Origin of the sequence: Sorangium sp. So ce131, assembly GCF_051519095.1 — a bacterium.
Lineage (GTDB): Bacteria > Myxococcota_A > Polyangia > Polyangiales > Polyangiaceae > Sorangium.
Window position 1 is genome coordinate 10,533,593 of the sequence record NZ_CP150455.1, and the last position, 54,909, is coordinate 10,588,501.

A 54,909-nucleotide genomic window follows, 5' to 3' on the forward strand; every position below is an offset into this window, starting at 1 on the left:
TCCCGGGCCGCTCGGGCGTGCTCCTCGCTCGTACACCTCTCGAGCGCGACCTTGCTCACGCGCGCCATCTCATCGGGGAGAGCCCTTCCGAGGACGTCAACAGTGTCTGCGAGCCCCGCCCAGACGAGGGGGTTCGTCTCGGAGCGGACGAACCGCTCGACCAGTCGGCGAACGAGCCCGGAGGCCGCCGCGTTGAGCGAGGAGAGGTGCTTCGCGAGCTCGAAGCGGACTTCGGGATGCGGATCCCCCGCGAGCACCTCCACGGCGAGCTGTATCGTCGCCGACAAGGGCGCCGCCGCGCCCGTCGCGAGCAAAACCTCGGCTGCTGCGCTGCGTAAATGAGGAGCGCCTGTGTCGCTCGCCGGGGCCAGCGCGCTCTCGAGCGCAACGAGGGCATGCGCCTGGACGACCGCGGCCACGTCCCCGCGCGAGCGGAGGCGCTCTGACGCGACGATTTGCTTGCAGGCAGCGAGGAGCGTGGACCATCCCCGCTGTCGGACGGCCGGATGGACCGTCTGGAAGCGAGCATCCCTCAGAGCTACGCGCAGCGCCCGGAGCGGGACGAGCGCGGCGAGTAGCGCGTCGTCGTCCAGGCCGGCCTGGCCAGCGCCGCTGACGAGCGCTCGGATGGGCTCGAGCACAGCGCGGAACTCCGCGTGATCGTCGCGCTCGATGGGGGCGCCCGCCTCTTGCCAGTAGTCCTCATCTCGATAGGGGCTGCTGGTGGCTCGCCCCACCGAGAACGGAGGAACATTCGGCGGGACGGCGCTCGCCTGCTCCAACTCGGTGAGCAGGCCGCGCGCCTCCTCCGTCACGATCGCGTGGCGTGGCAGGCATCCGAGCAGGCGTGCGCGCGTCGTGTGCGCCAGCCCCTCGGGATCGTCGGCATCAGCGATGGACAGGATCGCACGCTCGATGCAGATGCGCGCGTCCTCCGGCAGACTGGCGAACTGGCTCCGCAGATAGTCGCCGGCGTTCGTGGAGGTGTCGATACACGTCAGGATCGGGACGCTCGCGAGCAGCGCCGTGAAGCGAGGGCCCACCGTGGCCGGGTTGCGCGCCCCCGCACGCAGGACGCGGCGCCAGATCGCGGCGAGTGGGTTCTCCTGCACCAGGGCATCGACGAGCGCCTCGATCTCGCCGTCGCGCCCTGGCGCGCGGCAGACGTCGACCAGGCGCGCTTCCAGCGCGTCGAGCATCACGATCTCCTCGCCGCTTCGGCTCCTCAACGCGTCCCACAGCGAGCTCATGTCCGGCTTCACGCGGGCACGAGCGGCGCCGAACGTGAACGGCTCGGCCTCTCGTGCCACGTCGCCATGCTCGCGCCGTCGGAACGCCTCGAGCACCTGGACGAGCGCGCGCACGGCGCGGCGGGGGTCCCGCGCCAAGAACAGCGGATAATGCTTGGCGAGGCGGTGGAGCGCGGTGCCGTACATATCCGAGCGGCGGTGCCGCATGCCGAACACGGTCCCACCTAGGTCGAGCCAGTCGTTCGACGTGTCGGTGTAGCTGAACGCGCCGACATAGAGATCCTCGATCAGGGCAGGGTCCTGGGGGAGCAGGGTCGGGACCCCGTCCGACAGGGCGAACATCGTCTCGAAGCCCACGCTGGCCGTTCGTTCGGCATCGAGCAGGCGGCGGAGCAGCGTTGCGGACGCGGCGGGATCGGAGTCGAACGTCTTGATCACAAGCCTCGCTGCCCGGGAGAGCAGCCCGGCGTTGTCGCCGCGTGCTACGTCGACCCAGGAGAAGAATGCCCGCGCGGCGCGGCCGGCGGTGCCGCGCTCTGCCACGGGGAGGGCCGCGCTGGCGCAGAGCTCTTCGAGCAGCCGAATCGCGGCGAGCTTGGCCTGAGGTTGTCCACGCTGAACTGTCGCCTCCACGAGCGCGCACCAGGGGCCTGCTTGCTCGCCGGTCAGCGGTCGTGGAGCGCTCGCCGTGCGGACCAGCGCTCCTACGAGATGCCCCAGCGCCCGCTCGGCGGATGCTCGTTCCGCTGGGTCCTGGGCGCCGAGAGATCGAACGAGCGGTTCGAGCTCCGGCGCGTGCACCGCCTCCTCCGCGGCGATCTTGGGCCCGATGAGCGCCGCCACTTCCTGGACGCGTGGCTCCGCCAGCACGCCGAGTACCGTCCGCCAGAAATCGGTGCGCGACAGGTCGCGCTGCCACAGGCGGCGCAGGTGCATCTCGAGGCTCGGGCGCGCGACGAGGACGAGGTCGGGACGTTCGCGCAACTCGGCGGCGAGACGGTCTGGCTCGTCGGGCAGCCAGAGGCGCGCACACGCATAGTCGAACAGGATGTGGTGAGAGAAACCCACCCGATGATCGTCCTGCTGGCTCGCGCTCAGCTCCGGATGCACGAGGACCTGCCCGCTGAGCAGGCCGTGGAGCGCCTGCTGCTGGGGTAGACCGGCGACCTGCACCCAGAATGCTCGGCTGCTCACGATCCGTTCACAGGCAGCGCGGAGCAGCTCGTGGCGCGGGAGCTTGTCCTCGACGGGCTCCTGCTCCTCGACGCGATGGATCCAGTACATGTCCAGGAGCTCGAGGTGCGTGCGCACGCGCTCGATCTCGGCGGGCGCGATCCCGCGCTCGAGCAGCCGGACTACGAGCGAGAGGTTGAAGGGCACCCTCAGGAGCTCCTGGAGCGCCTTGCTCGCGCGTCGGAACAGCGCATCGAGCTCGGGGAACGCAGAGGCGAGCTGGGCGATCTCGCTGTCGTCGAGCGGCCCGACACGGACGTGTGCGACCTGCGGGAAGCGCGGGTCGGACATGCTGTGATGAGGCCGGCCCGCGAAGAGCCTCGTTGCCGAGGAGCGCCGAGCGAGCAGATCGAACGTGCGGATCGAGGCGATCACCCGGAATGGTGAGCCTGATCGCAGGACGCCTTCGATGAGCTTCCATACCCTGGTGGCGAGCGCCTCACCGCGCGCGGCGTCGAGCGCATCGACGACGAGCACGGGGTTGCGCGCCTCCGACCAGTCTTCCAGGACGTCGAGGAGGGGTCGGCCGACCTCCGGGATCTCGTCGGCGGAGATGAGTACGACGTCGCGCTCGGCGCGGAGCCGGGCGACGAGCTGATAGAGTGCCCCCGATTTGCCGCACCCCGGATCGCCAACCAGAACGTACGAGCCCGGCATGTCGAGCATGGCATCCACGACGGGGCGCTCCAGGGTCACCGCCGTGTCGCCCAGCTTGAGGCCCGAGAAACGAGCGAGACCCCGCCATGTACGCTCCGAGTGGCGGCGGAGGGCGCAGAGGGGGCCCTGATCGAGACGCTGGAGCCGAGCTCCTTGCTCGGTCAAGAGGCGATCGTGGTCATCGATTCGAGCTTCGATCGCCGTGAACCACCGCGAGAGACGCTCGGCATGGAGGCGCTGTGCCCAGCGACCGAGCTCCGCCTCCGTCTCGGTGAGGAGCGCCGTGAGACTTTCCGCGGAGAGGACGCGGTTCATCGGGTCGGGGTGCGCGCTCGCCTGGAGCACGGCGACGAGGACGCGATAGCTCAGGAGAACAGGCACCCTGCCCGCGCGCTGGTCTGCTGCGAGGCGCTCCCGCAACGCGTTCTCGAGAGCGTCGTAGGGGAGCTGATCGAGGCGCCACTCGACGGCACCCAGAAAATCCTCCCACCCGGAAGGCTCCTCATCCAGGTACTGGATGGCTGCGCGGAGCCGCGCTGGTGACAAGCTCCCCTTGGCTGGTTCCTGGGGACCGTATCCCTCGGCAAGACTCCGGATATTGGCCGCGAGGTCGCCCACGTCGCGCGTGCGCTCGACGGAGGACGCAAGCTGGGACCAGAGCCTCAGCACATCCACACTCAGGTGCACGGTCTCGGACCTCGACGCGCCGGCGGCATCGGGCTGGATCCGCTGGGCCGCCATGGTCGCGTTCGTCGTGAAGAGGAAACGACAGCGGCGGCCAGCCTTCCTGTGCTCTGTATACGAGTACAGGAAGTTGAAGATGCTCTCGTGCACCGCGGAACTGCGGGCGCTGATCCTGCCGCTCAGATCCTTGATCTGCTCCTGGCGGATCTCTCGGAGGCTCCCGTCGAGTTCGAAGAAGTACCGGTCGATGTCCTCGTCCCCTTCGCAGAGAAGATACTCGCGCTCCCCCAACGCGATCCATCTCAGGGCCGTGTGATACGCCTGAGCAAGGAAGCCCCGGATCGGGGCATCGGCCACACGGTCCGGGTAAATTAGGGGAGGAAGATCGATGTCCATCGGCGTGTCCTGACGCTACCGCCCGGATCAGCCCGTCCTGAGCAGGCGCCTGCCCGGGCGTGCTGGCCCCGAGGGGCCGGTGGCCCTGCCCTGAGCACAAAAGCTACACCGAAAGGGTCGCCGATGGGCAACCGCCGCAGCAATGCTCTGGCCGGGCGCGGAGCGGCCGCGCAGTTGAGGACCACATCGGGCGCTGGTGACTGGCCGTTCGTCGGCCGTGTGGTTGGCGAACAGCCCCGCCCAGAAATCCGCAGCGCCGCGCACGATGGCCCTTGACTTTTCGCCGAGCGCGTCCCGCGGACGGCGGCGGCCCCGCGCGCGCCGACGTCCACCTCGACTCTGTGGCAGATTCGCGGCAGTTCCGGAGCGAGCGAGGAACGCGGCCTCGCTATCTGCTCCGGCGCCGTGTACGCCCCGCAACGGCTGCGGCCCCACGCGCGCCGGCGCATGGGCGAGTTCGGGCCGTCGACGTCTACAAGCGCGGCGCGGCCGGAGTCGAGGCTCTTCAGCGCGAGCTACGGCACCGGAAAGAATGGTGGAGCGAAGAGTTGGAGCAGCGGCGCCACGGCATCGCGCAGTACGGGCGAGTCTGCGAGCGCCGAGAGGAGCCTGCCGAGCAGGGGGCGCACCCCGTCCATGCTAACGCGCCCCCTCCAAGAGGTTGACGCGGAGCGGTCAGCCCCGCGAACGTTCGACCGAGGTGGGAGCACGTTCCGGCGAGCCGAGGTAGTCACGCGCAGACATCGACGGTGCTGGAAGCGCAGCGACCGTCGGAAGCGGCGAGGTGACGGGCGAGGGGGCAGCCAGCGCCGCGACGATCGGCGCAGGGCGGAGCGCTGGCAGCTCCTGCGAACCATGCGCTGCTGATATCTGCGATGGATCGCGCCATGTGATCCTGATCTGCTTGTCCTTGGTCGCCTCGACTTTCGAGGAGAACGCGCGGATCAGCGCTCGATGAACGTCGACCGGCAGAACGCTCCACTCGTCCACGATCTGCTGGACATACGCATGCGCGTGCCTCCGAGTCTCGACGGTATCGTTGCCCACCGTTTCGTTGAACTCGGCTTCCTTCGCCTCGATTGCTGCAAGCGCGTCATCGAGGCGATTCAGTTCAATCTTCACGTCCTCGACCGTGAAGAGGCCCTTCGCGACAAACTCCACAACCCGCTGTCGCGCGATCTTGATCTCCCGGCGCTGGGCGGCGAAATCTGGCCTCTCGATCCGGCGCGGCGGTCTCGTGAGCGAGGTGAGTAGCGAGCGAGCGAACGCCAAGAACTGCTCTCTCGCAGCGGCATCCGCATCCGGCTGGCGAAGCCACGCCGAGGACTTGCACCGCACGCCTTTTTCCTTCTGCTCCACGTGACCACGACAGACGTAATAGCCCACTGTGTGTCGGCTGCTGCGGGACACCGGAACGGCAGCAACACCACCGCCGCACTCCGCGCAGCGGCAGATGCCGCGCAGCAAGTGGTTCGCCGTCGCAGATTCGGCCTGTGGCTTCCGCCCGCGGCGGCGATCCCTCAGTGCAAGCTGGACGTTGTTGAACGTTTCATCGTCGATGATCGCCTCGTGTGCGGGGATCCACTCGGCCGGCAACTGCACAACGCCGCGCGTGGTAGAAGGTCGCACACTGGTCTTTGCGACACGCCCCGTATATGTCCGGTTGCGCAGCGCAGTAACGACCCAGGCACGCCCGAACGCCTTGATGTTGCCGTACTCCTGGCGCAGCCGCTTGGCGATCTCGAAGACGCTGTAGCCCTCCAGCGAGAGCGCGAACATGCGACGCACCACCGCGGCGTGCTCGGGGACCACGCGGAGGGGAAGCGGCGTCTTCGTCCCCTTGGGCTTCGGCTGGCGTTCGTAGCCGAACGGTGGATGCCCCTCGACGAAGTACCCCTGGACGCGCAGGTGCTTCCGGCCGCCTTCGGTCCGCTCCTTGATCCGACGGCGCTCCTGTTCCGCGCCTACCGCCCAGTTGGCCAGCGTGTCCTCTGCCATCGGCGACCGTGAATCGAAGCCCTTGTCGATGGCGACGAACACGGCGCCTTTGCGCATGATCTGGCGAACGTTCTTCACGATGAAGACGACGTCGCGACCGAAGCGATCGATGTCCGTCACGATCACCATGTCGCCCCGCCGTACGTCGGCCAGGAGAGCGGCGACCTTCTTCCTGTTCGCTTCGTTCTCCTCTCCGCCGCTCTCGACTTCAGGGAACAAGATCGGCTCCGGCAGCGAGTGGAGCCGGCAGTAGTTGGCGATCCTCTCCGCCTGGGCGTCCAGGGACACGCCTGCGATCTCCTGCTCCCTGGTCGAGACGCGCGGGTAGCCGAGCGTCCGCCGGATCGCGGTGTTGGGGGTTGCGTCTTTCATTTGTTGCACCTATCCGAAAGGATGATCCTATTACGGCCGGGCCGGCTGAGCAAATCGCCGGTTTTGGCCGGAATTTTGGCCTCTCCTGCGTGTACCAAAAGCTCCGCAGCTCTGGAAGGGCGGCGTCACGGCGCTGCTCACCCGCATAGGCAGCCCTGATCCAGACGGCGCTTCGCGCTGCTGGCTATCGTCGCCTTGGCGGGTATGCAGACGGCGACGAATACTCGATAGGCATCGCCGCTGCCGTGTGGCAATATCCGCAGCGCGCGGCGCTCACGTCGCGAGCAGCATGGGCTCTGAAGGTGCCGGCCGGTGGAAGAACACCGGACTACGCCTGCCTGTAGCTCGATGAAGCTGCGCCGAGTCGGCCCAGATAAGGTGTACCCGCTGCATCGAAGCGGCATACCCAGGACCGTTCAGCGTCGTACGCGGTAGCACCTCCGATGGCCACCGGCGGCGCGCTCTGCAGATCCGGGAGCGCGTCGAGGATCGCCTCGCCGCCCGCTCGCCATCGAAAGGACCACCTGCTCAGCTCAGAAGCCTTCTCCGGGTGCTCCTGGCACTCGACGACGCGCCCGTGGGTATGGCGGGACCACTCCAGTAGCCGCCTCGGCAGGTACAGGTCGCCGAGATGCGAGAGCCAGGCATGCAGGCCCGACCTGGCCCGCATCCCGCTCGTGAACAGCTTGACCGGCATGATCCACTCGCGCGAGAGCTGCCCCAGGAGGAGCTCGTCGAAGCGCGACAGCATCAGCTTGTGGCCCGCCTGTCTGGGGAAGTGGCCAGCGTGGTAGCGCCCGAGGTTCGCCAGCTGCGGGTGGAGCGCGCCGCCGGACGCACAGAGTCTCGACAGGGCGACGGGAGAGCGGCGGCACCACAACTTCCACAGTGTGGCGCTGAGCCCCCTCTCGAGCTCTGAACACCGCGCCATGACCGGCTTCCGCCGCAGGGCGTCCGCGACGTCGAGGTAGATCTCCTCCGCCGGATCAGGCCCCTCTGGCGCTGTCCCGATCACGTCCGCCCCGAGGTGCATGGCAAACACTCGCCGCCCTCGCCCGACCACGACAGCGCAGATCCGGCCGTAGCTCAACAAGCCATGGAGGTTCGGTGGAAGCACCACGCAGAGGGGAGCCCCCTCAGGGCGAGCGAGCTCCCGGTTGAGCTTCGCAGACGGCTCGACTCCCCAGTACCGAGCTCGCACGGCACGGTGGCGCCTCGGGTCCCCGCTCGATGGACCAAGGAGGAGATCGTCGTCCTCCACCACGACCGGAGACACGATCTTCACGAGCTCCGATCGAGCGACTCGACCCACGGCGACGTAGACCACCTCTCGCGTCGACCCGGCCATCATCGGAACCCTCTCCTTCGCCGTCTCTGAGGAATCCCCCGCCCCTACCGCCCTTGTCGAGTCTCCAGCCCCCACGCCTCCCGGCTCCACGGCGTCGCAGGTGTATCGCAAATCGCACGCGGACGCGAGCAGGGCCGCCAGCGCAGCGCCGAGCATGAGAGCGCTCGCCCTCATTATGAAACGGTGTTCCATGAGTCCCCCCAAGTCGCTCCGAAGCACCGTTCCGATGCTCCAGCGACCAAGCGGCGCCAAGGGGTGAGGAGGCACACGCCGACGAGATCGAAGCGGCCGTCAGACGTCAGGCCGAGATCGAGCGCGAGCGCGAACGCGAGATCGAGCCTGCGAGGGAGCGACGCACCCAGCAGCAGAGATCGAACGCCGCGGTGTGGAGCTCAGGCGCCGTCACGGCAATGCTTGTCTTTCGCCCTGGACGTGCAGCGCTTGCCTCATGTGGCGATGCAGCGAGGCGTCCGTGCCGCGGGCACGCGTCGGTGAGCTCGACGCCCGCTTGCATTCGTGGCGTCGAGGCAAAACGGCGTAGAGACGGCCCTCTCTCAACACAAGCGCCGCGCCAGCCGCTGCGTGCTCGAGCACGCAGCAGTGCATGCGCCGGCCATCACCCGCAATTGCGTAAAATTACAGATGGACTGCGTATTGGTCCATCGTGGCTCGGCGACCTGCCCACGTACTGCGCGACGATACCGCGATTCGTTTGTTGATCGACCCGAACACGCCTCCCGACACCCTCCCCGGCACGCCATGGCACGAACGGTGCCCAGACATCCAACCCCACATCCATCCCTCCTGGAGACCACGATGGTGAAGTGTTGGAACGCAGGATTCGACTGGCTGGCGGGCCTGGCCCTCCTTCCGTTGCTGACGGGCTGCGCGGACCTGGACTCGACCGCCACGGCCGACGCCGCGGTCGACGCGGTGTCCACCGACGCTGCCCGCGTCACCGGCCGCGGCAGCAGCGCGCTCGCCGCCTCCGTCGCGCCCGTCACCCGCTACGATCTCGCCAACGGGTGTTACGCGCTCAGGTCCGTGGCCAGGAACACCTATGTCGCCAGGAACCTCGGCGGCTACGCCGCCAGCGCCGCGACCCTCGGGCGCGCCGAGCCGTTCTTCCTGAAGCCGACCGCGCTCGGCAAGTACCTCTTTCATGGCGACGACGGCGCCTTCCTCGCCGCCGGCAGCCTGCTCACCCTCGGCGGCCTCCTCGGCGCCGCGGCCGTCCCGGCGCCCACCGACGCGGCGGACTGGATCGTCGACACCGACGCCGCCGGGCGCTTCCTGGTGGTCTCCGCCTCGACGGCGCGGGCGCTCGCGGTGCATCCCTTCAACGGCCACCTCGTGCTGGTCGACGCGGCGAGCGCCGGCGAGGCGGCGAGATTCATCCTGGAGCCGACGAGCGGCTGCGCGGCGTTCCCGGAGATCACGACGAACAGCGTCGGCGCGCCGTTCCGGGGAGACGGCACCGCAGGGCCGGTGCTCGGCTTCGCCGACGTGCACGCGCACGTCAGCGCCACGAGCTTCCTCGGCGGCGCGCACCACGGCCTTCCCTTCCACCGCTTCGGCGTCCTCGGGGCGCTCGGCGACTGCACCCTGTCGCACGGGCCCGGCGGCATCAAGGACATCGTCGGCAACTTCCGCGGCGAAAACCCCGTGCCGCTGCACGACAACCGCGGCTGGCCCGAGTTCGTGGACTGGCCGGCGGCGCGATCGCTCACGCACGAGGGGATGTACTACAAGTGGATGGAGCGGGCGTGGCGCGCCGGCCTGCGGCTCATGGTCAACAACCTCGTCGAGAACGAGACGTTGTGCGCGGTCCAGCGCGTCGCCTCGGGCAGGCTGCTCCAGAGCTGCAACGAGATGGATAACGCGCTGGCGCAGGCGCAGTTCATGCGCGACCTCGAGGCGTACATCGACGCGCAGGAGGGAGGTCCAGGCCGGGGCTGGCTCCGGCTGGTGGAGAGCCCGGCCGAGGCGCGGCAGGTGATCCACGAGGGCAAGATGGCCGTGGTGCTGGGGATCGAGATCTCGCACCTCTTCAACTGCGATGTCCAGAACGGCGTCGCCGGGTGCGACGAGGCCGAGATCGACGAGCAGCTCGACCGGCTCCACGCCGCCGGCGTCCGCCAGATGTTCCCGGTCCACGAGTTCGACAACGCGCTCGGGGGCAACGGCATCTTCGACAGCTTCGCGCTCAACCTCGGCAACAAGGTCGACACCGGCGAGTTCTGGCAAACCTACGACTGCCCGGAGCAGGACTACTTCTATGACGCCGGCGCGGTCCTCCTGAGCGTGGCCCCGCCGGGCGCGGGCGACGACCCTTTGACCGCGACGCTGATGACCCTCGCGGGCGGCAACCTCCCGCTCTATCCGCAGGGCAGGAAGCAATGCAATGCGCGCGGGCTGACGAGGCTCGGGCGTTATGCGATCCAGAGGATGATGGAGAAGCGGATGATCATCGAGGTCGACCACCTGGAGCTCTCCAACAAGGCCGAGGTGATCGCGATCGCCGAGCAGCAGACGCCGGGGTATCCGGTGGTCTCCACGCACGGCGGCCACGGGGGGCTCACCGTGGATCAGGCGCGCCGCATCATGGCGCTCGGCGGGTTGATTTATCCCTACAAAGGCAACGGCAGGGAGTTCAAGGAGACCCTCGACAGGCTCACCGCCATCAAGAGCGACGCCTACTTCTTCGGCATGGGCTACGGCGCCGACACGAACGGGCTGGGGGCGCAGGCCGGGCCGCGCGGCGCGGGCGCGACGCCGGTGAGCTACCCCTTCACGCTGTTCCAGGGGCCGGGCTGGGGGCCGCAGTTCGCGGGGATCGCCCCCGTGACGTTCGACCGGCAGGTGAGCGGCGAGCACGTCTACGACACGGACGTCGACGGCATGGCGCACTACGGGCTCGTCGCCGACTGGGTGGAGGAGGTCCGCCTCGAGGGCGGCGAGGCGGCGCTGACCGCGCTCTACAACTCCGCCGAAGCCTACCTGCAAATGTGGGAGCGCACGCTCGACCGGTGACCCTCACGGCTCGCCGGCAAGGTCGCCAGAGCCCGGCCGCGCGCCGGGGGCCGCTCCAGAGCGGTCTTCACCCGCCTCCGGTACATGCGTCCCCGAGCGGCGGTCACCCGCACAGGAGACGGGCCCAGATCGGCGTTTTCGGCGCGCAAGCGCACTCCTGTGCGCTGAGCACCGAAAACGTCGAGATGGGCCCGTATCCGAAGCGGGTGACCGTCGCTCGCTCAGAGCGTCGCGGCGACTTCCTGCATCTCGTAGCACTCGATCACGTCGCCCGGCTTCAGGGCGGAGTACCCGTCGAGCAGGATGCCGCACTCCGTGAGGCGCTCGACCGAGGAGACGTCCTCCTTCACCCGGCGCAGGCCGGCGATCTTGCCCTCCCAGACCTTCACGCCGTCGCGGACCAGCCGCACCTTGCCGGAGCGCTTCACCGAGCCGCTCGTCACCATGCAGCCGGCGATCGTGCCGAGCTTGCCGATCTTGAAGAGCTCGCGCACCTCGGCCGCGCCGAGCGGCTTCTCGACGACCACCGGCGCGAGCAGGCCGGCCATGGCCTTCATCACGTCGTCGATCGCGGCGTAGATCACGTCGTACGACCGGATCTCCACCCCCTCCGCCTCGGCGAGCGACGCCGCCTTGCCGGTGGGGCGCACGTTGAAGCCGACCACGATCGCCTTCGCGGCCGACGCCAGGTTCACGTCGCCCTCGGTCACCGCGCCGACGCCGGCGTGCGTGATGTTCACGCGCACCTTGTCGGTCGAGAGCCGCGAGAGCGCGCTGGAGAGCGCCTCCACCGAGCCCTGCACGTCCGCCTTGAGGATCAGCCGGAGCTCCAGCTGACCCGCCGCCGCGAGGCGCCCGGCCAGGCCCGCGAGCGACAGCGGCGTCGACGCCTGGACCTTCCCGGCCTTCGTCCGGCGCGCCTCGGCGAGCGCCTGGGCCTTCTTCTGGTCCCGCGCGGCGTAGAGCGTGTCGCCCGCCTTGGGCACGTCGGAGAGGCCGAGGATCTCGACCGGCGTCGACGGGCCCGCCTCCGCGACGCGGCGCCCGAGCTCGTCGGTCATCGCCCGGACGCGACCCCACGCCGCGCCGGCGATCACCACGTCGCCCGTGCGGAGCGTGCCGTCGGTCACGAGCACGCGCGCGAGCGGGCCCTTGCCGCGATCGAGCAGCGCCTCGACCACCGTGCCCGTCGCCGGGCGCTTCGGGTTCGCCTGGAGGTGCAGCATCTCCGCCTGGAGCGAGATCATCTCGAGGAGGTGCTCGATGCCCTCGCCCGTCTTGGCGCTCACGTCGCAGTAGAGCGTGTCGCCGCCCCACGCCTCGGGCGCGAGGCCGAGCGGGCCGAGCTCACGCCGGATGCGCTCCGGATCCGCGCCCGGCTTGTCGACCTTGTTCACCGCCACGACCACCGGCACCTTCGCGCTCTGCGCGTGCCGGATGGCCTCCCGCGTCTGCGGCCGCTCGCCCTCGTCCGCGGCGACGACGAGCACGATGATGTCCGTCAGCGACGCGCCGCGGGCGCGCATCTCCGTGAACGCCTCGTGGCCCGGCGTGTCGAGGAAGGTGATCGTCCCCTTGCTCGTCTTCACGCGGTACGCGCCGACGTGCTGGGTGATGCCGCCGGCCTCGCCCGCGGCCACCTTCGACTGCCGGATGCGATCCAGGAGCGAGGTCTTGCCGTGGTCGACGTGGCCCATGACCGTGACGATCGGCGAGCGCGGCGAGAGCGGCCCGGCCTCGTCCTCCTCGTTCCCGCGCGCGTGCTCGAGGATCTGCTCCTCGGTCACCGCGACGTCCTCGACGTCCCAGCCGAAGTCGCTCGCGACGAGCTTCGCGGCGTCCGCGTCGATGACGGAGTTCACGTGGATCCCGGTCACGCCGAGCGCGAGCAGCTTGAGGAGCACGTCGGTCGCCTTGACGCCCATGCGCGCGGCGAGCGTGTGCAGCGAGACCTGCTCCTCGATCTTCACGACCTTCTTGCGCGCCGACATCTCCTGCGTGGAGGGGGCGGCGGGCTGCCGCGGCCCCTCCGGGGCGCGGCGCGGCGAGCCGGGCCGGCCCGGCGCGTTGAAGCGCGGGTCGCGGCGGCTCGCAGGCCCCTCGGCCGGACCCGGGCGGCCCGTGGCCGGGCGCGCCCCGGGCGCGGGCGCATGCTGGGCGCCGCGCGCGGGCGGCTGCTGGGCCCCACGCGCGGGCGCGGGCTGAGACGGCGACCGCTGCCAGCTGCGGGGCGCTTCCGGCCGCGGGACCCCCGGGCGACCGGACCAGACCTCGATGCCGGTGCGGCGAGGCGCCCCGGCCGACGGCGGCGGCGACGCGGACGGCGGCGGCGCGGACTGCGGCGGCGCGGACTGCGGCGGCGCGGACTGCGGCGCGCCGTTGCCCGCAGGCGGCCGTGCGGAGCCGGAGCCGCCGCGCGGCTGGGCTTCCGGGGTGGGCGCGCGCGTCGGGCCCGCCTTGGGCGCGGAGGCCCCGGCGGCGGAGGGCGCCCTCGGGTGGGACGACGGCGCCGCCCCGGCCGACGCTGGCGCGGCGGCGGGCTTCCCCGCCGGCAGCCCGCTCTTGCCGGCGGAAGGCCTGGCGTCGGCCGTCCGGGCATGATCTTCGGCAGCAGGCGAGCTGGTGCGTTTCTGCTCTTTCGTGTTCGAGGTCCTGTCCTTTGTCTGGTCGCGGTGTGCTGTCTGCATGGTTCCTTCATCGCCGCGCGCTGGCCGCTGGGCGCTGCGCTCTCTGCGCCTCGCCAGCGGGCGGCGGTGTCAACGGTCGCGCGCCATCCCGACCCGCTCCGGAGCCGGGGGCGGCTTGCCTGCGCGCCGTTTCTCGCCCCGGCCCTTCAGGGGACCGGAGGCCTTGCAGAAAGCCGCGCACCAGGGGGACCTTATATAAGTCAGCTCGGGTCCCCTGCAAGTCTAGGTTCGCCCGTCTCCTTCCGGGGATCCCGGGGATCCCACGGCGGAGGGGCAGGGCGCGCGGGAGGTGTTTCCCGCGGTTCGCGCCCGGTCTGGAAGGCACGGCGGACGCCGCGCTGCCGTCGGCGCGCCGCGTCTCGCTCCATGCGCTGAGAAGCAGGCGCCACCGCGCCGTGCCCGCGAGCCCCACGAGGACGTGACCTTGCCGCGCGCGACCTTGCCGCGTTCGCCGGCAAGCGCGCGCCGTCAGCGTGGCCCGGGGGTGCGAGAGAACGCACACCGCCGCTGATACACGTACCCGCTGGCTGGCGGGTGCGCTCGGCGCCGCGAGGGAGGTCAAAAGGGCGGTGGTCAGGTGATTACGTCGAGGGGTCGGGCGAGGGAGAAGAGAAGCAGCTTCGGGATCCGGAGATAGCGAGCTCGTCGGCAGCGGGATCACTTCCCTGCTCCAACGGGCGGCCATCACGCCGGTTTCGCGGCGTGGGCCTTCACCTCGAATGAGGAAGGCGAGCTTGCCATCGACGATCCACTCGAAGACCGCGGGCGGATGGAAGCTGAGCGACCTCTGGAAGTCAACCTTTTTTCGGTGTTCCGGGGGCACGGACCTGGGGGCGATCCAGGTCGGAGGCCAGGTCGGAGGCCGGGTCGGAGGCCAGGTCGGAGGGGCGACCCGACCCCGGTCGCGCCGGAGGAGCATGCAGGGAGGAGGACGCCGCGCGCGGGCTGCTCAACCCGGGCCGGATTGCCGCAGCAGGTCCTCCGGCAGGCAGCCCGGGAACCTGGAATCGAAATCCTCCACATCCTTCAGCAGCTGGTGAAGAGATCGCTGCCGCCAATCACCTTCCATCGCCAGCGTATCGTCGCACCGGAGCAGCAGCCATTCGATATCGAGCACGGGAACGCCGGGCCCATCCAGCACCTCCAGAAGGCAAGCCCGGAGCCGCTGCGGCCAGACCTCCCTCGACTCGTTATCGACGTGCATCACTTCCCGCCCCGCGCGCATCGTCGCGCGTTATGACGTCGTACCACCTGGGACACACGCGCTCGGCCGCCTAAAAAAAACGAGCGCCCCCTGTAACGCCGGACCTCGACGCAGAGACTACTCCGCGCCGGGGCAGCGATGAGGTCGCTCCGCCCCGGTCCCGCGCTCGCTGGACCGCCGTGGGCATCTGTCGGGTCCCGCGCGCACGGGGCGCGTTGTTCCACGGAGCTCGGCTCCTCTCGCGCGCAGCGGGCAGCAGGCCCGGCGCCGGGCGGGCTCCCGGGAGCTGGTCGGCCGCGTCTGCGGGCCGGGCCGTATCGAGCCGTGTTGCGAGGAAGGCGCGCGCTGCGCGCCGTTCCGGAGGGGAGATGTCCATGCATGCAGCTGCCGATTCCAGGGGTCAACGTCTCGAGATCTCGCCCGCGCCGTGCGCCGAGGCGGCGATGGGGCTCGTGCTCGACGGCGACGATCGGGCGTTCGCCGCGGTGTACCGGGCGCTCGCGCCGCGCGTCCAGCGCCTGCTCGAGCGGCTCTCGCGCAACCCGGCGCTGGCCGACGACCTCACGCAGGAGACGTTCCTCCGGATGTTCCGGGCGCGCGCGGGCTACCGGCGCGGGGAGCAGGTCCTCCCGTGGGCGGCGACGATCGCGCGCCGCCTGTTCATCGAGCACCTGCGCCGCGCCCGGCACGAGCAGCTCGACGCGCCCGACGTGGTCGACCGCGCCGCGCCCCCGGGCACGGCAGCCGCGCCCGACGAGGAGATCGCCGCGCGCCGGATGGCGGAGGCGGTCGCGCGGGTGCTCGATGGGCTCCCGGTGCGCCAGGGCGAGGCCTTCCGGCTCGTGCGCGAGGAGGGGTGCAGCCTCCAGGAGGTCGCCGCGCGGCTCGGCTGTTCCGAGATGGCGGCCCGCCTCTGCGCGCACCGGGCGCGGACGAGCATCCGCCGCCACCTCGACGAGGCCTGGGGGCTCGCCGGCTGACAGGGAGGCGGCGGGGAGAGCTCCTCGGGGACGCGCGCCGCCGAGCGCGAACACCGGGCCGCCCAGCGCGATCGCCTCACGCGACGATCCCGCATCCCGCGATGCGCGCCGGCTTCGAGGGGAGCGACCGCGTCACGCGGGAGCGCGCCGGCGCGTGGTACAACGTCGGCATGGAGGCGATGAGGCTCGACGGCAGCGAGCGCGATCTCGAAGAGTTCTCGCTCCGGGTCCTCCAGAGCGCCGCGCCCATCGAGACCCCCTCCCCGTTCGAGCGCCGGATGCGCTGGGACGTGCGAGGGAACACGGGCCTCATCAGCGCCTCCACCCTGCGCTCCGGCATCTCCCTCGCCGCCGTCCGGTGCCGGTGGGAGCGGGCGGCGGGGATGGTCGTCGACCACGCGCCGATGAGGCTGGAGTTCGTCCTGTCGCGGGGGCCCCGGATGCGGATGACGAGCAGCGCTGGAGACAGCTACCTCCTCGGGGGCGGGACGTTCCAGATCGGCCAGGTCAAGGAGCCCCTGCGGCTCGTGTGCGCGTGGGACGCGTCGACCCTCGGTCAGGATCAGGACAACATCTGCCTCACCATCGACGGCCGGCGGCTCCGCGAGCTCCTGGGCTCGCAGGTCCTGCCCGCGCCCCTCGAGCGGATCGTGGCCCACCCGGGGGCCTACCCGCGCGCGGCGCAGGCCATGTCGCCGGCCCTGCACCGGCTGCTCGACGAGATCCTCGGCTGCAGCGCCAGGGGTACCTCCCGGCAGCTCTACCTCGAGGCCAAGGGGCTCGAGCTGATGGCGGCCATGGTCGATCAGCTGGAGGAGAGCGAGGGCGCGGCGTCGCCGCTCCTCACGCAGCACGACGTCGCTCGCCTGGAGCGGGCGCGGCACATCCTGCTGGCGTGTATGGTGGACCCGCCGACGCTCCCGGAGCTCGCGCGGCGCGCGGGGCTGAACGAGGTGAAGCTCAAGGCGGGGTTCCGCGCGCTCTTCGGCACGTCGGTCTTCGCGTACCTCCGGAACCACCGGCTGGACGAGGCCCACCGCCTGCTGCGCCAGCGGGCGTGCAACGTGACCGAGGTGGCGCAGCGGGTCGGGTACGAGAATCCGAGCAAGTTCGCGGCGGCGTTCCGCAAGCGGTTCGGCGTGAGCCCGTCGACGGTGGGCTGAGCGCCCGGCCTCCCGCCCGGAGCGGAGAGGCTCCCGCTTGGAGCGGCGGCGTCCAGCGTGCGGGACCACCCTCGCAGCGGACGGCGAGGGCGCTCGCCCCGGGAGAAGGTGATGAAGGCGATTGTTCAGGACGACTACGGCTCGGCCGACACCCTGCGGCTCGAGGAGATCCCCATGCCGGCGCTCGGCGACGACGGCGTGCTCGTGCGGATCGAGGCGGCGTCGGTGAACGCGGCCGACTGGCACCTGATGCGGGCGGATCCGTTCTTCCTTCGGCTTGCCGGCTTCGGGCTCTTCGCGCCGAAGCGCCGGGTGCCCGGCGCCGACATCGCCGGTCGGGTGGAGGCGGTGGGAAAGAACGTGACCCGGTTCCGGCCGGGGGACGAGGTGTTCGGGGACCTCTCCGCGCACGGGTGGGGCGCCTTTGCGGAATACGTCTGCACCTCGGAGGAGGCGCTGGCCCCGAAGCCGTCGAACGTGAGCTTCGAGGAGGCGGCGGCGGTCCCCATGGCGGCGGTGACGGCGCTCCAGGCGCTCCGCGACCGCGGACGGGTCCGGGCCGGGCAGAGGGTGCTCGTCAACGGCGCCTCCGGAGGCGTGGGGACGTTCGCCGTTCAGATCGCGAAGGCCCTCGGCGCGGAGGTGACGGGGGTGTGCAGCGCCGGGAACCTGGATCTGGTGCGCTCGCTGGGCGCCGATCACGTCGTCGATTACACGCGCGTCGACGTCACCCGGAGCGGACACGAGTACGACCTGATCCTGGACGCGGCAGCGTACCGTCCGGTCTCCGATTACCGACGCGCGCTCCGCGAGGGCGGCACGTACCTGTTCGTCGGAGGGACCACGGGGGCCTTGCTGCGGGTCGCGCTCCTGGGACCATGGTCCGGGTCGAAAGCGATGAAGATGCACGCCGCGCGCCCGAATGCCGCGGATCTCGTCGCCCTGACGGCGCTGATCGAAGGGGGCAGGGTCAGGCCGGTGATCGATCGGTGTTATCCGTTGAGCAGGGCACCGGAGGCGGTCCGTTACGTCGAGAGCCGGCGCGCGCGGGGGAAGGTGGTGATCACGCGCTCCGCCGCAGCCGGCCCGGGTCAATGAGCGGCGCCCGGCGTTCCTTCGCGTCGCGCGCGTGATCACGCTCGTCGTCGGTGGCGCTCGAGGTGCCCTTCAGCTCGGCGAAGTAGCGCTTGCGGAAGAACAGCGTGGGGGCGTCGGTGCGGACCGAGCGCTCCTCGCCAGCCGGGGGGATCTCGGCCGGGAAGGAGGACTCGACGATGGCGCGATCCTCGAAGGCGATGCGCGCGTTCATGCGGTGGAAGAAGAAGTCGAAGAGAGGGCTCGTCAGGAAATCGCGGGCCATGGTCATGAGCATGCGGGTGCGCCGACCATCGATGGGGACGCAGGCGACGAGCATCATCATGCGCTTGTTCGGGATCGGGATGTGCAGGTTCATCTGGTTGGGCCAGCGGAAATCGAGCGAGCCGGCCTCGGGCTTGCCGTCGATGCGAACGTGGGTGTGCGCGCCCCAGGGGCGCTCTTCCCAGGCGATGTCCATTCGCGCGTCGCTGCGGCCTGCCATGCTCTTGCCGATGGTCTTGCGGTGGACGAAGGGCAGGTGGGGCCAGTCGAGCATGTTCTCCATGGCGCGCGTCCAGTGGGTGGCCCACTCGATCTGGAAGCCGGAGATGCGGACGCCCGGGCGGAAGAGCGCCTCGTGCGCTTCGGGCTCGGTGGCGGGACGGTCGATCGGCGCCGTGTAGACCCAGATCTGGCCGGCGAGCTCGCGCGCCGGGAAGGCGACGCCGCGGAGGGTCGAGAGCTTCGCGTCGGGGTTCCACGGGACGTGGCAGACCTGGCCGGACGCCTCGATCTGCCAGCCGTGGAAGGGGCACTCGAGGCACCCGTCCTTCACGTGGCCGAGCGAGAGGGCGACGCCGCGGTGAGGGCAGCGGTCGAGGAGCGCAGACGGTTTGCCCTCCCTGTCGCGCAGGAGGACGAGCGGGGTGCCGGCCACCTGCACGGCGAGGGGCCGGTCCGCACGGAGGTCGGCCGCCAGCGCGACCGGGGTCCAGACGTTCGCGAAGCCTTCGAACATGGGGCACCTCGTTTGTTATCACGAGTGTGATATTATATTTTTCGAAGTCAAGCGGGCAGAATGGAGGGCGATGGGCAGGCGGGCCGGGGCTCGGAACCAGGACTACGAAGCGACGCGGGAGGTGATCGCGCGCAAGGTGCTCGGGGCGGTGGTGCGGCGCGGGGCGCAGGTGAGCCTGCACGAGCTCGCGCGCGAGGCGGAGGTCTCGATCCCGACGCTCAAGCACTACTTCGGCGATCGATCGGGCGCGGTGGCCGAGGCGCTGCGGACGGTGCGCACGAGCGCGGCGCAGTACATCGCGACGGTGGCGGAGCCCGGCGATCTCGGCCTGCGGGAGTCGCTGCTCGGGCTCGGGTCGGGCCTCGCGGCGGTGTGGGTGCCGACGGGGGTCGGGCAGCTCTTCTCGGCCGGGATGGCGGCGGGGCTCTTCGACGCGGTCGCCGGCCCCGGCTACCTGGACGGGGTGCTCGAGCCGACGGTGCGCGCGATGGAGGAGCGCCTGCGCGTGCACGCGCGCCGCGGCGAGGCGCGCCTCGATCCCGAGGACGAGCTGTCGGTGCGCACGGCCGCGCTCGCGTTCCTGTCGCCGCTGCTCGTGGCGCTCATCCACCAGCACGGGCTCTCGGGCACCACCTGCCGGCCGCTGCCGATGCAGCCGTTCCTCGAGAACCTGGTGGACGGCTTCGTGGCGGCCTACGGGCACAGCGAGGGACGGAAGGCGCGGGCGTGAGCGGGCGCGACCGTGCGCCCGGCCACCGTGCCCACCACGCCCTTTCCTGTGATGATCGACGGAGACGCGAGGGCGAAGCTGGCGGCCTGCGCGACCTTCACCGCCTGCGCGAGCAGGGCTTCCACGAGGGCATGATCGCTCAGAGGGCCTCGCCCGGCCAGGGCGACGCCCGTTCGCGCGATGCGGCCGACGGGAGCCGCGCCGGGGTATAGTCGCCGCCTATATGCTCGATCGCCAACAGGTGTTGCGCCAGACGCGGGCCCGGCTGCACCCGGACCGCATCGCCCGGCGGGAGGACGCGCTCGCGCGAGCGAGGATGCTGATCGAGGGCTCCCTCGGGCAGCTCGACGAGACCGGCCTCCGGCGGCTGCTCCAGCTCTTCAACGCCGACCACGTCGACGGCCGCGACGTGAACAATCGCTTCGCCACCGGCCTGATCGGCCACAACGCGAAGCTGCTGGTCGCCGCGCTCGACGGCGTGAACGCGGCGGTGCCTTCTTTGTGGCGAGCCGACGACGCCTGGCTCGCCGAGCACCTGGTCGCGCTCCGCCGCGGGCGCGGCCTGCCGGGCGGCGGCTGGCTGTTCCCATCGATGATCCTGCACGCCCGGGATCCCATGCGCTTCCCGCCGGCGACCGAGACGATGGCGCGGGGGCTCGCCGCGATCGACGGCGGCCCGCCCGTCGCGCTCGGCAGGCCGAGCGGGTACCTCGACTACAGCGCACGCGTCCGCAAGCTGCTCGAGGAGCACGCGATCTCGCCCCACGGCGCCGACGTGCTGCTCTGGCAGGGGGCCGAGCTCGCCGGAGAAGCCGCGGACTCGGACGCGGTCGAGCTCGAAGGATCCCCGGCCGCGCCCCCCGCGCCGGAGCCCGCGCGGCCGACCGCCGGACGCGACGCGACGACCGCTGGCATGGCCGTCCGGGATCTCGACGCCTCGGCCGAGCTGTCGCGCTCGAGCAGCCCTCCCGAGAAGGACCCGAGCGCCCCGCGGCCAGCGCCGTCCGCGCCCGCGAGGCCCGCCTCGCTCGGCTGGCTGCACCTCACCGACCTCCACCAGGGCATGAGCGGCGCGAGCTGGCTGTGGCCGAACGTCATGGCCGCGCTGTTCGACGACCTCGCGCGCCTGCACGACCTGTGCGGCCCGTGGGACCTCGTGCTGTTCACCGGGGACCTGACCCAGCAAGGCAGCCGCGACGAGTTCGGGAAGCTCGACGCGACCCTCGACCGGCTGTGGCGGCGCTTCGACCAGCTCGGCTCGCAGCCGCGGCTGATCACCGTGCCTGGCAACCACGACCTGAAGCGCCCCAGCGATCTCGATCCGTACGTGCTCGCCCTCTCGCAGTGGCACGCCAACGCGCGCCTGCGCGACCGGGTGTTCGACGCGAACGACAGCCTCGGCTACCGCGAGCGCCTCGCGCAGATCTTCAGGCCCTACACCGCGTGGGTCGATTCCTGCCGGTGGCACGTCCGCGACCGCCGGAAGATCGGTCTCCTGCCGGGCGACAGCTCGTACTCGCTGTCGCTCCACGGCCTTGAGCTCGGCGTCATCGGTCTCAACTCGGCCTTCCTGCAGCTCACCGGCGGCGACTACCAGGAGCGCCTCGCCGTGGACCCGCGCCAGCTCCACGTCGTCTGCGACGAGTACGCCCCCGAGTGGTTGCAGCGCCACCACATCAACCTGCTGCTCACCCACCACCCGCCCGAGTGGCTCCACCCGCAGGCACGCCAGGACTTCCGCCAGGAGGTCGACCCGGCCGGTCGCTTCGCCGCCCACTTCTTCGGCCACATGCACGAGGGCACGGCCACCTCGACCGCCCACGGCGGCGGCCACGCGCGTCACGCCCTGCAGGGCGCCTCCCTCTTCGGTCTCGAGGAGCACGACGGCCCCGGCGGCCGCGGCGTGACCCGCCTCCATGGCTTCAGCGCCGGCCGCTTCGAGCTGCTCCCCGGCGCCGCGCAGGCCCGCGTGCGCGTCTTTCCCCGGCGCATGTTCACGAGCGCCGGCGGGCGGAAGATCGACCGTGACGTCTCCGCCTACCACCTCGACGAGCGCGGCTCGTTCGCCTACGAGGTCCCGACCGCCCGCCGCACATGACGCCTCGCCCGCGCCATGCTCACCCTCCGGCCACTCGATCTGGCGCGGGCGCCGACGTCGAAGCTCGTGGTGCGCTGGGGAATGACGCGACAGCATCCTCGAGCTGCTCTTCAAGTGAAAACGGCTCCGCTGCGAGTTCTACGAGGCCCGACGGTTCGATGCGTACGGCGGTCATGCGCTCCTCCGCGGTGCCAACCTACCGGTCTGCCGCTGCGCGAAGCGCAGTCAGCAGCAGTGGCGTCTTGGGTAGCTCAATCCAGTTCCAGGAACATCGCGGAGTGGTCCGAAACTCTGCGGATTCGCACCTCGTGCGAGTAGGAGACGCAACGAACTGTCTTGGTTAACTGAGGAGATCCAAAAGCATGGTCGATTCGGAAGCCATTGCCGACGCCGCTGAACCAAGAGAACTCACGGGCTTCTGGATTCCTCTCCCTCCACAAGTCCACCCACCCCTGCTCCAGTAACCCGGCGAACCGGTCAGCGCAAAAGAAGGTCTCCCCGTGTTCGTCGAGATGATGGAGACCCGTGTTGAAGTCTCCGAAGAGCAGCGCCCGCCTGTTGAGGAGTTCGGTCCTGCCGAGGAGCCAGTCGAAGAGCGGCGCCTTGCTCCTCTTGTTCGGGAAGTATAGGCCGCAAACAACCAGATCATCGAACTCGGCGGTGACCAAGCGGTGCTCATAGCCTGGTGGGACTCCTTCTGCCGACCGCACTTGGAAGGGAAATCGCGCGGCGACGAGGACGGAGTTTTGTCGACGGTTTGAGACCGATGATGCTTGATGGACGAGTCCAAGCTCACGAAGACCTGCCTGAAGCTCATCCCCCGCCGAGCCCGTTCGGAACTCGGTGAGCAAGGCGTGCGTGCAGGCCAGCGATTGTGTCGTGGTATCTCTGACTCATGCATGTGCTATGCGCGGGACATGAGCACCGAGCTCGCGCAGGCGAGCAGGTGATTTGAGCGTGGGCGCGCGCTCATCGATGTGCCATAAGCGGGGCATGAGCACCGAGCTCGCGCAGGTGATTTCATTCCGTCGGCTGCTCCAGGACCGGGCCTCCACCCGCCTGGAGCGGTTCCCGGGCGGAACCGCGCTGTTCAACGATGAATTCCGCCTCTCGTTCAGCCACAACCGGCTTCGGCTGGAGGCGGCGGGGGACGAGGTGCGGGCGATGGATCTCGCCGCGATCTGCGACGATCTTCTCGGCGCCGCAGGGCATGCGCACCGCAGCATCACCGTCGAGGACGAACGCACCGGTCTCCGGCTGGCTCCCGACTTCGTGGCCATGGGGTGGGTCGCGCGGCGGGACCTGGTCATGGTGCATCGGGCGCTGCCCGCCGCGCGCGCCGGCGCGAAGCTCGTCCGCGAGCTCGACTGGAGCACCGTCCGTCCGATGGTCGAGGAGACGGTGCGGCGCCTCAAGCATGAGAAGGGCGCCGAGGTGGTGCGGCAGCTCGTCGACCGCAACCTCCTCGTACGCCGGGCGGCGCGCCTGCGCCACTTCGGCGTCATCATGGATGGGCGCGTCGTGAGCTCCTGCGACCTCTACGAGGGCGGCGCGGTGGCCCAGATCGAGGAGGTGGCGACGCTGGAGGAGTACCGCGGACGGGGCTACGCGCAGGCCGTGGTGCGGACGGCGGTCGAGGCCGCTCAGCAGAGCGCTCACCGGATCATCTTTATCAACGCCATCGCGGACGACTGGCCGAAAGAGATGTACGGGCGGCTGGGGTTCGAGGCGATCTCTTCCATTCATGAGCTGACGCGGCTGCCCCCAGGCTGAACGGCGCAGGCGGCGGTGCTCGCCCGTCGCCTCGGCCGCGCCCTCGGCGCCGACGACCGCCGCGGCAGAGGGCCCCGCGCCGCGCCGCCCGCGCGCCGCGCGAACTTCTCGGCACTCAGCCCGCTCCGCTCCCATCGCTCCCCCGCAGACCGGCCGCAGGGTCGTCGAGGCCGGCGACGGGGGCCGGGGCACGCCGGGCCAGGGCGGCGGCGGCGGCCCGAGGGGCGGGCCGCCGACGAGCCTGGCTGTGATTTCGACCTTGATCGAGGGCGCGTCTCCCCGGTGGGCATCGCTTCAGTTCGGGACCGGCACGAACTCCGTGCATGCATCCCGGATCGCCGTGAGGGCGTTCGTGAGGCCGTCCTCGAGGCGTCCTTCGCACAGATCCCAGAAGAAGCCGCGCTCGTCGGCGGTGAACGTGTCCGCGATCGCCTGCAGGGTGTTGGCCTGCTCCGCGCTCCCGTAGGCCCCCTCGCAGGCGCTCCGCCCGCCGATGCCGAGGAACACGACGTTCTTGGCGTCACCCTTCGCGGCGACGATCCGGTCGTGCAGCGCTTGCGGCGGCTGGGACGGCACGGGCTGCTCGTCCTCGTCGGTGATCGCCACCACCACGAGCAATGCGTCCTGCCGGAGGAAGCCCGCGTTGTCGCCGGTCGAGAACGGCGCCTCCAGCGAGGCGGCGATCGCGGACACCGGCTGCTCGTCGTCGTCCTCGCCGCTGCACTGGGCGTCGCCCGAGTAGATATCTGCGGCGCACCCGAACTCGCCCGTGATGTTTGTGCTCGAGCTATCCATCCACGGCTTTCCGCTCTGGAACGAGCAGTCTCCCGTGGAGGCGCCGCGTGTATGGAAATTCGCGGGAAGGGGGCAGGCGTCCAGCACGGCCGCGCGGAAGTCCGTGAGGCCCTCGATGTCGAGCAGCGCCTGCGCGAAGGCCGGGAACACGATTTCCCTTAGCGATTCCTTCTCTTCGTGCATGCTCCTGGAGTTGTCGACCGCGAACACGACATCGATGTGCTCGCAACCCGTGCTGCCCTCGCCGTGGCTTCCTATCCCGCCGTTCGCTCCGCCGACGCCGGCGCCGAGGAGGCCGCCTCCCTGCCCGCCGAAGGTGTCGCCGCCCTGCCCCGAGGCTCCCCCGCCGGTGAATCCGCCGCCCGAGGCGCCAGGCGAGCCCATGTCCTGGCCGCTCCCGGAGTACCCGCCGCACCCGGCGAGACCCATCATCCCTGCGCAGAGCGCCGCGCACCATGCCCTGAGATCCATGCTGTACTCCTTCTCCTTCGGGCACCGTGCCATTCCCATTCGTAGCACGGCTCGATAAACATCGATGCTCGAAACCTCGTGACAAAACGCGCGGCGCGCTGGCTCCGGCGGCTCGCGAGGCCTGCCAGGTCGGCGGGCGCGCGCTGAACTGCGCAGCGCTGGGGTGGGGGGAGAGCTGCGTGCCCCGGCGCTCACCTGAGTTGTTGCTGTAGTTCCGGGAGGCGATCCTGCCACCAGGCGCTCAGGGTGGAAACCGCGTCGGCGGCGCCGTCGGCGAGGGCGGGGTCGGCGTCGATGGCCGCGGCGGCGACGCTGAGGACGCGGTTGAGCTCGGCCTCCACGAAGGACGCTGTGATCTTTTCGTCGAGGATTTGCTGGACGATGGCGAGGTAGTCCGCCTCCCAGTGGCTGAAGAACGCGTCGGTAAAGGCGGTGGTGCCGCCGGGCACGCTGTCGTTGATGATGTCCACCGAGGCCGACATGGTGGTGTCGAGATCCCAGGGGATGTAGGTGCGCTTCCCGTCGATGGAATCGTAATGGTAGTAGTTGTTGTCCTTGTAGAGGAGGCCGTCCGTGTTGCCGATGATGGCGTTGACGGCGCCCAGGCGATGCATCTGCGGGATGTCCGCGCGCGTGGGTAGCTGCTCGGCCAGCGTGGCGTCGTCAGGGCTGGCACAGCCGCCCTTCTGCAGGAAGCAGTACCAGGCCTCGTGCGGGTTCTCGACGCCGTCGTTCTCGTGCGTCTTCAAGCCATCGCCGTCGCCGCCGGACTTCTTGTAGAGCCAGCCGCCGTTTTCGCCCAGCCGATCCTGAAGGAAACGTTTGTCGACCTGTTCGATATGCACGTACACCATCGCCGGGCCGCCGTTGATGCTGATCTTGGCCAGCGCGCTGCGGCTGGCCATGACGCCCGCTGCGCGCATGAAGCGCCAGCCGAGATACTCCGCGATCACGTCGCGCGGCGTGGCATCGTCCTGATTGGAGCCGGAGCTCGTGCCGTTGTCGAACCCCAGCTTCTTCAAGCCGTAGAAGGATTGCCCGGCGACCGTCGAATCCAGCTCGACCTTGAGGCCCACCTTCGTGGCGCCTCCCGAGCGCTTGCGCTCGATGGCGACTTGCATGGGCGCACCGCCGTTGCAGCTGAATTCCCCGGGGAGGGAGAGCGAGAACGTGGTGTCGGCGAGGATGGCGGCGTAATCGTCGGGCGCCATCGTGATGGCGTACTCCAGCACCTGATCGGGGTTGAACACGCCGGAGCAGCCGGTGTCCGTGTCCAGCGAGGATGTGCCGCCGCCACCGACGCCCGTGCCGGCACCGACGCCCGTGCCGCCACCGACGCCCGTGCCGGCGCCGTTGCCCGTGCCGGCGCCGTTGCCCGTACCGGCGCCGTTGCCGCCGCTGCCGGCACCGTTGTCGCCGCCGCCACCGATGCCCGTGCCGGCACCGCTGTCGCCGCTGTCGGCATCACTGCCGCTGCTGCCGCAACCGACCATGGCGATGCTCGACGCCGCCATCATGATGAAGCCAAGGAATCGATCCATTCCATATCTCCTTCGAATGCACTTCCCGATGTTGCTGTAGCGGGTGTCGGTCATTGTCACACCGCTGATGCCGCTGGTACATGGCGGGGGAGGGGACGGCGCGTCCCGGTCGACCCCAAGGGACCGCCTCCGCCCCGGGACGGCTCACAGGAGCGAACCGAGACGATCCGTGAGCCGTCTCGGACCCCTGCCGGTCCTTTGTTTGACGGAGAGCTGTGCCCACCCGCATCGAAGCCGCCCCGCAGCGCCGCGCCGCGGGCCGGCAAGTGCCGTATTGAGATCTCCAGGGCCGTGCTCTAGATCCAAACGGCAGCGTGTGGAGCGCACCCGCCAGGGACCGGCGGCAAAGAAACGAGGGCTGTCATGAGTAGCCGTGCACAGGTGCTGTTTCAGGTGGGCGCGTGGGCGTGGGTCGTCACCGGGCTCGGGCACCTCGCGCTCAACGCGCTGCTGCTACGTCGCCCCGCGACGCCCGCGAAGACCGCGCTCCTCGGCGCGATGCGGGCGCACCGGATGTCCATGATGGGGCTGTCGCGCGACCTGCTCGGCCTCTTCAGGGGGTTCAGCGTGGCCATGGGCCTGGTGCTGGCGCTGCACGGCGCCGTCTGCGTGCTCGCCGCGCCCGCCCTCGCCGCGCTGCCTGCTGTCGTGGCGCTGAACGCGGCGGTGTCGCTGGCGCTGCTGGTCCTCGCCGTCCGCGCGTTTCCGCCGCCGCCGATCGTGACCATGCTGGTCGCGACGACGTGCTTCGGCGCGGCGCTCGTGGTGCGCTGAGCGTGCGGGCGAAGATTGCCGATAGCCCGTCGCAGTCGCCACGAGCGGGCCGTCGGAATTACCTCTTTCTCCAGTAGCCCGGCCTCTGCTTCGCGTGTGCGATGGCCACGACAAGAATGCGCGTTGGCTCGTCTCGGTACACGACGAGATAGGGAAATCGTGTCAACCGCACCCGACGCGTCCCGTATCGGTAAGAGGGTCAGCGGTCCGGCGCCTCCGCAATTCGGGTCAATGCCGCCTCGATCTCGTCGGCGAACCGTTCCGCCACGCGTGGATCCCGTTCCGCGTACCACGCCGCAGCCTCCTCGGCTTCCGCAAGTGCGGCTGGCAGGACCTCAACGAGCTTCACGACGGCCGTTTGCAGCCGCCAGGATGCGGCGTCGGGCTTCCGGCCAGGGGACTGGCGTGACGACCCCGGCGTCGACGTCGGCGAGACGTTGCTGGATCTCCTCGGCCCACGCAGCCTCGACCTCCTCGGTCGTCTGCTCGGGCGCGTCGAGGCTCTGGATCAGCGTGGCCGCCACGGCCGCTCGGTCCTCCGCCGACAGACGCAGCGCTGCGACCAGGACATCCTCGACGTCGCTCATGGTGCAGGGAGCTTACCGCCAGCTCAGCCGGGTCACGAGCGGGACCCGCCTCACCGAGGCCGCGTCGTGACCGAGCTGCACAAGCGCCTCGACCAGGGAAGTCGGCAGATACGTCCTGCCAATCTGCCGACGGTCCGGGCAGCGCGCTTCGCGCCGCTGGCCGGACCGTCGGCAGCATTGGCTCGTTGGGCAGCTCTGCTGCACGAGGAGCTGCCGCAGAAAAGGCCCATCGAGCGGCGCGGCCACAACCAACGCATCGGCACCTGGCGCCTCACGCCAAGCGCCGAGGACATGCTGGCCTCGATCGAGTTCGTCGACCACCTGGGCGGGAACGAGCACGCGCCCGAACAGAAGCTCGAGCAATGGAAGCTGTCCGATCCGGAGGAGGTGCGACACGGGCGTGTTGTTCGTCACCACCAGCGGCGTCGTCATGGGAGCCCGCCACTGCCCGCGGCTCGCCGGAACGCAGCGAGGTCGGCGAGATCCTCATCGAAGTCCTCGACCGTGAGCCGTGACGGGATCCCGCGCTGCCCGAGGAGGTCGTCGAAGGCAACCCGATCCATCCCCGACAGCCGGCGAGCGGCGGCCTTGGGCAAGAGCTCGCGAGCGTACAGCTGCACGGCCAGCTCCCGCTTGAGCACGGCCTCCCGCTCGGCTGGCGGAATGCGTGCCTCGTCGAGGATATCGTTCGATATTTCGAGGTTGAACGATCCCATGCTGCCTCACGCGCCGCCGGTGCACCCCTAGGATCCCACCCGACGCCGCGGCCTGCAAGGCCGAGATGCTCCCCGCCCCACGCTGCCCGGGTCGACGGCCGGGCGAACGCTCACGTGACCCGGGGTCCACGCCACGCGCATGTCGCGTCGACGCAGCTCACTCATCGTCTGTGGGATCGTCGTCGGGAGCGACGTCCGCCGGGACGGCGCGGGGCGGACACGGGCGGCCCTGGGATGGTCCACCACGAGAGCTCGCCGTACAACATGCCGGAGCTCAACTGGTATCATGGCTACCCGCTCGTCTGGTGCCTGATGCTGGCGAGCAGCATCGGCCTGCTCGCCTACTACCGCCGCAAGGGCTGGCTCGGGAAGGGCGGCGACGACGGCTGAGCCGACGCGGCGCGCGACCGGCCGCGCGACCTGCCGCCTCCGCGGCGGCGAACCGCATGTGCGGGCGCGGATCACACGGTCGGGTGGAGCGCGGGCGTGGACGCAGGCCTACGGGACGGTGGGGTGACGAATCTGCCAATTGACTTGGGATCGCCGCAGCAAGTATCTCAGCGTGCGTGCCTCGCTTGATCTCCTGGCTGCTGCCATGTGCTCTCGCGATGTCCGTCGCTGGTGTCGGGAATACGGCGAGCGCGGACGAGCCCTACGACGATCCGGACGTGCGCGCGGCGTCGATGACGGCGGGGCTGCTGCGCCGCGCCAGGCAGGCGCAGGCGGCCGGGCGGCAGGTGGCGGCCGCGGCGACCTACGAGCGGGCGCTGGAGGCCGCGCAGGGGGCGTGGACGACCGACGCGGAGCGGGCGACGATCGCCGGGGAGCTCGGGCTGGTCGAGCTCACGCTGGGGCGGCATCGGGACGCGGCAACCCACCTGGCGCAGTGCCTCCAGCACCGGGGCGTGATCAGCGGATGGCTCCGCGGCCAGGTCGATGATGGCCTGCAGCGCGCCGCGAAGCGCGTGGCGACGGTCTACGTGACGACCAATCCGCCGGGCGCCGAGGTCCTGATCGACGGGCAGGCGCTCTCCCCGCCGGAGCCGGTCCACGAGGTGTTCGTGGAGCCGGGGGAGCACACCGCGCGGGCGCGGCTCGAGGGGCACGAGGAGGCGGAGCGCTCGTTCACCGCCGAGGCTGGCCAGACGCACCCGATCGCCCTCAAGCTGCCGCGCCTCCCGGAGCGCGCCGCGCGCGCGCCGGAGGCGGCCGCTGCTGCGCCGCTCTCGGCGGCTCCGGCTGCGCCTCCGGCGGGGTCGACCTTCCCGCTGACGGAGCTGCGCATCGGCGGGGTGGCGCTCACGACGGCGGCGGTGGCGGCCGGCACGGTCTTCCTCCTGCGGTCCGGCGTCCTCCGCGACGACCTCGCCGCGCAGCAGGCCGCGCTCCGCCGCGGGGGGTGGGACCCGTTCGCGTGCGGGGGGGCGGACGCGCCGCTGGCCTGCACCGAGCTCCGCGACACCGCCGAGGCGCGGGACCTGTTCCGCGAGCTCGGGGTGGGGACGCTGGTGGCGGGCGGCGTCTTCGCGGCCGTGACGGTGGCCGCGTTCCTCGCGGAGCCGTCGTCCATGGCGAGCGAGCCGGCCCGCCAGGGCGTCCGCGTCGTGCCGGTGATGACGGCAGAGCGGGCGGGGGTCTTCCTTCAGGGCACGTGGTGACAAGGCACGTCCTGCTTCACTGCACGACGAGGTCTCCGGCCAGGCGCGGCGCGACCTCGTAGGTCTGCTCGTACTGCGCGGCGAGGCCGGTCACCTCGATGACCTGATCGACGGTGAGCGACGCCATGTCGATGACCTGTCTACACATCCATGGTCTCTGACGCCGCTACGCGCAGGGGACGAGCGGTCACGCGTCGCGCTCCGCCGGCGAGGCGCCGGGCCCACGAGGAACGAGCGCCCCCGGCGCGTCGGCGTCACTCGCTGACAAAATCCACTTCCTCATGGCCGCACAGCTTGCAAGTCCGCACCCGAGGGACGTGGGCGCCCGTCCTGATGCCCGCATCGTTGCTCGGGAATTTCTCGACCCGCCGCGAGCCCTGCGGCACCCGGGACAGGGGCGGTCGGTGAGGAGCAACCATGCCGACAGCACGGCGCCGGGCCAGACGGCGTAGCCACCCAGACGAAACCAGGCCGAGGTCTCCTCTCCGGCAGCATGGAAGGCGACGGGGATGGCCATGGTGACGAGACCCGCGATCGCCGTCGCGATCACGGAACAGCGCGTGCTCCTCAGCTGGTACATCCGCAGCAACAGGGGCCATACAGCAGCGAAGCAGACAAGAGGCATCGCGATCGACGGTTGCTCCCGGTGACCATAGACGAGGGCAGCAGACACGACGACCGCCGGAACGAGCAGGATCAGCGAGGCCGGCTGGGAAGCGGACTGGGCCGGGGACGGGGGCCGGGGCACGCCGGGCCAGGGCGGCGGCGGAGGCGGCGGCCCGAGGGGCGGGCTCGGCGTGTGCGGCGCGGCGTCCAAGGGGGGCGCCGGGCATCGCCTCGTCACGAGGCTTTGCGAACGACCGTCACCTCGCGCGGCGGCAGCCGTACGACCTTCCGCCCGCTATTGGCCTCACGCGCCTTGAGCGCCTCGGCGAGCTTATCAACATCATAGTCGTGCTCCTTGGCGATGGCGTCGCGGGTAGCACGGACCTCGTCGATGATGGAATCGGAATAGCGCATGATGTTACTCCTCCACGAGCTCCAGAGGCGTGCAGATAATCGGAGGCTCGAAGCCACCAGCTCGGCAGATCTCCTCGATCTTGGGGCGCATCGTGGCGTTGGCGATGTGCGCGCAGTTCCAGGTGAGCAGGTAGCGCATGCCGTGCGCCGCGGAGAGCGCGATATGAACTGCATCGCCGGCTGCCTTGGACGGGAGGGCGGCGGCGCGAAGGAGCTGCCGGGCGAGACCGACAGCCTCCGGCGTGAGCTCCAGCAGCGGCAGGTCGCCGAGCGCCTGGAGCCGCAGCGCTGCCGCACCGGGGTCGCCCGCCGAAGCTTCGTCGACCACGAGCTGCGAGATGTACAAGTCGTAGGCGTCGCGCCCTGCCCACCACTCGCCGGTCACCTCTTGATGCGCCGCTCGCACCAGATCGCGGCTCGGCCTGGCAGTCAGGTAGCTGACGATGCTGGTTTCCACGTAGACGCTCGGTTTCATGCACAGGCCTCGGGGATGAAGCTCGCGGATCGTACAGGCCCGCGGCAGACCAGGCAACGCTCATTCGGCCACCCCAACCGACGAGCGAGCAGGCGGTCTGCATGGCCGCGAGGACAGCGGCATCATGAGATTGCGTTCAGGCGCCGCCCTCGCCCGCGGTGAGGATGTCGTCGATCGAGTCGCCGTCCGACAGGCTGGCGAGCAGCGTGCGGAGCGTGACCCGCGTCCCCTGGATGACCGGCGCGCCCCCTCAGACGAGAGGATCTCGGGAGCCCATCCGGTGCCGTATTGAAATCTAGAGGGCCGTGCTCCAGATCCAAACGGCAGCATGTGGAGCGCACCCGCCAGGGACCGGCGGCAAAGAAACGAGGGCTGTCATGAGTAGCCGTGCACAGGTGCTGTTTCAGGTGGGCGCGTGGGCGTGGGTCGTCACCGGGATCGGGCACCTCGCGCTCAACGCGCTGCTGGTCGCTCGCCCCGCGCGGCCCGCCGCGGCAACCGCGGTCCTCGGCGCGATGCGGGCGCACCGCATGACCATGATGGGGCTGTCGCGCGACCTGCTCGGCCTCTTCAGGGGGTTCAGCGTGGCCATGGGCCTGGTGCTGGCGCTGCACGGCGCCGTCTGCGTGCTCGCCGCGCCCGCCCTCGCCGCGCTCCCTGCTGTCGTGGCGCTGAACGCGGCGGTGTCGCTGGCGCTGCTGGCCATCGCCGTCCGCGCGTTTCCGCCGCCGCCGATCGTGACCATGCTGGTCGCGACGGCGTGCTTCGGCGCGGCGCTCGTGGTGCGCTGAGCGGGCGGGCGAAGAGAGCCCATCGCCCATCGCAGCCGCCACGAGCGGGCCGTCGGACGAACCGTTGCGGCATCGCTCGTTCAGGTTCCGGCGGACCGCGCCGCCATCGCGAGGCGGCGGCCCGCAGGCTGGGGCGTGAGTGCGGTCCCTTCGGCGCGGCGCCTCCGGGGACGTGGCCGACGTGGGCTCCTCACTGGTACCCGACGATCCGGTGGGGCACGTAGGGCTCCTCGAGGGAGGCGACCTCCTCGGCGCTCAGCTTGACCGACAGCGCGGCCACGGCGTCGTCCAGGTGAGCGCTCCTGGTCGCGCCGACGATCGGCGCCGTGACGGGGGCCTTCTGGAGAAGCCAGGCCAGGCCGATCTGCGCCCGGGGGACACCGCGGCGGGCGGCGAGGTCGGCCAGCCGCTCGACGATGGGTCGGTCGGCATCGGCGGACGCGTCGTACTTCTGGTGGAGCACCTGGTCGCTCTGTTCTCGGGCGGTCGTCTCGCTCCAGTCGCGGGTCAGCCGTCCGCCCGCGAGGGGGCTGTAGGGGATGACGCCGATCCCCTCCTCTTGGCACAGGGGCAGCATCTCCCGTTCCTCCTCACGGTAGATCAGGTTGAGGTGGTTCTGCATCGAGACGAACCGGGTCCAGCCGTGACGGTCGGCGGTGTTCAGCGCCTTGAGGAACTGGTAGGCCCGCATGGCCGAGGCGCCGAGATAGCGGACCTTGCCGGCCCTCACGACGTCGTGGAGGGCTTCCATGGTCTCTTCGATGGGCGTACCGTAGTCCCAGCGGTGGATCTGGTAGAGATCGATGTAGTCGGTCCCGAGCCGCTTGAGGCTCTTGTCCACCTCGCTGAGGATGGCCTTGCGGGACAGGCCAGCGCCGTTAGGGCCTTCGTGCATCCGGCCGTGGACCTTGGTGGCCAGTACGATCTGGTCACGTTGGGCCAGGTCCTTCAGGGCCCGACCGACAAATTCCTCGCTGGTGCCGGCGCTGTAGACGTTGGCAGTGTCGAAGAAGTTGATCCCCAGGTCGAGGGCCTGGCGGATCACCTTCCGGGATTCTTCTTCGCTGAGGACCCATGGGTGGAATCCCGGCTGGGGAACGCCGAAACCCATGCAGCCCAAGCAGATCCTCGATACGTCCAGTCCGGTCCGGCCCAGCTTTAGGTACTCCATCGGAATCCTCCTCAGGGCAGTCTACCACCGTTCGGAACGAGCGCTTCCAGCTCTGCCAAGGGGCGGCGGGGAAGGTGAACCCATCGACACCGGTGCCGCTGGGTCGCCCGACGCCGCTCTTTCGTACGAGGGCGCAGACGACGTGAAAGTCGTCGGCCTTCTCGACATAGAGGCGATGGGGCGCGGTCTTGTCGGGGCGGTCGCTCACCCGCGCACCTCCACCTCTCCTTCGATGGCCGTCGCCAGCTCGTCGGCCGTGAAGGTGATGCCGACCTCACCGCCCCGGATGAGGCGCACCACGCGGACATCTTGCCCGCGCAGCCCGTCGCGCTCGCACGCGCGTCGGAGCGCGGTGAGACAATCGATGCTGTGCGTTGTGGCGAACACCTGCAACTTCCGCTCGCGGGCAGCGTCGATGACCATGGTCCACATGTCGTCCATCACGCTGTGGTGGAGACCGGCGTCGATGTCGTCGACGAGCAGCAGGTTGTAGGGCGTCGCCGCGGCGCCGAGGGCCAGCGCGAAGAGCCAGGTGACGCCCTCGCCGAGCGAGCCGATCGGCGCCCTCGACTCCTTGCCATTGGATAGCCGCAGCGCGACGCGCGACCGGAACGGCAAGTCGCGGTCCGAGCGGAGGTCGATGTCGCGCACCGAAGGCTCGATGCGCTGGAGCGATCGGATGACGGTTTCCTTGTTGGGCGTGGCCGCCACGTCGTCCCAGAGGCGCGCCAGGATCGCGTCGTCGAGGCTGTTCGATCGGAGAAACACCGGCAGCCTGGCCGCCGAACGGAGCAACGCGCCGGGGGGCGGCTCCGTGAGTCCCAGGCGATGCGCGGTGCCGCGGCTCCACGCAAGCGGGACCTCGATCTTGGATTTCTGGTCAGGGCCGAGGTACACCCTCATCGCCCACTCCGGGAACATGCCGCGTGTTTCGAAGCCTGCTGGCGATTCGGGATCGGGCACCGAGGGGTCGAAGAACACCGGAGCCTCCGGATCCCGCGGGGCCGCATCGAAGACCTGTGTGGAAACCCGCTGGCGGTGCCCGGATGTGTCCTCTGCGTCGATGGCGAACGTCGCCATCTGATCCACCTTCCGACCAAGGAAGGCGAAGTGCAGCAAGGCGACCCGCTCCTTTGAGCCGGCGTCATCTTCATAGACATCGTACTCGCCGCGCTCTATTGCAGAGGCGAGCAGGGCCGCCGGGTGCCCGCGTGTTCCCAGGAGGCGCACGGCCTCAAGGAAGCTCGTCTTTCCGGCGCCGTTCTCACCGACCAGCAGGTTGATCCTGCCGAGGTTCGAGAATTCAACGTGCTCGAACGTGCGGAATCCGGTCATCGAAATCGTGGTGAGCATGTCCGTCCTCGGCCCCGGTCGGATCTTGCCGTGGGCCGGCCCGGCCAACAAGCCGCCGGAGTCGACCGAGGTTGACCGGCGACGGGGACCGGCCCGCGCCGCTTCAGGCTGCCCGGCGCGCTGCCAACGCGATGGCCCGTGGCTCCCGCCCGTGCAGCGTGCGCGGGCGTTCGCGCGGCTGGTGAACGCCTGCGACGCCTGCCGCCGCGCGGCGTTGCACCTGCGCTGGAACGAGGGCGAGGCGGGGCGACGCGCCGTCGCTGTTCGCGCGGGCGGTGGCGGGTGCAAACGCGGGGTTGGGGAAGTACAACGCGGGCGGTGGCGACGGCAACGGCGGCGGCGACAGCGCGAGCACGGAGCCGGGCGCACCGGGCGGCCAGCCGCTGCTGGGGCCCACCGTGGAGTAGCTGTTCCTCACGAGCGCTCACGCACCGCTGCCGCTGCGACCTCTCCGTCCCGGCACGATGCCGGTCCTCAGCCTCCGGTCGCCGGCCGTCCAGCGACCGGGGCCTGTGGACGGCATGCGGGCCCCGCGACGCCCGCCGCGGAGACCGCGGTCCTCGGCGCGATGCGGGCGCACCGGACGAGCATGATGGGGCTGTCGCGCGACCTGCTCGGCCTCTTCAGGGGGTTCAGCGTGGCCATGGGCCTGGTGCTCGCGCTGCACGGCGCCGTCTGCGTGCTCGCCGCGCCCGCCCTCGCCGCGCTCCCTGCTGTCGTGGCGCTGAACGCGGCGGTGTCGCTGGCGCTGCTGGCCATCGCCGTCCGCGCGTTTCCGCCGCCGCCGATCGTGACCATGCTGGTCGCGACGGCGTGCTTCGGCGCGGCGCTCGTGGTGCGCTGAGGGGGTGGGCGAAGATAGCCTCATAGCGCATCGCAGTCGCCAGGAGCGGGCCGTCGGACGAACCGTTGCGGGAGCGTCCGCGATGCAGGAGAACTGCACGCTCCGCGGGCGGTGGTGAACGACGACCGACCGTGCCGCCGCAATGGACCGAAGAAACGGCGGCGAGGAGCAACAACGCCGCGCAGCTCACCGTCTTCCGCATGCTCGATCCCTGTGCGGCAGGCGAAATGTCCCCGATCCTTGGCGATGTGAAGGCGGGTCGCCGCCCCCCGGCGTCCCGCGCCGCTCCGCCCGCGCAACAACGTATCGGCGTTCACCTGCGGGCGCCAGAGAGAGCGAAGCGACCGACGTCGATCCGTCAGGTGCAACTCCATGTTGGGCCGCCTTTCACCGTGAGATCAAAACGCCTCACCGCGATCTACGAGCCACTGCCGCGCGTCCGACGCCAAGATCAGCTCCCTAGTGGCTCGGGCAGCACCATCCGCGCTGCGATAGAGCGTGGCAGCGTTGATACCAACCGCGTTGCACAAATCGTATAATGCAACAACCTGAAACACTGGTAATGTGAGCTTCATGAGTAATCCCGATGTGTGAGACTGACCCCAAATGGCTGATTCCAGTCCAGGAGTATCAAGAAGTTGACCGCGCTCGCTGACAAGCTTCTGTAGCGTAAACAGGCCGGCCTGGGCTGCGAGATGCGGTGTAACTGAGCCTGGTGGCCGTACCACTTCTAGGATGTCTGCAACTAGAGCACCGAACATGTTGAAAATCGTCTGATTCCAATAGGTTACGCGACCTCCTGGATCAGCCGCTGGGCCGCCTCGAGATTCTGGATCGCTGCGGCACGCCGAAGGTCGAACAGGTTTCTCCTGGCGCCGATGTAGCGCGCGCTGTGTCCTTTGCGCGCCGCGATGTGGGCAAGCGCATGCTCCACAGCGGTCCGCTGCCGGAGCACGGCGCGTCCTGGCCCGGTCTGCTGCAACTTCCGGAACTTGCCCTGCAAAGCTTCGTCCTCGGCGATGGACACGGTCCGCCCTCGCCCCGACGCAGCTTGCGTGCACTTGGCTCGGAGGGGGCACGCGCCGCACTCCTCGGGATCGAACTCGACCGTGTCGCCCGGCTCGAACACCTCGACCTGTCCCGCTGGACACGTGATTGTCTTGGCGCGCAGGTCGATTTTGAAATCGCGCTTGCTGAACAAATCGGGGCTTCGAGCCCGCTGGCCCCAAGGCTTCGAGAACACCTGGCCGCCCGCGCGGATCACGTCGTCAACGACGGGACTGTTTACGTAGGCGCGATCAATGTGGAGCTCGACGAGGCGCAGCCGCTGATGCTGGACGTCCTCGGCGATCGGTGCGGCCCCCTCTTCTTCTGGGCGATTCGCAGGCGTGACCGCGCAGGCGACAATGACGGGAAGGTCAAGGTCGCGCGCGATGTGCTCCTTGTAGCCGTCGAATCGCTTCGAGCGGCTCTTGCGGCCGTGGCGCATCTCGGCGTCCTCAATGGAGACACGGCGGTCAGGCGCAACACCTTGCCGGATGCGAACGGTCCCATCCTCGGCTGTCTCCAAATCCTGGTCTCGAACCTGTGTGACCGCATCCAGATAGATACGAAGCGGCTGCTCGACGACGTCGTCCAAATGGCGGTCGACCCACTGCTGCAACGACGAGACCTGCCGCTCCAGGATCTGGATCGCCGCCGCCTTCTGTTTCGGGTCGCTCCAGTCGAGGTCGAGCCCGGCCTTGATGCTGGGAGCCAGAAGCAGCGGGATGCCCGCCTTGCGGCAGATCTCCTCGGGCGGACGCTCCGTGATCTTCGACACGACGCGGACGATGCTGCGTGCAGCATGGCCGAGCAGGTTGATCGTGTCTTCAACCCGCCCGGCCCCCGCTAAAGGGCGGCTATCGATGGCCACCCGCAGCGCTTTGGACACTGCACGCCGCTCGCCCTCCGTCATCGCGCCGGACCGAACGAGCGCCACGGTCCGCTCCAGCAACACCCGGTCCATCTCGTTCGCGACCATCCGCTCTCGGAACGCCTGCAGCGCGCCCTGCGAGAACGGGGGCGTGGCCGCACCCAGGCAGCCGAGCACCATCTGCCAGCGCAGGTCAACGACAGCCAGCTCCACCGCCTCGGCATCCGATGCGCCGACATAGCCTTGGAGCAGCGTGACCATGCCCATCAGCGCCGGCGGATGCGGCGGCTCACCTGCCCCCGTCGTCCGGTACATGCCCTCCAGCTGCTCCTGGAACGTCTCATCGAACAGCTCGTGCCGGTGCAGCCTGAGAAAGCCGAACAGTGCTCTCACGCGTGTCAGCCGCTTCATCAGCGCCTGCTCCTGCCGCGACAGCTCCACCGGCGGCGACCATCGTTCCATCCGTGAACCTCCGGACGCGGACGAGATCATGGCCCGGGCGAGACGGTCGAGCCTTCTATCGAAGCGCCCGGAATTATCACAAAATCAACCTGATCGGTCCTCTAGGAGCGCTCGAGGAAGGCAAGGAGCTCGTGGGTGGAGCGGCCGCGGAGCGTCTTCTCCCAGAATGGCGAAAGGATGTTGCGGTACGTCCACGTATAGGCGTAACGAGGCGAGAACGCGCGGCGAAGCGAGCCCTCGGGCAGACTGGTCTCCACCTCACGTGTCCCCCCTTGCTGCCCGTACGATGCCAGAGGGGGCAGCGAAGGCGCGTGGCGGGCGAGGGTATTGATGATGAGCAAAACCGGACCGCACCGGACGTGTTGACATCGATGCTCGCCGGTGCCTCGGGTGTGATAGCATCGCCTGCATGCTTGCGTCGAGCTGGACGCACGGTAAGGAGGCAGCGCTCATGAGTGCTCGAAATGCCGCTCCCATTCGCTCTCTACCCGCCCGCGGCCGGCCGGCCCCGTGGGCGCTCGCGGCGGTGTGTCTCACCGGCCTGACCCTCACCGCCGCCTGCACCGCTGAGGTCCGTCATTTCGGCAGTGGCGGAGGCGGGAGCGGCGGGGACGGGAGCGGCGGCAACACCAGCAGCGCTGGCAGCATGATGGGCGAGTGCGTCCCGGGCGCCACCCAGTGCCAGGGAAATGCGCACCAGGTGTGTGACGCCGGCGGGCACTGGTCGGCCCCGGCGACGTGCGTCGTCGGCTGCAGCAACGGCGGCTGTGTGCTCGTGGCGGAGATGAGCCTCGGGGCCAGCCACACCTGCGCGCGTCTCACCGATGGTACCGTCCGGTGCTGGGGCAGCAGCGAGTATGGTCAGCTCGGCGACGGGACGATCGGGCAGGGTGCGCTTCGGGCCACGCCGGCAGAGGTGCCCGGGCTCAAGGACGTCGCTCAGATCGCGTCAGGGACGGACCACGTTTGCGCTCGGCTCGCGGCCGGGACAGCGAAATGCTGGGGACACGGCGGCTTCTTCAAGCTGGGCAATGGAGTGCCCATGAGCAGCCCGACGCCCCAGGACGTCCCCGGGCTCGTGAACGCCGGTGGACTCGCGCTCGGCCACTCCCACTCCTGCGCCTGGCTCACGGACGGGAGCGTTAAATGCTGGGGTGCCAACAGCAGTGGCGAGCTCGGGATCGGCTCTACCGCCGATGCGCCCACGGTGACGTCGGTCCCCAATCTCTCCAACGTGACTGGAATGGCGCTCGGCGATTTCCACAGTTGCGCGCTGCTGGTAGGGGGCACCGCGATGTGCTGGGGGACAGGTTACTCGGGACAGCTCGGCGACGGGACATCGGGGATGGGGGCCCAGAAGCTGACGCCCGCACCGGTACCGGGGCTCTCGGGTGTCACGCAGATCGCGGCGGGCTCCTACTCGAGCTGCGCGCTCCTGGAGACCGGCGCCGTGTCGTGCTGGGGCGCCAATGATTATGGTCAGCTCGGGGACGGCACCACGCAGGAGAGGTCAGAGCCGAACCTGCTACCTGGTCTCGCGCAGGTCACTCGGCTCGCACTCGGCGGGTTCCACGCGTACGCGCTCCGAATGGATGGCACCGTGTTCAGCTGGGGAAGCAATGCGGAAGGCCAGCTCGGCAACGGCAAGGTGGGTACGGCTCAGCCGACGCCGGAGGCGATCTCAAATCCAGCGAACGTGGCGGGCGTCGCATCGGGTTTATGGCATACCTGCGCCTGGCTCTCCGACGGAAACGCGATGTGTTGGGGCAAGAATGACGCTGGGCAGCTCGGGGATGGAACCTCAGGCGGGAGCAAGGCGCTCCCGACCGCTGTGAAGTGGTAATCAAGACTTATTCCCGTCCGACGGGATCGCCTGATGCTGCGCCCTGAGCGGCTTAACCTGGTTCATGGCCGCTTACAGCAAGAGGGCACGCTTCCCGCCGACGCCCTCCGCCGCTGGCTCGCCGGCATCGCCTCGCGGCAGGCCTCCCACTACCGCGACAAGGCCCACCGCCGCCACGAGCTCCCCGCGGTCGACCCTGACCGCCTCTCCGCCTTCGCCGCCCCCTCTCCCGAGGCCCGCCTCGTCGCCCGCGGCCTGCTACGCGCCTTCCACCGTCTCCGCCCCGAGCTGCGCGAGCTCCTGTCGCTCGCCGCCACCGGCCTTTCCTCGCTCGAGATCGCCGCCTCCCTCGCGCTCCCGCGCCCCACGGTCGCCACCCGCCTCCGCCTCGCGCGCCGCCTCTTCGCCCGCGCCCTGACCCGCTCTCGGAGGTGGCCCCGATGAGCCCGATGAGCCGCGCCCCCGTCGACGCCCCCGCCGAGACGGCGGCCGAGCTGCCGACCGCGACCGAGGCCGCCCTCCTCGAGATGGTGCTCGGCCTGCCCGGCGTCGGGCCGCGCCTCCTCGGCACGGCCGCTCTCCCCTCGCTCGGCCGCCTCTCGCCCGCGGCGCTCGCCGAGCGCACCCAGATCGCCCTGTTCGACGCGACCCGGCTCGCCGCCGCCTTCGAGCTCGGCCGCCGCTACCACGCCGCCCGCGCGCGCCGCGGAGCGCTCCTCACCGACGCCGCCCGCGTGGCGCGGTACTTCGGCCCGCGGCTCGCCTCCCTGGTCCACGAGGAGCTCTGGATCGCAGCGCTCGACACCCACGGCCGCGTCCGCGAAACGCGCCTGCTCGCCCGCGGCATCGACGACGGCCTCTACGTCGGCCGCGCGACCGTCCTGCGCACGGCGCTGGACATGGCCGCCCACAGCTTCGTGCTGGCCCACAACCACCCGAGCGGTGACCCGACGCCGACCCGCGACGACGAAGCGATGACCCTGGAGCTGCGCCACCTCTCCGAGGAACTGCACGTCCCGCTCAAGGCCCACGTCATCGTCACGCCCAGCGGCCGCTACGCCGCCGTCCACGAGTAGGCCCTCGCCGGACGCAGCGCCCCTGCGACGGGGCGTCCCGCCCCTGCGCATCCGGCCGCCAGCCTCCCCGCGCACCACCCCGGCCGGGAGCTCCGGCAGCCGCAGAGGCGCTGGAGCACGTGGAGCAACCGACCGTGGCTTGGCTAGCCCGAGCTCGGTCAGGTCGCTCCGTGCCTGCGCCACGCCAGTCAACGTCGGCCGTCGCCGTCGCCGTCGTCGCGGCAACCCCTCGCCGATGGGGGAGCGCGCCTGGGCAGCCTCCGAGCCGCGCGGTACAATCCCCCCGTGAACCTTCCCGAGCTGGAAGCCGAAGCCCTGAAGCTGCCCGTCGCGGAGCGCGCACGCCTCGCAGAGACGCTTCTGGCAAGCCTGGATGAGCTCTCCGAGGAGGAGCACAGGCGCCTCTGGACCGAGGAAGCGACGCGCCGGGACGCAGCGCTTGACGCAGATCCGTCCCGGGGGCGACCGGCCGAGGACGTCTTTCGTGACGCCCGCGCGCGGCTCCGGTGACGCTGCCGGTCATCGTTCACCATCTGGCTGAGGTCGAACTGAACGAGGCCGCCGCCTACGACGCTCGGGCACGTCCTGGCCTTGGTGACGCCTTCGTCGCCGAGGTCCAAGGCGCAGTCGATGCCCTGGCTGCGTCACCGCTCACGGGGAGTGCTGTGGAGAACGATGTTCGCTGGTGGCTCGTGCGGCGATTTCCCTACAGCGTGCTGTACCGGGTACGCGACGATCACCTTCGTATTCTCGCGATTGCACATCAGAAGCGGCGGCCCTTCACCTGGCGCGGGCGCCAATAGTCCGGCTCGGTGCCCGCTCGCCCGCGGTTCCGACGACGCCCTCTACGTCGGCCGCGCGACCGTCCTGCGCACGGCGCTGGACATGGCAGCCCACAGCTTCGTGCTGGCCCATCACCACCCCAGCGGCGACCCGACGCCGACCCGCGAGGACGAAGCGATGACCCTGGAGCTGCGCCACCTCTCCGCGGAGCTGCACGTCCCGCTCACCGCCCACGTCCTCGTCACCCCCAGCGGCCGCTACGGCGCCGTCCACGAGGTTGTCCTCGCGGCGCGCAGCGCCCCTGCGGCGGGGCGTCCCGCTCCTGCGCATCCAGCCGAGAGCCTCCAGCGCACCGCCCCAGCCGGCAGCTCCGCAAGCTTGCGGCAGCGGCACGTGGCGCTGGAGCACGTCGAGCCACCGCGGGACCCGACCCGGAGGGCACCGCTTGGAGATCGACCCGCACCACGCGCCCCCTCCGGCGACCGCCGGCGCGCCGGCGTCCGCACCGGGCCGCCGGCGCGCCGGCGTCCGCACCGGGGCCCGGCATCGTGAGCCAGGCGCACGACCTCGTACGGCGCGGGAACAGGCGCTCGCCCCGGCTGGGACCACGCTCTCGTGGTAGGGTCGGTCATGAGCACCGGCGTGCTGCCGCGCAACCTGGATTCTGATCGCAACGCACCGGAGGTCGAGGCAGCATTCGACGCGGTGCCGCCCGAGAGGGTGGCAGAGATCCTCGACGGGGAGCTCTTCACCTTTCCGCGGCCCGGCCGCCCCCACACGCGGAGCGCATCGCGCCTCACGATGAAGCTCGGCAGCGCCTTCGACCTCGGCGACGGCGGGCCCGGCGGCTGGGTGCTCCTGGATGAGCCGGAGCTCCACCTCGGGCCGCGGCCCGATAAGGTGGTACCTGACCTTGCAGGGTGGAAGCGGGAGCGCATGCCGGACGCCCTCGGGGACGAGGACACGCCGGCGCACTACGACGTTTCTCCGGACTGGGTATGCGAGGTGATCTCGCCGCGTACCGAGCGCGTCGACCGGGGCAAGAAGATGCGGATCTACCGGCGCGAAGGCGTGGGGCACGTCTGGCTGCTCAGCCCCTTGCTGCGGACCCTCGAGGTGTACCGACTCGAGGGCGGACGGTGGGTGCTGCTCGAGACCTACGAAGAGGACGCGAAGGTGAGGGCCGAGCCGTTCGATGCGGTGGAGCTCGATCTGGCGGCGATCTGGATCCGATGAATGATCGCAGGCCGCTGTCGATATTGCCTGCCTGGCGAGGCCAGTAGCGGGATTCCCCTGACCTGCGATCACATCACGCCGGCCTTGGAGGGCGGGCCGAATTCGCTGGGCTGAGGATATTTTATGGGGACGTGCTCAATCGAGAACGTCACCGATGGCCTGTCCACGAGCTTCGTGCCCATGATTTGACGTGCCTCTGCCTCCGCCATCGCGAGCTTCAGGTATCGGCGCAACAAGAGCAATGGAGGAAATTTCTCCTTGGACGCGTACCACTCGAGCAGGTCTCGTGCATTCTTGCTGCTGTTGCAGGAGCGGCACGCCCAGACCAAATTGTCGCCTGATTCGAGACCACCTCGATGCCTAGGGATCAGATGGTCACCATGGAGCTTTGGCGGCGGCGTGACGCCGCAGTATACGCAACGATCACTCGGCATGTCGCGAACATCGGCGAAGAGCGAACCGACCTTCATGGTGCCCGTGCGAAGCCCCTTGAACAGCTTTGCGCGGATCATCCAACAGCGAGTGTCGTAGCGCGCGAGCCCAGCCTCCGCAGCGGCGCACGCGGCCCCGTGACAGGCGTACGACCAATAGAGCAATTCGCCAACGGTCTCGACCTGGCCGGTTTGCTTTTTCGTCGGAGCAGGCGCAGCCGCTTCCGAGGAGTTCGAGTCCAGTGAGCGCTCCGCGGCGCGCGTCTTCCGTCCTCGGGACTTGGTACGTTCTTCCATGACCCTCCTCGGGACTACAGGGTGCTACTATTCACGATCTGCGCCCCAGCTCCTGCCGGACACGCGGAGGGGCTCGCCAGGCGGAGGCATGCCACATGCTCCTCCACAGGTTCGCGACACAGCTGCTCCAGGCGGGAACCCATATCCGGACGATTCAGATCGTGTTCGGTCACAAGGATGTGCGGTTCACGACGGCCTGTACCCACATCGTTGACCGCGGCCCTCGCGGCGTCATCAGTCATCAGGGCCGCTGACCGCCGCCTCCACGTGGAGCGCTTTGACCTGCGCCCCCGCCGTGTCGTGCCGCCTCCATGCATCGTGAAAAGATAGCGTATCCGACGGCTGCCCCTTCTTGTCAAGGACACCAGCACAGGCGCACGTGGGCTCCACCGCAGACCACGGCGCGAACAGGCCCTCGAAGCCTATCCGAGCCGAGAAAGTGGTCCCGCAACGGCCCGGCCAGTCATCGATCTGAGATTTGATGGCCTCCCCTGCTCGCTCCCGCGCCCCGCGGTCGCCACCCGCCTGCGCCTCGCGCGCCGCCTCTTCGCCCGCGCCCTCACCCGCATTCGGAGGTGGCCCCGATGAGCCCGATGCGCCGCGCCCCCGTCGACGCCCCCTCCGAGACGGCGGCCGAGCTGCCGACCGCGACCGAGGCCGCCCTCCTCGAGATGGTGCTCGGCCTGCCCGGCGTCGGCCCGCGCCTGCTCGGCACGGCCGCTCTCCCCTCCCTCGGCCGCCTCTCGCCCGCGGCGCTGGCCGAGCGCACCCAGATCGCCCTCGTCGACGCGACCCGGCTCGCCGCCGCCTTCGAGCTCGGCCGCCGCACCCACGCCGCCCGCGCGCGCCGCGGAGCGCTCCTCACCGACGCCGCCCGCGTGGCGCGGTACTTCGGCCCGAGGCTCGCCTCCCTGGTCCACGAGGAGCTCTGGATCGCCGCGCTCGACACCCACGGTCGCGTCCGCGAGACGCGCCTGCTCGCCCGCGGCATCGACGACGGCCTCTACGTCGGCCGCTCCACCGTCCTGCGCACGGCGCTGGACATGGCCGCCCACAGCTTCGTCCTGGCCCATAACCACCCCAGCGGCGACCCGACGCCGACCCGCGACGACGAAGCGATGACCCTGGAGCTGCGCCACCTCTCCGAGGAGCTGCACGTCCCGCTCAAGGCCCACGTCATCGTCACGCCCAGCGGCCGCTACGCCGCCATCCACGAGTAGGCCCTCGCCACGCGCAGCGCCCCGCCGCCGGCGCGCTGCGCCCCTGCGCATCCAGCAGCCAGCCTCCCACACATCGCGCCCGCCGCGAGCTCCGGCAGCCGCACGATGAGCTGGACTACGTGGAGCCACTGGCCCGTGGCCTGGTCACCCCAACCTCAGTCGGGTCACTCCGCCTCGTTGCCGAGGACCGGTCGCCTCTCACCACGAGCGGCGCATCCACGCGCACGTCGAGCGGATCGTCTGGCAGAAAGGCGCGGTCGCGCGGACAGAGCTCACGCCGGACGAAGCCCTGTCAGGGGGTCAAAGAGTGACCTCGGGGGGATCTGGAGGGATCACGATGCGCGGCGAGGTCGGAGCGGTAAGCCGGAGGAAGTCCGAGCCGTTGAACGTCACGAGCGCATCCGCGCCGGCATGCTCGGCAGCCACGAGGTGCAGGGCATCGAAGAGGACGCCGGAAGAGAGCAAACGATCGGTGCACCGCTGTAGTGCCTCCTCGTACACGGCCGGATCCACAGGGCGGACGTCGTACACACTCCGGACCCGACGGACGACTTGCAACGCCTGCTCCGGGCTCGCTCGCGCCGGCTTCGGCAGGCGCGTGAGCACGGACCAGAGCTCCGCGAGGGCGTGCCAGGTGGCCAGGCCGCTCACCCGTCCCTCGGCCACCGCATCGATCCAGACGACGGCGCGACCGTGGTGCGGATGCGCCCGGTGAAGTCCGGCGACGAGCACGCTCGTATCGAACGCGATCTTCACGAGCCTCCCTGGATCCGGTCCGCCCGTGCGTCGCGATCGGGGCGATGGTCGAACACTTCGGCCGGCATGGTGGTGTCAGCGTCGACAAGCAGAAGGCCATGCCGCTCTGTCAAGGTGACGCCCCCGCGGCGAGCTGGCTGCTCTGCAGCGGGGACGTCGCTCGCCGCCTCGTGTGCGACGAGCTCGATCACGCGAAGCCGATCGGGGACAGGGAGGGCACGGATGGCGGCGACGATCTGCTCGACGGTCATGCCCGGCAGGATGCCATCCCCGCAGCTAAGAAGGAAGTCGAGGATCGGTTGCAGATGCATTGAACAGGCGGAACGAGCGCGGCCGCGTCCTCGGCGAGCAGCGCCGCCACGTCGTCCAGGATATCCGCATAAACAGGCAACTCCTTGTGCAGCCGCGCTATCCGCTCGGGCTTGAGCGGTGAGATCGTCACGCCCAGCATGTCGGCCACCTCGCGGGGGCTCGGCGGCCTGGCCGGCCTGGTGCTGCTCGACCTCGTGGCGGGGCTCGATCCCTTCTTCGTCGTCGTTCGGGGGCCATGGAATCCCCCTGGCGGGTTCAAGGTCGATGATGGCCGTTCCAGCATGGAGTGATGGGTCGACCATCATTGCATGCTGGAACGGCCATCGTCGAAGCCTGCGCGGTCAACCCCGGAGCATGGCCCGGCCCACCTTCAGCACAGGTTCGGCACCATCGCGACGGGCGCGGTGGTGCACGTATCCTGTCGCTCGCCGCCACCGGCCTTTCCTCGCTCGAGATCGCCGCCTCCCTCTCGCTCCCGCGCCCCACGGTCGCCACCCGCCTGCGCCTCGCGCGCCGCCTCTTCGCCCGCGCCCTCACCCGCTCTCGGAGGTGGCCCCGATGAGCCCGATGAGCCGCGCCCCCGTCGACGCCCCCGCCGAGACGGCGGCCGAGCTGCCGACCGCGACCGAGGCCGCCCTGCTCGAGATGGTGCTCGGCCTGCCCGGCGTCGGTCCGCGCCTGCTCGGCACGGCCGCTCTCCCCTCGCTCGGCCGCCTCTCGCCCGCGGCGCTGGCCGAGCGCACCCAGATCGCCCTCATCGACGCGACCCGGCTCGCCGCCGCCTTCGAGCTCGGCCGCCGCTACCACGCCGCCCGCGCGCGCCGGGGCGCGCTCCTCACCGACGCCGCCCGCGTGGCGCGGTACTTCGGCCCGAGGCTCGCCTCCCTGGTCCACGAGGAGCTCTGGATCGCGGCGCTCGACACCCACGGCCGCGTCCGCGAGACGCGCCTGCTCGCCCGCGGCATCGACGACGGCCTCCACGTCGGCCGCTCCACCGTCCCGCGCACGGCGCTGGACATGGCCGCCCACAGCTTCGTGCTGGCCCATAACCACCCGAGCGGCGACCCGACGCCGACCCGCGAGGACGAAGCGATGACCCTGGAGCTGCGCCACCTCTCCGAGGAGCTGCACGTCCCGCTCAAGGCCCACGTCATCGTCACGCCCAGCGGCCGCTACGCCGCCGTCCACGAGGTTGCCCTCGCCACGCGCAGCGCCCCTCCGAGGGGCGCTGCGGCACCGCGCATCCGGCCGCCAGCCCCAGCGCACCGCCCCGGCTGGCAGCTCCGCAGGCCTCCGGCAGCGGCGGCTCAGGCTTGCGGAGGGCGCCCCCGCCTCCTCTGGTCCGGCCTGGTGGATGGCCATCGCAGAAGTCTCTGCTCACAACACCGGGCAGATCGCGCAATGACGGCCGGCGATACGCCTGGCGCCGCATGCCTGGATGGCGTGCGGCACAGCCCGCCGCGATGCGCGGGGCTCGTCCGTCGCATCCGTGCGTGATACGCTCCACCCAAGATGGTCGATCCTGAAGCGGCACCTCCGGTCTACAATGAGGACGGCGTCGACCTCACGCTCATCCGCTGGATGCTGAGCCTCACGCCAGCAGATCGGGTCGCCACCCTCCAGGCCCACATCGACTTCGTCACGCTCGCCCGTGAGAGCAGGCGTGCGCGAGAACCGCATGTCCGCTCCGACGAAGATCGCTGAGCTCCTCGGGGTGCTCGCCCGGCATCGAGTCGACTTCATTGTCGTCGGTGGCGTCGCCGCCGTGATCCAGGGAGCCCCCGTCAACACGTTCGATCTGGACGTCGTACACGCTCGCACGCCGGACAATATCGAACGGCTGCTCGGTGCGCTGCGTGAGCTCGATGCCGTCTACCGGATAGATCTCAAGAGGAGGCTTTCACCAACGGCCTCTCATCTGGCCTCCACTGAGCACCAGCTGCTGGCGACCAACATGGGAACGCTGGACCTCCTGGGCACAATCGAGGAAGGGACATCGTACGAGGAACTCTTGGCCGACAGCGAGGAGCTGGATCTCGGTGGAATTCCACTACGTGTCATCACGCTCGAACGGCTCATCGTAATCAAGGAGAAGCTCACCCGACCCAAGGATCAGGTCATGCTACAGGTGCTCCGCGCCACGCTCGACGAACGGAGACGGAGCTGACCACGGATGCCGTTGGCACCTCTCGCCTCCCTGGTCCACGAGGAGCTCTGGATCGCGGCGCTCGACACCCACGGCCGCGTCCGCGAGACGCGCCTGCTCGCCCGCGCGTTCAGCGCTCGCTTCCACCAAGCAAAGCGGCCACGGCTGCCCGAAGACGCGTGATCTCGCCTTGGAGCGCCTCGTTTTCCCGCCGCAGACGCGCCTCCGCCTCCCGTGAACGCGAGAGATCGGATCTCTGCGCCTGGCTGGCGCGAATCGTGGGCGGCGCGGAGGCGCGGCGGCGCCAGAAGGCTCTACCGAGCGTTTTGACGGGCAGCTGCGCCCCAGTTACAACAGCGGCGTCCCCTCCCACATCGCCTGGACCGCCTGCCCCGGCACCGGACGATGCCCTTGAGAGCGCCACGGGCGCCAGGCCGAACGTTCCGTAGCTCACCGAAATCGTCGAACGCGCCCTCGGCGCCCATTTCGATGTCGCTGAAGACGACAAGCAGGCGATCCCGCAGGCTTGCGTTTCGGAGCGGCGTCATCGTCCGCCTTCTTAGGCTCTTCTGGCTTCGCAGGGCGCCGTCCGACGCGCTTACGCCATGGACTGCTGCGTTGAGGAGCGCGCTGCGCGCCGCGCGCCCGGGAAGCGGCGACTCGGCCTGGATGTCGGACGCTCCCATGAGCGGCCGCGCACCGTCAGGGCAATCGCAGGATTCGAGCTCATCCAGGACGGACGTCCGCGCGGCGCGCGGCCAGGGTCCACACAACCCGCACCTCGCCGTGAAATGGCGGCAACTCCGCGGTCGCGCACGCGCCCGACGTCGACGGCAAGCCGGCGCTCGCGATCAACGCCGTCAACACCTCGATCATCCCGGTGCGCCCGGCGGGCGGCGGGTGGAGCACGGTCAACGACATGCTCAAGTACGTGATGATGGAGCTCGCCGAGGGCAAGCTCCCGAGCGGCGCGCAGTACATCTCCAAGGACGCGCTGCTCGCGCGGCGGGCGCCGCAGATCGCGATCGGCAACGACGCGACGTACGGGATGGGGCTGACGGTCGACCGCACCTACGGCGTGCCCGTCGTGCACCACGGCGGCGACATGATCGGTTACCACAGCGACATGCTGTGGCTGCCCGAGCACGGCGTCGGCGCGGTCATCTGTTCGATTTCGGCGAATGGAAGAGCGAGGTCGGATCGCGCAAGAACCCCGACGGCTCGATCTCGTTCCTGACGATCGTCCCCGGCCTCGTCGGGCTCGAGTTCGTGGTCGGCGCCGGGCCGAAGCGCACGCTCGTGCTCCGCGACGCACAGCACGAGTACGTGTTCGAGGAGCGCTGACGGCGATCGTGGGCCAGGGTGGAATGGGTCTGAGGCCATGATCTGTTCGACCGCCAGGATGGGATACGCGACGAAGAGCGCGGCGATCGGCGTGAACCAGCCGAGCGATTCCACGAGGGCGAGCGGCAGGGCCATCAGGAAGACGGCGATGAAGCTGCGGGTCCTATCGGTTCCGCCATCCCTGGCCGGACTTCGGGCGGGCGGAGCTAGATCCCGAGCCGCTCCGCCATCCAGCGCGCCTGCCAGCGCCGCTCGAGCGCGACGCCCTCCCCGGCCGAGGCGTGGACCAGCTCCGCCGCCTTGACCGCGTTGTAGAGGCCGCTCGCGATCGTGCCCGCGAGCGCGTTCTGCGCCGCGTCCGCGGCGAGCTCGGCCAGCAAAGGCCCCTTTCCAGGGTGGCTCCTCCGCGCGCCGCCGAGCGCGATCCCGTCCCGCCACAGGCTCTCCAGATCAGCACACCCGCGCAGCGCCGCCGCCTCGCCGAGGAGCCCCTCGGCCTCCAGCGTGTCGGCCGCGCGATCGCGCACGCGCCACGCGTTCTCGGCGCCGAGCGCCAGCGCGAGCTCCCTCGTCCAGCCCCCGACCCGCTCGATCAGCCGCGCCCTGCGGGCCACGAGCTGCGTCGGCAGCTCCAGCACCGGGCCGTCGAGCTCGATGCGCCAGAGCTCCTCGCCCAGCCAGTACGGCAGATCGGCGGTGCGGCAGGCGTGAACCCCGTGCGTCGGGTCGTCGTCCGGCGCCTCGACCCACGGCCCCGGGCCGCTCGCTCCAGGCGCCGGCCAGGGATACCCGAGGAACGGGCTGACCCCGCCGGCGGCCAGGAACTTGAGGGCGATCACGTCGGCTCCCCCGGTCCGATCGGGCCGCGCTGGCAGGCGCGGAAGGCGGCGAGGAGCGCGGATTTCGCCTCGGTCGGCCCGGGGGAGCGCAGCTCGGCCACGAGCCGCCGGGTGTCGCGGACCTGGCGGAGGTACGTCGCGCACGGCGGGCAGTACACGAGGTGGTGCTCGAAGCGCGTGCGCTCCTCGGGAGAGAGCGCGCCTTCGAGGTAGTCCGTGACCACCTCGACCAGCTCGTCGCAATCCAGGTCCGCGGGGATGGCCACGTTCATGTCGCTCGCTCCGTGCCGTTCATGTGCTCCTCGACCGCGCGGCGCACCCGGGCGCGCGCGCGGTGCAGGAGCACGCGCTGGTTGGCCTCGGTCAGGCCGAGCGCGGCGCACACCTCGGCCGCGCTCAGCTCCTCGATGTCGCGCAGCGTGATCACCTCGCGCTGGCCCTCCGGCAAGGCGTCGATGGCGCGGCGCACGACGTCGAGCGTCTCGCCGGCGAGCAGCCGATCGTCCGCCCAGCGCTCCGGCGGGGCCGACCAGTGGCCCGCCCAGCGGTGGCCCTCGCCGAAGAAGCGGTCCGGGTCCACCGTGGCCTCCTCCCCCTCCCCGGTCGCGAGGGACGAGAGCGGGACGAACCGCCGCTCCCGCTGGCTCCGCGTCCTGGCCCGGTTGACGACGATGCTGAAGAGCCACGAGGCGAGCGAGGCCCGCCCCTCGAACCGCGGGAGGCCCGCGAGCATCGCCATCCACGCCTCCTGCGCCACCTCCTCGGCCACGGCGTCGCTCGGCACGTACCCGCGCGCGAGGCGGACCATCGAGGCGTGGTGGCGCTCGACCAGCGCGAGGAAGACGGCCTCGTCGCCGCTCCGCAGCGCGGTCACCACCTCGCAGTCGGATGGGGAGGTCACGAGATACGTCTCCAGGGCGGGAGCTGACCTGGGAGAGTACAGAGAAGCGCCGCTCATGACGAGCCACGATCGGCTTACGCCGGGCGGCGGCGAGGGTTTCGCGGCGCGCTGAGACCGGGGCGCGCGCAGCCGGGACGGTGGGCTACTTCCAGCACTCGATCAGGACGATGGGCGGATCCTCGAGCAGCGCGCCCCAGAACGCCTCGCCGTCTCTCGCCTCGATCTCGGGCGGCAGGACCGGCCCGTGCCACGCCACGTCCCTGAACCCGGCGGCCGTGAGCGCCCACGTGTACGTCTCCCGGGAGAAGCTCCGCATCGCGATGTGGATCCAGGACCGGTCGTCGACCTGGACCACAAGCCGCACCTGGTCGCCGTCTCCGAGCGGCGAGGGCGCCTCGAACCCGAAGCCGTACTTGAGGAACTTCGCGGGACCCGCGGCCCATCTGCCGCGGGTGTTGAAGCCCTCCCCGCACGCGAGATCGAGAACAGACATCCCGGTCACGGCGCCGAGGCGGCCGAGCAGCGTGTCCTCGATCACGTCCGACACGGCGAGGCGCTTGGCCTTCTTGTACTGCTCGGCGACATCATCGTACTGGGTCGACATCGAGTTTCCCGAAGCGGAGCGCGTGTCCCCGAAGAGGAGCGCGCATCGGGCACAGGGTCACGGAGATCCGGGCTTCGACAGGGCGGCCCGGAGCCGGCCGCAGGCCTCCACGAACCCGGTCGCGGAGATCTGATCGAGGTGCCAGAAGTTCCTCTGTCGATCTTGCTCGTAGAACCGGGCTATCGTCATCAAGAGCAGGTCCACGCACGACGCCGGGTCGCGCCAGGCGGGCTCGGTCCGCGGCCCGCCCGCGCCCGACGCGGCGAGCGCCCGCTCGAGCACGGTGGCCACCAGCGCGAGCTGGAGCACGATGCGGCGGCATGCGCTCGAGCGGATCGCGCCGCCCCCGGCGTCGACCGGCCGCAGCGTGTCGTCGAACGCCGGCGCGAGCTCGCGCCACAGCAGCGCGCCCGCCCGATCCACCGCCTCCTTCAGCCCCGCGGCCGGAACGCGCGGCGAGAGCGCGTCGACGAGGCGGGCGCGCGCCCCCGCGTCCTCGGCCAGCGCGCGGTACGGCGCCGCCCAGCGGGCGACCTGGCGGCGGACATCCCCCACGGTCAAATCGAGCTTGAGCCCGGTGATGGGCAGGAGCGACACGTCCGGCAGCTTCAGGGCGGGCCTGTGCCAGGCGTACTTGCTCTCCGCGAAGTCGGCGAGCATCTCGGCGAGGCCGTTGCTCGTGGCCACCTGGATTCGCGCCCTCAGGTCGACCTCGGCGAAGCGGCGCAGCGCGGCCTCGTCGAGCTCGGTGCGGCCCCCGCGCTCGACGAAGGCCGAGGCGATGCCGGGCCCCTGGCCGCCGGGAAACGTGGTGTCCAGCGCGAGGGGCTCCTCGATCCGCGGCAGCACCGCATACTCCCACTCGAACTCGGCCAGCGCCTCCTGCCACACGTGGCCCCAGGCGTCATGGACCACGAAGTCTTCCACCTCCGGCGTGCGGAGGACCATCACCATCGTGGCGAGCGTCTGGGTGACGACCTCCGGCGGGACCGAGGCCGTCTCCGCGAGGGAGCGCGCGAGCGCCGGATCGATGGCCGCGCGGTCGAAGTAGCCGAACGCGGGGAAACGCGCCGTCTCCGCGGTGTTCGTGGCGTCGCACCGGGCAATGAAGGCGGCGATGGCGCGCCGCTCCTCCTCCGGCCGCTCGTCCCAGCCGGGCACCTCGAGCCGCGGCGCCTCGCCGGAGCCTTCCGCGCCGGGCGAGCCGGCCGCCGGCGCCGAGGCGCGGAGGCAGAAGAAGATCGCCGTGGAGGTCATGAGCAGATCCACGTCGCCCGGACGCCACGGCACCGGGCCGTAGATGCCGCACATGAGCTCGGCGCACGCGGCGGGCGACGCGCCGCCCTTCGCGGCGAGCTCCGCGGCGAGCGCCTTCGTGATCCTGTGCTTCAGCGTGAGGTTGGAGGTCAGGTGATCCATCGCGCGCTCGATCCGCCCGAGCTCCGCCTCCTCCCATTCGAGCGCCTCGCGCAGCGCTCGCCGGACGAGCGGGATCCCCTCGCTGCCCTCCGGCAGATCCAGCGGGAAATCGAGGAGCGGGCGCGACGCGACCGTATCGACGAGCGGCGCCGAGCTGCTGCCGGCGAACCGGAGCCAGAGCAGCACCGCCTCGGTGAACCAGGTCCGGAAGGACGCGCTCGCCGCGTGGAGCTCGTCCGGGACCGGCTCGCTCAGGGCGTCGATGCCGCGCATCAGCCGGTCGTGGAGGTCGCGCCCCCTCGCCTCCCGCTGCTCGCGGCTGCCCTTCGCCTCGTCCTGCAGCTCCTCGATGTCGGCGAGCAGGTGGAGCGTGGGCGCCCACGCGGCCGGGAGCGTCGGCTCGAAGAGGGCTCCCGCGCACAGGATGGGCGCCGGAGGCTTGGACTTGGAGTTCTGGGGGAGTTCGTCGTTTGAGCTCACATGGACCTCATCCTGCAGCAGCGAAAAGCCTCGCTCGACGCACAGGGCTCCTCGAAGGAGCGAAGCTCACGGCGCGCCGCTCGACGGTCAGACACACCAGTAACCCCCGCGTGTCGACGAGGCCTGCCTCGACGACGCCCGCCCCCGAGCCGCGCCGGAGCGGCTCGATCACGCGATCTTCGAGCTGCCGCTCGCGCTCTTCACATCGGGCGTTCTGCCCTTGAACGTCGATGGTGCACCCAACCGTGAACCACGGTCAAGCCCGTCATTCGAGCTGCGAACCCTCCTCTGGCAAACTCGGTCTGCTTCGGTCTGCTTCCGTTTGCGTGCCACGGGGCTTGTGTTCGCTGGGAAACTGAGCTCTCCACGCGATTCGAGCGGCGGAACCACGGGAGGTGCGTGGACACACGGTCGGGTGGTCCCGGGGGTTGTCCCCGGGGTCCCCACAGTCACCGCTCGCGGAGGATCCGCCGGTACGTCTCGATGTACGCCGCCGCCGTCCGCTCCGCCGAGAACCGCTCCTCGGCCGCGCGGCGGCACTCCGCTGGATCGAGCCGATCCACGACGGCCATCGCCTCCGCCATGCCCTCGGCGCCGTCGACCAGGAAGCCTGTCCGGCCGTGCTCCACGATCTCGGGCAGCGCGCCGGCGCCGCGGAGCGCGATCACGGGTGTCCCGGAGGCCAGCGCCTCCATGGCGACGAGCGAGCTGGTCTCCTGGACCAGGCTGGGGACAAGCAGGCACCGGGCTGCGGCGAGCAGCCGGCGCTTGCGGGCGAGGCCCACCGGGCCGAGGAAACGCCGCGGGGGCCCGGCGCCGCGCAGGAGCGGCAGGAGGACCTCCTCGAGGTACCGCGTGTGCTCGGCGTAGCCGAACGCCTGCCCGGCCACGAGCAGCGGCACGCCGGCGCGGAGCGAGGCCTCCGCCGCCACGTGATACCCCTTCTCC

55 protein-coding genes and 5 pseudogenes (2 of these 60 only partly in view) are annotated in these 54,909 nt (G+C 70.4%); 29 read left to right on the forward strand and 31 right to left on the reverse strand.

Translation table 11 applies throughout. The features are described from left to right. The 3 genes from WMF43_RS38240 to WMF43_RS38250 form a co-directional block, all read right to left on the reverse strand. Nucleotides 1–4,220 carry the 5' portion of a hypothetical protein gene (locus WMF43_RS38240; protein WP_437672517.1) on the reverse strand. The gene continues 742 nt to the left of window position 1, outside the view, so 4,220 of the gene's 4,962 nt are visible here — the first part of the coding sequence; its start codon is at nt 4,218–4,220; the stop codon falls past the left edge of the window. 675 nt (nt 4,221–4,895) lie between these two features. Continuing rightward, entirely contained in the window at nt 4,896–6,590 is a 1,695-nt protein-coding gene (locus WMF43_RS38245) for a recombinase family protein (protein WP_437672519.1), read from the reverse strand. Between the two features lie 328 nt (nt 6,591–6,918). After that, on the reverse strand, nt 6,919–8,130 hold the full coding sequence (locus WMF43_RS38250; RefSeq protein WP_437672521.1) for a hypothetical protein: 1,212 nt from the start codon (nt 8,128–8,130) through the stop codon (nt 6,919–6,921). Nucleotides 8,131–8,754: 624 nt separating this feature from the next. On the opposite strand from WMF43_RS38250, the gene WMF43_RS38255 reads away from it, so the two are divergent. Continuing rightward, nucleotides 8,755–10,971, forward strand: coding sequence for a peptidase M19 (locus WMF43_RS38255; protein WP_437672522.1), 2,217 nt, complete (start codon nt 8,755–8,757; stop codon nt 10,969–10,971). 221 nt (nt 10,972–11,192) lie between these two features. On the opposite strand, the gene infB is transcribed toward WMF43_RS38255, so the two are convergent. Continuing rightward, entirely contained in the window at nt 11,193–12,962 is a 1,770-nt protein-coding gene (gene infB / locus WMF43_RS38260; protein WP_437672524.1) for a translation initiation factor IF-2, read from the reverse strand. Between the two features lie 283 nt (nt 12,963–13,245). Here infB and WMF43_RS38265 point away from each other — a divergent pair, with 283 nt between their 5' ends. Then, nucleotides 13,246–13,572, forward strand: a complete 327-nt coding sequence (locus WMF43_RS38265) for a hypothetical protein (RefSeq protein ID WP_437672526.1) — start codon at nt 13,246–13,248, stop codon at nt 13,570–13,572. A 1,035-nt stretch (nt 13,573–14,607) separates the two neighbouring features. On the opposite strand, the gene WMF43_RS38270 is transcribed toward WMF43_RS38265, so the two are convergent. After that, nucleotides 14,608–14,862, reverse strand: coding sequence for a hypothetical protein (locus tag WMF43_RS38270; RefSeq protein ID WP_437672528.1), 255 nt, complete (start codon nt 14,860–14,862; stop codon nt 14,608–14,610). Between the two features lie 374 nt (nt 14,863–15,236). On the opposite strand from WMF43_RS38270, the gene WMF43_RS38275 reads away from it, so the two are divergent. From WMF43_RS38275 to WMF43_RS38285, 3 genes are all read left to right on the forward strand, one after another. Then, nucleotides 15,237–15,842, forward strand: coding sequence for an RNA polymerase sigma factor (locus tag WMF43_RS38275; RefSeq protein ID WP_437672530.1), 606 nt, complete (start codon nt 15,237–15,239; stop codon nt 15,840–15,842). A 101-nt stretch (nt 15,843–15,943) separates the two neighbouring features. Continuing rightward, the gene (locus WMF43_RS38280) at nt 15,944–17,005 is read left to right on the forward strand and encodes a helix-turn-helix transcriptional regulator (protein WP_437672532.1); all 1,062 of its coding nucleotides are present in this window, start codon (nt 15,944–15,946) and stop codon (nt 17,003–17,005) included. Between the two features lie 111 nt (nt 17,006–17,116). Further along, the gene (locus WMF43_RS38285; protein WP_437672534.1) at nt 17,117–18,103 is read left to right on the forward strand and encodes an NAD(P)-dependent alcohol dehydrogenase; all 987 of its coding nucleotides are present in this window, start codon (nt 17,117–17,119) and stop codon (nt 18,101–18,103) included. On the opposite strand, the gene WMF43_RS38290 is transcribed toward WMF43_RS38285, so the two are convergent. Continuing rightward, nucleotides 18,069–19,100: a Rieske 2Fe-2S domain-containing protein gene (locus WMF43_RS38290; RefSeq protein ID WP_437672536.1), complete on the reverse strand. Its 1,032-nt coding sequence runs from the start codon at nt 19,098–19,100 to the stop codon at nt 18,069–18,071. The genes WMF43_RS38285 and WMF43_RS38290 overlap by 35 nt on opposite strands. A gap of 70 nt (nt 19,101–19,170) precedes the next feature. On the opposite strand from WMF43_RS38290, the gene WMF43_RS38295 reads away from it, so the two are divergent. Continuing rightward, nucleotides 19,171–19,830 carry a hypothetical protein gene (locus WMF43_RS38295; protein ID WP_437672538.1) on the forward strand — a complete coding sequence of 220 codons (660 nt, stop codon included), beginning with the start codon at nt 19,171–19,173 and terminating at the stop codon, nt 19,828–19,830. Here the strand turns inward: WMF43_RS38295 and WMF43_RS38300 are convergent. Continuing rightward, nucleotides 19,794–19,955, reverse strand: a complete 162-nt coding sequence (locus tag WMF43_RS38300) for a hypothetical protein (RefSeq protein ID WP_437672540.1) — start codon at nt 19,953–19,955, stop codon at nt 19,794–19,796. The genes WMF43_RS38295 and WMF43_RS38300 overlap by 37 nt on opposite strands. Nucleotides 19,956–20,053: 98 nt before the next feature. Here WMF43_RS38300 and WMF43_RS38305 point away from each other — a divergent pair, with 98 nt between their 5' ends. Continuing rightward, nucleotides 20,054–21,928: a metallophosphoesterase family protein gene (locus WMF43_RS38305; protein WP_437672542.1), complete on the forward strand. Its 1,875-nt coding sequence runs from the start codon at nt 20,054–20,056 to the stop codon at nt 21,926–21,928. Between the two features lie 251 nt (nt 21,929–22,179). Here WMF43_RS38305 and WMF43_RS38310 read toward each other — a convergent pair whose 3' ends face one another. Further along, entirely contained in the window at nt 22,180–22,779 is a 600-nt protein-coding gene (locus WMF43_RS38310) for an endonuclease/exonuclease/phosphatase family protein (protein ID WP_437672543.1), read from the reverse strand. Nucleotides 22,780–22,921: 142 nt separating this feature from the next. Between WMF43_RS38310 and WMF43_RS38315 the strand changes: the two genes are divergently transcribed. Continuing rightward, nucleotides 22,922–23,701 carry a GNAT family N-acetyltransferase gene (locus WMF43_RS38315; protein ID WP_437672545.1) on the forward strand — a complete coding sequence of 260 codons (780 nt, stop codon included), beginning with the start codon at nt 22,922–22,924 and terminating at the stop codon, nt 23,699–23,701. A 294-nt stretch (nt 23,702–23,995) separates the two neighbouring features. Here WMF43_RS38315 and WMF43_RS38320 read toward each other — a convergent pair whose 3' ends face one another. Further along, the gene (locus WMF43_RS38320; protein ID WP_437672547.1) at nt 23,996–24,967 is read right to left on the reverse strand and encodes a hypothetical protein; all 972 of its coding nucleotides are present in this window, start codon (nt 24,965–24,967) and stop codon (nt 23,996–23,998) included. A 191-nt stretch (nt 24,968–25,158) separates the two neighbouring features. After that, complete coding sequence (locus tag WMF43_RS38325; RefSeq protein ID WP_437672549.1) at nt 25,159–26,508, reverse strand: CotH kinase family protein; 1,350 nt, start codon at nt 26,506–26,508, stop codon at nt 25,159–25,161. A gap of 363 nt (nt 26,509–26,871) precedes the next feature. On the opposite strand from WMF43_RS38325, the gene WMF43_RS38330 reads away from it, so the two are divergent. Then, nucleotides 26,872–27,282: an LIC_13387 family protein gene (locus WMF43_RS38330; RefSeq protein WP_437672551.1), complete on the forward strand. Its 411-nt coding sequence runs from the start codon at nt 26,872–26,874 to the stop codon at nt 27,280–27,282. A 58-nt stretch (nt 27,283–27,340) separates the two neighbouring features. Here WMF43_RS38330 and WMF43_RS38335 read toward each other — a convergent pair. The 4 genes and pseudogenes from WMF43_RS38335 to WMF43_RS38350 form a co-directional block, all read right to left on the reverse strand. After that, nucleotides 27,341–27,631 (reverse strand): annotated as a pseudogene (locus WMF43_RS38335) (type II toxin-antitoxin system RelE/ParE family toxin). Further along, nucleotides 27,618–27,869, reverse strand: coding sequence for an addiction module protein (locus WMF43_RS38340; RefSeq protein ID WP_437672552.1), 252 nt, complete (start codon nt 27,867–27,869; stop codon nt 27,618–27,620). The pseudogene WMF43_RS38335 and the gene WMF43_RS38340 overlap by 14 nt, the downstream one beginning before the upstream one ends. A 12-nt stretch (nt 27,870–27,881) precedes the next feature. Next, nucleotides 27,882–28,301 (reverse strand): hypothetical protein, encoded by a 420-nt coding sequence (locus WMF43_RS38345; RefSeq protein WP_437672554.1) that lies wholly within the window; start codon nt 28,299–28,301, stop codon nt 27,882–27,884. Further along, complete coding sequence (locus tag WMF43_RS38350) at nt 28,298–28,585, reverse strand: UPF0175 family protein (protein ID WP_437672556.1); 288 nt, start codon at nt 28,583–28,585, stop codon at nt 28,298–28,300. Before WMF43_RS38350 ends, WMF43_RS38345 begins: the two co-directional genes overlap by 4 nt. Before the next feature lie 234 nt (nt 28,586–28,819). Here WMF43_RS38350 and WMF43_RS38355 point away from each other — a divergent pair, with 234 nt between their 5' ends. Then, nucleotides 28,820–28,975: a hypothetical protein gene (locus WMF43_RS38355; RefSeq protein WP_437672558.1), complete on the forward strand. Its 156-nt coding sequence runs from the start codon at nt 28,820–28,822 to the stop codon at nt 28,973–28,975. Between the two features lie 218 nt (nt 28,976–29,193). Continuing rightward, nucleotides 29,194–30,243 carry a PEGA domain-containing protein gene (locus tag WMF43_RS38360; RefSeq protein ID WP_437672559.1) on the forward strand — a complete coding sequence of 350 codons (1,050 nt, stop codon included), beginning with the start codon at nt 29,194–29,196 and terminating at the stop codon, nt 30,241–30,243. A gap of 16 nt (nt 30,244–30,259) precedes the next feature. Here WMF43_RS38360 and WMF43_RS38365 read toward each other — a convergent pair whose 3' ends face one another. From WMF43_RS38365 to WMF43_RS38380, 4 genes and pseudogenes are all read right to left on the reverse strand, one after another. After that, entirely contained in the window at nt 30,260–30,391 is a 132-nt protein-coding gene (locus WMF43_RS38365) for a hypothetical protein (RefSeq protein ID WP_437672561.1), read from the reverse strand. 692 nt (nt 30,392–31,083) lie between these two features. After that, nucleotides 31,084–31,263, reverse strand: a complete 180-nt coding sequence (locus WMF43_RS38370) for a hypothetical protein (protein ID WP_061626030.1) — start codon at nt 31,261–31,263, stop codon at nt 31,084–31,086. Between the two features lie 4 nt (nt 31,264–31,267). Next, nucleotides 31,268–31,738 (reverse strand): type II toxin-antitoxin system VapC family toxin, encoded by a 471-nt coding sequence (locus tag WMF43_RS38375; RefSeq protein WP_437672563.1) that lies wholly within the window; start codon nt 31,736–31,738, stop codon nt 31,268–31,270. A gap of 136 nt (nt 31,739–31,874) precedes the next feature. Then, a pseudogene (locus WMF43_RS38380) lies at nt 31,875–31,976 on the reverse strand (DUF433 domain-containing protein); the annotation flags it as partial. Between the two features lie 139 nt (nt 31,977–32,115). On the opposite strand from WMF43_RS38380, the gene WMF43_RS38385 reads away from it, so the two are divergent. After that, nucleotides 32,116–32,529: an LIC_13387 family protein gene (locus tag WMF43_RS38385; protein ID WP_437672564.1), complete on the forward strand. Its 414-nt coding sequence runs from the start codon at nt 32,116–32,118 to the stop codon at nt 32,527–32,529. Between the two features lie 190 nt (nt 32,530–32,719). On the opposite strand, the gene WMF43_RS38390 is transcribed toward WMF43_RS38385, so the two are convergent. Together WMF43_RS38390 and WMF43_RS38395 are read right to left on the reverse strand one after the other, a co-directional pair. Continuing rightward, complete coding sequence (locus WMF43_RS38390) at nt 32,720–33,700, reverse strand: aldo/keto reductase (RefSeq protein WP_437672566.1); 981 nt, start codon at nt 33,698–33,700, stop codon at nt 32,720–32,722. A 204-nt stretch (nt 33,701–33,904) separates the two neighbouring features. Next, a complete protein-coding gene (locus WMF43_RS38395) occupies nt 33,905–35,053 on the reverse strand; it encodes an AAA family ATPase (RefSeq protein WP_437672568.1) in 1,149 nt (382 codons plus the stop codon). Nucleotides 35,054–35,597: 544 nt separating this feature from the next. Between WMF43_RS38395 and WMF43_RS38400 the strand changes: the two are divergent. Continuing rightward, nucleotides 35,598–35,897, forward strand: a pseudogene (locus WMF43_RS38400) (LIC_13387 family protein); the annotation flags it as partial. A 787-nt stretch (nt 35,898–36,684) separates the two neighbouring features. On the opposite strand, the gene WMF43_RS38405 reads toward WMF43_RS38400, so the two are convergent. Together WMF43_RS38405 and WMF43_RS38410 are read right to left on the reverse strand one after the other, a co-directional pair. Further along, nucleotides 36,685–38,274, reverse strand: a complete 1,590-nt coding sequence (locus tag WMF43_RS38405; RefSeq protein ID WP_437672570.1) for an IS1182 family transposase — start codon at nt 38,272–38,274, stop codon at nt 36,685–36,687. A 101-nt stretch (nt 38,275–38,375) separates the two neighbouring features. Continuing rightward, nucleotides 38,376–38,531: a hypothetical protein gene (locus tag WMF43_RS38410; RefSeq protein ID WP_437672572.1), complete on the reverse strand. Its 156-nt coding sequence runs from the start codon at nt 38,529–38,531 to the stop codon at nt 38,376–38,378. A 194-nt stretch (nt 38,532–38,725) separates the two neighbouring features. On the opposite strand from WMF43_RS38410, the gene WMF43_RS38415 reads away from it, so the two are divergent. The 7 genes and pseudogenes from WMF43_RS38415 to WMF43_RS38445 all read left to right on the forward strand — a co-directional run bounded on the left by WMF43_RS38415 (nt 38,726) and on the right by WMF43_RS38445 (nt 43,212). Continuing rightward, entirely contained in the window at nt 38,726–40,117 is a 1,392-nt protein-coding gene (locus WMF43_RS38415; protein ID WP_437672574.1) for an RCC1 domain-containing protein, read from the forward strand. 33 nt (nt 40,118–40,150) lie between these two features. Beyond that, entirely contained in the window at nt 40,151–40,561 is a 411-nt protein-coding gene (locus WMF43_RS38420; protein WP_437672576.1) for an RNA polymerase sigma factor, read from the forward strand. 5 nt (nt 40,562–40,566) lie between these two features. Then, nucleotides 40,567–41,193 (forward strand): JAB domain-containing protein, encoded by a 627-nt coding sequence (locus WMF43_RS38425; protein WP_437684176.1) that lies wholly within the window; start codon nt 40,567–40,569, stop codon nt 41,191–41,193. Nucleotides 41,194–41,478: 285 nt separating this feature from the next. Continuing rightward, complete coding sequence (locus WMF43_RS38430; protein ID WP_437672578.1) at nt 41,479–41,703, forward strand: addiction module protein; 225 nt, start codon at nt 41,479–41,481, stop codon at nt 41,701–41,703. Then, a complete protein-coding gene (locus WMF43_RS38435) occupies nt 41,700–41,996 on the forward strand; it encodes a type II toxin-antitoxin system RelE/ParE family toxin (protein ID WP_437672580.1) in 297 nt (98 codons plus the stop codon). Before WMF43_RS38430 ends, WMF43_RS38435 begins: the two co-directional genes overlap by 4 nt. Nucleotides 41,997–42,012: 16 nt before the next feature. Beyond that, nucleotides 42,013–42,252 (forward strand): annotated as a pseudogene (locus WMF43_RS38440) (JAB domain-containing protein); the annotation flags it as partial. Nucleotides 42,253–42,606: 354 nt separating this feature from the next. Further along, complete coding sequence (locus tag WMF43_RS38445; RefSeq protein ID WP_437672582.1) at nt 42,607–43,212, forward strand: Uma2 family endonuclease; 606 nt, start codon at nt 42,607–42,609, stop codon at nt 43,210–43,212. Nucleotides 43,213–43,280: 68 nt separating this feature from the next. On the opposite strand, the gene WMF43_RS38450 is transcribed toward WMF43_RS38445, so the two are convergent. Beyond that, nucleotides 43,281–43,940 carry an HNH endonuclease gene (locus WMF43_RS38450; protein ID WP_437672584.1) on the reverse strand — a complete coding sequence of 220 codons (660 nt, stop codon included), beginning with the start codon at nt 43,938–43,940 and terminating at the stop codon, nt 43,281–43,283. 95 nt (nt 43,941–44,035) lie between these two features. Here WMF43_RS38450 and WMF43_RS38455 point away from each other — a divergent pair, with 95 nt between their 5' ends. Together WMF43_RS38455 and WMF43_RS38460 are read left to right on the forward strand one after the other, a co-directional pair. After that, on the forward strand, nt 44,036–44,194 hold the full coding sequence (locus WMF43_RS38455) for a hypothetical protein (protein ID WP_437672586.1): 159 nt from the start codon (nt 44,036–44,038) through the stop codon (nt 44,192–44,194). A 339-nt stretch (nt 44,195–44,533) separates the two neighbouring features. Beyond that, complete coding sequence (locus tag WMF43_RS38460; protein ID WP_437684178.1) at nt 44,534–45,160, forward strand: JAB domain-containing protein; 627 nt, start codon at nt 44,534–44,536, stop codon at nt 45,158–45,160. A 300-nt stretch (nt 45,161–45,460) separates the two neighbouring features. On the opposite strand, the gene WMF43_RS38465 is transcribed toward WMF43_RS38460, so the two are convergent. Further along, nucleotides 45,461–45,916: a type II toxin-antitoxin system VapC family toxin gene (locus WMF43_RS38465; RefSeq protein ID WP_437672588.1), complete on the reverse strand. Its 456-nt coding sequence runs from the start codon at nt 45,914–45,916 to the stop codon at nt 45,461–45,463. 44 nt (nt 45,917–45,960) lie between these two features. Between WMF43_RS38465 and WMF43_RS38470 the strand changes: the two genes are divergently transcribed. The 6 genes and pseudogenes from WMF43_RS38470 (at nt 45,961) to WMF43_RS38495 (ending at nt 48,557) form a co-directional block, all read left to right on the forward strand. Then, on the forward strand, nt 45,961–46,230 hold the full coding sequence (locus tag WMF43_RS38470; protein WP_437672590.1) for a hypothetical protein: 270 nt from the start codon (nt 45,961–45,963) through the stop codon (nt 46,228–46,230). Nucleotides 46,231–46,338: 108 nt separating this feature from the next. After that, nucleotides 46,339–46,518 carry a hypothetical protein gene (locus WMF43_RS38475; protein WP_437672591.1) on the forward strand — a complete coding sequence of 60 codons (180 nt, stop codon included), beginning with the start codon at nt 46,339–46,341 and terminating at the stop codon, nt 46,516–46,518. A gap of 277 nt (nt 46,519–46,795) precedes the next feature. Beyond that, nucleotides 46,796–47,419: pseudogene (locus WMF43_RS38480) on the forward strand (JAB domain-containing protein); the annotation flags it as partial. Between the two features lie 321 nt (nt 47,420–47,740). After that, nucleotides 47,741–47,932: a hypothetical protein gene (locus WMF43_RS38485; protein WP_437672593.1), complete on the forward strand. Its 192-nt coding sequence runs from the start codon at nt 47,741–47,743 to the stop codon at nt 47,930–47,932. Next, nucleotides 47,907–48,395, forward strand: a complete 489-nt coding sequence (locus WMF43_RS38490; protein ID WP_437672595.1) for a nucleotidyltransferase — start codon at nt 47,907–47,909, stop codon at nt 48,393–48,395. The genes WMF43_RS38485 and WMF43_RS38490 overlap by 26 nt, the downstream gene beginning before the upstream one ends. 6 nt (nt 48,396–48,401) lie before the next feature. Further along, on the forward strand, nt 48,402–48,557 hold the full coding sequence (locus WMF43_RS38495) for a hypothetical protein (RefSeq protein WP_437672597.1): 156 nt from the start codon (nt 48,402–48,404) through the stop codon (nt 48,555–48,557). A gap of 543 nt (nt 48,558–49,100) precedes the next feature. On the opposite strand, the gene WMF43_RS38500 is transcribed toward WMF43_RS38495, so the two are convergent. Then, nucleotides 49,101–49,301: a hypothetical protein gene (locus WMF43_RS38500; protein WP_437672599.1), complete on the reverse strand. Its 201-nt coding sequence runs from the start codon at nt 49,299–49,301 to the stop codon at nt 49,101–49,103. Between WMF43_RS38500 and WMF43_RS38505 the strand changes: the two genes are divergently transcribed. Then, complete coding sequence (locus WMF43_RS38505; protein ID WP_437684180.1) at nt 49,246–49,611, forward strand: serine hydrolase; 366 nt, start codon at nt 49,246–49,248, stop codon at nt 49,609–49,611. The genes WMF43_RS38500 and WMF43_RS38505 overlap by 56 nt on opposite strands. Before the next feature lie 313 nt (nt 49,612–49,924). On the opposite strand, the gene WMF43_RS38510 is transcribed toward WMF43_RS38505, so the two are convergent. The 6 genes from WMF43_RS38510 to WMF43_RS38535 form a co-directional block, all read right to left on the reverse strand. Then, nucleotides 49,925–50,557: a hypothetical protein gene (locus WMF43_RS38510; RefSeq protein ID WP_437672601.1), complete on the reverse strand. Its 633-nt coding sequence runs from the start codon at nt 50,555–50,557 to the stop codon at nt 49,925–49,927. Then, nucleotides 50,554–50,829, reverse strand: a complete 276-nt coding sequence (locus WMF43_RS38515; RefSeq protein WP_437672603.1) for an anti-sigma factor family protein — start codon at nt 50,827–50,829, stop codon at nt 50,554–50,556. Before WMF43_RS38515 ends, WMF43_RS38510 begins: the two co-directional genes overlap by 4 nt. After that, nucleotides 50,826–51,458: an RNA polymerase sigma factor gene (locus WMF43_RS38520; RefSeq protein ID WP_437672605.1), complete on the reverse strand. Its 633-nt coding sequence runs from the start codon at nt 51,456–51,458 to the stop codon at nt 50,826–50,828. The genes WMF43_RS38515 and WMF43_RS38520 overlap by 4 nt, the downstream gene beginning before the upstream one ends. Before the next feature lie 142 nt (nt 51,459–51,600). Continuing rightward, on the reverse strand, nt 51,601–52,062 hold the full coding sequence (locus tag WMF43_RS38525; protein ID WP_437672607.1) for a hypothetical protein: 462 nt from the start codon (nt 52,060–52,062) through the stop codon (nt 51,601–51,603). 57 nt (nt 52,063–52,119) lie between these two features. Further along, nucleotides 52,120–53,961 (reverse strand): hypothetical protein, encoded by a 1,842-nt coding sequence (locus WMF43_RS38530; protein WP_437672609.1) that lies wholly within the window; start codon nt 53,959–53,961, stop codon nt 52,120–52,122. A 449-nt stretch (nt 53,962–54,410) separates the two neighbouring features. Then, on the reverse strand, nt 54,411–54,909 hold the end of the coding sequence (locus WMF43_RS38535) for a glycosyltransferase family 4 protein (RefSeq protein ID WP_437672611.1). The gene runs 557 nt beyond the window's last position; the window shows 499 of its 1,056 coding nt (coding positions 558–1,056); its start codon lies off the right edge, out of view; the stop codon is at nt 54,411–54,413.

Bases quoted from the DNA above. Each gene is read 5' to 3' on its own strand.
- WMF43_RS38245 (WP_437672519.1), bottom strand. From the start codon at position 6,590: ATGAAAGACGCAACCCCCAACACCGCGATCCGGCGGACGCTCGGCTAC.
- WMF43_RS38250 (WP_437672521.1), bottom strand. From the start codon at position 8,130: ATGGAACACCGTTTCATAATGAGGGCGAGCGCTCTCATGCTCGGCGCT.
- WMF43_RS38255 (WP_437672522.1), top strand. From the start codon at position 8,755: ATGGTGAAGTGTTGGAACGCAGGATTCGACTGGCTGGCGGGCCTGGCC.
- infB (WP_437672524.1), bottom strand. From the start codon at position 12,962: ATGTCGGCGCGCAAGAAGGTCGTGAAGATCGAGGAGCAGGTCTCGCTG.
- WMF43_RS38265 (WP_437672526.1), top strand. From the start codon at position 13,246: ATGCCGGTGCGGCGAGGCGCCCCGGCCGACGGCGGCGGCGACGCGGAC.
- WMF43_RS38270 (WP_437672528.1), bottom strand. From the start codon at position 14,862: ATGCACGTCGATAACGAGTCGAGGGAGGTCTGGCCGCAGCGGCTCCGG.
- WMF43_RS38275 (WP_437672530.1), top strand. From the start codon at position 15,237: ATGCATGCAGCTGCCGATTCCAGGGGTCAACGTCTCGAGATCTCGCCC.
- WMF43_RS38280 (WP_437672532.1), top strand. From the start codon at position 15,944: ATGCGCGCCGGCTTCGAGGGGAGCGACCGCGTCACGCGGGAGCGCGCC.
- WMF43_RS38285 (WP_437672534.1), top strand. From the start codon at position 17,117: ATGAAGGCGATTGTTCAGGACGACTACGGCTCGGCCGACACCCTGCGG.
- WMF43_RS38290 (WP_437672536.1), bottom strand. From the start codon at position 19,100: ATGTTCGAAGGCTTCGCGAACGTCTGGACCCCGGTCGCGCTGGCGGCC.
- WMF43_RS38295 (WP_437672538.1), top strand. From the start codon at position 19,171: ATGGGCAGGCGGGCCGGGGCTCGGAACCAGGACTACGAAGCGACGCGG.
- WMF43_RS38305 (WP_437672542.1), top strand. From the start codon at position 20,054: ATGCTCGATCGCCAACAGGTGTTGCGCCAGACGCGGGCCCGGCTGCAC.
- WMF43_RS38315 (WP_437672545.1), top strand. From the start codon at position 22,922: ATGAGCACCGAGCTCGCGCAGGTGATTTCATTCCGTCGGCTGCTCCAG.
- WMF43_RS38320 (WP_437672547.1), bottom strand. From the start codon at position 24,967: ATGGATCTCAGGGCATGGTGCGCGGCGCTCTGCGCAGGGATGATGGGT.
- WMF43_RS38325 (WP_437672549.1), bottom strand. From the start codon at position 26,508: ATGGATCGATTCCTTGGCTTCATCATGATGGCGGCGTCGAGCATCGCC.
- WMF43_RS38330 (WP_437672551.1), top strand. From the start codon at position 26,872: ATGAGTAGCCGTGCACAGGTGCTGTTTCAGGTGGGCGCGTGGGCGTGG.
- WMF43_RS38340 (WP_437672552.1), bottom strand. From the start codon at position 27,869: ATGAGCGACGTCGAGGATGTCCTGGTCGCAGCGCTGCGTCTGTCGGCG.
- WMF43_RS38345 (WP_437672554.1), bottom strand. From the start codon at position 28,301: ATGACGACGCCGCTGGTGGTGACGAACAACACGCCCGTGTCGCACCTC.
- WMF43_RS38350 (WP_437672556.1), bottom strand. From the start codon at position 28,585: ATGGGATCGTTCAACCTCGAAATATCGAACGATATCCTCGACGAGGCA.
- WMF43_RS38355 (WP_437672558.1), top strand. From the start codon at position 28,820: ATGGTCCACCACGAGAGCTCGCCGTACAACATGCCGGAGCTCAACTGG.
- WMF43_RS38360 (WP_437672559.1), top strand. From the start codon at position 29,194: ATGTCCGTCGCTGGTGTCGGGAATACGGCGAGCGCGGACGAGCCCTAC.
- WMF43_RS38365 (WP_437672561.1), bottom strand. From the start codon at position 30,391: ATGTGTAGACAGGTCATCGACATGGCGTCGCTCACCGTCGATCAGGTC.
- WMF43_RS38370 (WP_061626030.1), bottom strand. From the start codon at position 31,263: ATGCGCTATTCCGATTCCATCATCGACGAGGTCCGTGCTACCCGCGAC.
- WMF43_RS38375 (WP_437672563.1), bottom strand. From the start codon at position 31,738: ATGAAACCGAGCGTCTACGTGGAAACCAGCATCGTCAGCTACCTGACT.
- WMF43_RS38385 (WP_437672564.1), top strand. From the start codon at position 32,116: ATGAGTAGCCGTGCACAGGTGCTGTTTCAGGTGGGCGCGTGGGCGTGG.
- WMF43_RS38390 (WP_437672566.1), bottom strand. From the start codon at position 33,700: ATGGAGTACCTAAAGCTGGGCCGGACCGGACTGGACGTATCGAGGATC.
- WMF43_RS38395 (WP_437672568.1), bottom strand. From the start codon at position 35,053: ATGCTCACCACGATTTCGATGACCGGATTCCGCACGTTCGAGCACGTT.
- WMF43_RS38405 (WP_437672570.1), bottom strand. From the start codon at position 38,274: ATGGAACGATGGTCGCCGCCGGTGGAGCTGTCGCGGCAGGAGCAGGCG.
- WMF43_RS38415 (WP_437672574.1), top strand. From the start codon at position 38,726: ATGAGTGCTCGAAATGCCGCTCCCATTCGCTCTCTACCCGCCCGCGGC.
- WMF43_RS38420 (WP_437672576.1), top strand. From the start codon at position 40,151: ATGCTGCGCCCTGAGCGGCTTAACCTGGTTCATGGCCGCTTACAGCAA.
- WMF43_RS38425 (WP_437684176.1), top strand. From the start codon at position 40,567: ATGAGCCGCGCCCCCGTCGACGCCCCCGCCGAGACGGCGGCCGAGCTG.
- WMF43_RS38445 (WP_437672582.1), top strand. From the start codon at position 42,607: ATGAGCACCGGCGTGCTGCCGCGCAACCTGGATTCTGATCGCAACGCA.
- WMF43_RS38450 (WP_437672584.1), bottom strand. From the start codon at position 43,940: ATGGAAGAACGTACCAAGTCCCGAGGACGGAAGACGCGCGCCGCGGAG.
- WMF43_RS38455 (WP_437672586.1), top strand. From the start codon at position 44,036: ATGCTCCTCCACAGGTTCGCGACACAGCTGCTCCAGGCGGGAACCCAT.
- WMF43_RS38460 (WP_437684178.1), top strand. From the start codon at position 44,534: ATGCGCCGCGCCCCCGTCGACGCCCCCTCCGAGACGGCGGCCGAGCTG.
- WMF43_RS38470 (WP_437672590.1), top strand. From the start codon at position 45,961: ATGGTCGAACACTTCGGCCGGCATGGTGGTGTCAGCGTCGACAAGCAG.
- WMF43_RS38485 (WP_437672593.1), top strand. From the start codon at position 47,741: ATGGTCGATCCTGAAGCGGCACCTCCGGTCTACAATGAGGACGGCGTC.
- WMF43_RS38490 (WP_437672595.1), top strand. From the start codon at position 47,907: ATGTCCGCTCCGACGAAGATCGCTGAGCTCCTCGGGGTGCTCGCCCGG.
- WMF43_RS38495 (WP_437672597.1), top strand. From the start codon at position 48,402: ATGCCGTTGGCACCTCTCGCCTCCCTGGTCCACGAGGAGCTCTGGATC.
- WMF43_RS38515 (WP_437672603.1), bottom strand. From the start codon at position 50,829: ATGAACGTGGCCATCCCCGCGGACCTGGATTGCGACGAGCTGGTCGAG.
- WMF43_RS38525 (WP_437672607.1), bottom strand. From the start codon at position 52,062: ATGTCGACCCAGTACGATGATGTCGCCGAGCAGTACAAGAAGGCCAAG.